The 57671-nt window shown below is 60.4% G+C and carries 47 protein-coding genes (1 of these 47 running past the window's edge); 15 read left to right on the forward strand and 32 right to left on the reverse strand.

Annotation, left to right across the window (positions count from 1 at the left end):
* Positions 1-1261: 1261 nt before the first annotated feature.
* Positions 1262-1513 (reverse strand): transcriptional regulator, encoded by a 252-nt coding sequence (locus N5D22_RS23800; RefSeq protein ID WP_279658372.1) that lies wholly within the window; start codon positions 1511-1513, stop codon positions 1262-1264.
* Positions 1514-1705: 192 nt separating this feature from the next.
* On the opposite strand from N5D22_RS23800, the gene N5D22_RS23805 reads away from it, so the two are divergent.
* Positions 1706-2068 carry a hypothetical protein gene (locus N5D22_RS23805; protein ID WP_279658373.1) on the forward strand — a complete coding sequence of 121 codons (363 nt, stop codon included), beginning with the start codon at positions 1706-1708 and terminating at the stop codon, positions 2066-2068.
* A gap of 212 nt (positions 2069-2280) precedes the next feature.
* On the opposite strand, the gene N5D22_RS23810 is transcribed toward N5D22_RS23805, so the two are convergent.
* Positions 2281-2658, reverse strand: coding sequence for a hypothetical protein (locus N5D22_RS23810; protein ID WP_279658374.1), 378 nt, complete (start codon positions 2656-2658; stop codon positions 2281-2283).
* 451 nt (positions 2659-3109) lie between these two features.
* Here N5D22_RS23810 and N5D22_RS23815 point away from each other — a divergent pair, with 451 nt between their 5' ends.
* Both N5D22_RS23815 and N5D22_RS23820 read left to right on the forward strand, forming a co-directional pair.
* The gene (locus N5D22_RS23815) at positions 3110-4879 is read left to right on the forward strand and encodes a diguanylate cyclase (protein ID WP_279658375.1); all 1770 of its coding nucleotides are present in this window, start codon (positions 3110-3112) and stop codon (positions 4877-4879) included.
* Positions 4880-5198: 319 nt separating this feature from the next.
* A complete protein-coding gene (locus N5D22_RS23820; RefSeq protein WP_279658376.1) occupies positions 5199-6407 on the forward strand; it encodes an MFS transporter in 1209 nt (402 codons plus the stop codon).
* A 174-nt stretch (positions 6408-6581) separates the two neighbouring features.
* Here N5D22_RS23820 and N5D22_RS23825 read toward each other — a convergent pair whose 3' ends face one another.
* The 7 genes from N5D22_RS23825 to N5D22_RS23855 all read right to left on the reverse strand — a co-directional run bounded on the left by N5D22_RS23825 (position 6582) and on the right by N5D22_RS23855 (position 13672).
* Positions 6582-7451 (reverse strand): sugar phosphate isomerase/epimerase, encoded by an 870-nt coding sequence (locus N5D22_RS23825; RefSeq protein WP_279658377.1) that lies wholly within the window; start codon positions 7449-7451, stop codon positions 6582-6584.
* A 62-nt stretch (positions 7452-7513) separates the two neighbouring features.
* The gene (locus N5D22_RS23830; protein ID WP_279658378.1) at positions 7514-8179 is read right to left on the reverse strand and encodes a nucleoside triphosphate hydrolase; all 666 of its coding nucleotides are present in this window, start codon (positions 8177-8179) and stop codon (positions 7514-7516) included.
* Between the two features lie 54 nt (positions 8180-8233).
* Positions 8234-9082, reverse strand: coding sequence for a sugar phosphate isomerase/epimerase (locus tag N5D22_RS23835; RefSeq protein ID WP_279658379.1), 849 nt, complete (start codon positions 9080-9082; stop codon positions 8234-8236).
* Position 9083: 1 nt separating this feature from the next.
* Positions 9084-10079, reverse strand: coding sequence for an ABC transporter permease (locus N5D22_RS23840; RefSeq protein ID WP_279658380.1), 996 nt, complete (start codon positions 10077-10079; stop codon positions 9084-9086).
* Complete coding sequence (locus tag N5D22_RS23845; protein ID WP_279658381.1) at positions 10076-11092, reverse strand: ABC transporter permease; 1017 nt, start codon at positions 11090-11092, stop codon at positions 10076-10078. The genes N5D22_RS23840 and N5D22_RS23845 overlap by 4 nt, the downstream gene beginning before the upstream one ends.
* On the reverse strand, positions 11085-12575 hold the full coding sequence (locus tag N5D22_RS23850) for a sugar ABC transporter ATP-binding protein (protein ID WP_279658382.1): 1491 nt from the start codon (positions 12573-12575) through the stop codon (positions 11085-11087). The genes N5D22_RS23845 and N5D22_RS23850 overlap by 8 nt, the downstream gene beginning before the upstream one ends.
* Before the next feature lie 119 nt (positions 12576-12694).
* Complete coding sequence (locus tag N5D22_RS23855; protein ID WP_003521644.1) at positions 12695-13672, reverse strand: substrate-binding domain-containing protein; 978 nt, start codon at positions 13670-13672, stop codon at positions 12695-12697.
* Between the two features lie 238 nt (positions 13673-13910).
* On the opposite strand from N5D22_RS23855, the gene N5D22_RS23860 reads away from it, so the two are divergent.
* Positions 13911-14990: a LacI family DNA-binding transcriptional regulator gene (locus N5D22_RS23860; RefSeq protein ID WP_279658383.1), complete on the forward strand. Its 1080-nt coding sequence runs from the start codon at positions 13911-13913 to the stop codon at positions 14988-14990.
* 80 nt (positions 14991-15070) lie between these two features.
* On the forward strand, positions 15071-15397 hold the full coding sequence (locus N5D22_RS23865; RefSeq protein WP_279658384.1) for a tetratricopeptide repeat protein: 327 nt from the start codon (positions 15071-15073) through the stop codon (positions 15395-15397).
* A 156-nt stretch (positions 15398-15553) separates the two neighbouring features.
* Here N5D22_RS23865 and catB read toward each other — a convergent pair whose 3' ends face one another.
* The 4 genes from catB to N5D22_RS23885 form a co-directional block, all read right to left on the reverse strand.
* Positions 15554-16183 carry a type B chloramphenicol O-acetyltransferase gene (gene catB, locus N5D22_RS23870; protein WP_279658385.1) on the reverse strand — a complete coding sequence of 210 codons (630 nt, stop codon included), beginning with the start codon at positions 16181-16183 and terminating at the stop codon, positions 15554-15556.
* Positions 16184-16387: 204 nt separating this feature from the next.
* Positions 16388-16570, reverse strand: a complete 183-nt coding sequence (locus N5D22_RS23875; protein WP_279658386.1) for a hypothetical protein — start codon at positions 16568-16570, stop codon at positions 16388-16390.
* Positions 16571-16777: 207 nt separating this feature from the next.
* Complete coding sequence (locus N5D22_RS23880) at positions 16778-18721, reverse strand: methyl-accepting chemotaxis protein (RefSeq protein WP_279658387.1); 1944 nt, start codon at positions 18719-18721, stop codon at positions 16778-16780.
* 421 nt (positions 18722-19142) lie between these two features.
* Entirely contained in the window at positions 19143-21932 is a 2790-nt protein-coding gene (locus N5D22_RS23885; RefSeq protein ID WP_279658388.1) for a bifunctional aconitate hydratase 2/2-methylisocitrate dehydratase, read from the reverse strand.
* Between the two features lie 365 nt (positions 21933-22297).
* Between N5D22_RS23885 and N5D22_RS23890 the strand changes: the two genes are divergently transcribed.
* From N5D22_RS23890 to N5D22_RS23905, 4 genes are read left to right on the forward strand one after another with little or no spacing between them, the layout of a single operon-like run.
* Complete coding sequence (locus tag N5D22_RS23890) at positions 22298-22795, forward strand: spore coat U domain-containing protein (RefSeq protein ID WP_279658389.1); 498 nt, start codon at positions 22298-22300, stop codon at positions 22793-22795.
* Between the two features lie 21 nt (positions 22796-22816).
* Complete coding sequence (locus N5D22_RS23895; RefSeq protein ID WP_279658390.1) at positions 22817-23530, forward strand: molecular chaperone; 714 nt, start codon at positions 22817-22819, stop codon at positions 23528-23530.
* A complete protein-coding gene (locus N5D22_RS23900) occupies positions 23502-25943 on the forward strand; it encodes a fimbria/pilus outer membrane usher protein (protein ID WP_279659179.1) in 2442 nt (813 codons plus the stop codon). Before N5D22_RS23895 ends, N5D22_RS23900 begins: the two co-directional genes overlap by 29 nt.
* The gene (locus N5D22_RS23905) at positions 25940-26890 is read left to right on the forward strand and encodes a spore coat U domain-containing protein (protein ID WP_279658392.1); all 951 of its coding nucleotides are present in this window, start codon (positions 25940-25942) and stop codon (positions 26888-26890) included. Before N5D22_RS23900 ends, N5D22_RS23905 begins: the two co-directional genes overlap by 4 nt.
* A gap of 20 nt (positions 26891-26910) precedes the next feature.
* Here the strand turns inward: N5D22_RS23905 and N5D22_RS23910 are convergent, their stop codons facing one another.
* The 4 genes from N5D22_RS23910 to N5D22_RS23925 form a co-directional block, all read right to left on the reverse strand.
* Positions 26911-28506 carry an ABC-F family ATP-binding cassette domain-containing protein gene (locus N5D22_RS23910; protein WP_279658393.1) on the reverse strand — a complete coding sequence of 532 codons (1596 nt, stop codon included), beginning with the start codon at positions 28504-28506 and terminating at the stop codon, positions 26911-26913.
* 169 nt (positions 28507-28675) lie between these two features.
* Complete coding sequence (locus N5D22_RS23915; RefSeq protein WP_279658394.1) at positions 28676-30478, reverse strand: ABC transporter ATP-binding protein; 1803 nt, start codon at positions 30476-30478, stop codon at positions 28676-28678.
* Positions 30479-30919: 441 nt separating this feature from the next.
* Entirely contained in the window at positions 30920-31882 is a 963-nt protein-coding gene (locus N5D22_RS23920; RefSeq protein ID WP_279658427.1) for a tripartite tricarboxylate transporter substrate binding protein, read from the reverse strand.
* A gap of 153 nt (positions 31883-32035) precedes the next feature.
* Positions 32036-32362, reverse strand: a complete 327-nt coding sequence (locus N5D22_RS23925) for a hypothetical protein (protein WP_279658395.1) — start codon at positions 32360-32362, stop codon at positions 32036-32038.
* Positions 32363-32661: 299 nt separating this feature from the next.
* Between N5D22_RS23925 and N5D22_RS23930 the strand changes: the two genes are divergently transcribed.
* Genes N5D22_RS23930 through N5D22_RS23955 form a run of 6 tightly spaced genes read left to right on the forward strand, consistent with a single transcriptional unit; the run spans position 32662 to position 38208 of the window.
* A complete protein-coding gene (locus tag N5D22_RS23930; RefSeq protein WP_279658396.1) occupies positions 32662-33813 on the forward strand; it encodes an extracellular solute-binding protein in 1152 nt (383 codons plus the stop codon).
* On the forward strand, positions 33810-34694 hold the full coding sequence (locus N5D22_RS23935; RefSeq protein ID WP_279658397.1) for an ABC transporter permease subunit: 885 nt from the start codon (positions 33810-33812) through the stop codon (positions 34692-34694). Before N5D22_RS23930 ends, N5D22_RS23935 begins: the two co-directional genes overlap by 4 nt.
* A 1-nt stretch (position 34695) precedes the next feature.
* Entirely contained in the window at positions 34696-35520 is an 825-nt protein-coding gene (locus tag N5D22_RS23940; RefSeq protein WP_279658398.1) for an ABC transporter permease subunit, read from the forward strand.
* A 9-nt stretch (positions 35521-35529) separates the two neighbouring features.
* Positions 35530-36564 carry an ABC transporter ATP-binding protein gene (locus tag N5D22_RS23945; RefSeq protein ID WP_279658399.1) on the forward strand — a complete coding sequence of 345 codons (1035 nt, stop codon included), beginning with the start codon at positions 35530-35532 and terminating at the stop codon, positions 36562-36564.
* Position 36565: 1 nt separating this feature from the next.
* Positions 36566-37402 (forward strand): glycerophosphodiester phosphodiesterase family protein, encoded by an 837-nt coding sequence (locus N5D22_RS23950; RefSeq protein WP_279658400.1) that lies wholly within the window; start codon positions 36566-36568, stop codon positions 37400-37402.
* Positions 37399-38208: an inositol monophosphatase gene (locus N5D22_RS23955; protein ID WP_279658401.1), complete on the forward strand. Its 810-nt coding sequence runs from the start codon at positions 37399-37401 to the stop codon at positions 38206-38208. Before N5D22_RS23950 ends, N5D22_RS23955 begins: the two co-directional genes overlap by 4 nt.
* Before the next feature lie 39 nt (positions 38209-38247).
* Here N5D22_RS23955 and N5D22_RS23960 read toward each other — a convergent pair whose 3' ends face one another.
* The 15 genes from N5D22_RS23960 to N5D22_RS24030 all read right to left on the reverse strand — a co-directional run.
* On the reverse strand, positions 38248-40059 hold the full coding sequence (locus N5D22_RS23960) for an ABC transporter ATP-binding protein (RefSeq protein ID WP_279658402.1): 1812 nt from the start codon (positions 40057-40059) through the stop codon (positions 38248-38250).
* Between the two features lie 4 nt (positions 40060-40063).
* Positions 40064-41848 (reverse strand): gamma-glutamyltransferase family protein, encoded by a 1785-nt coding sequence (locus tag N5D22_RS23965; protein WP_279658403.1) that lies wholly within the window; start codon positions 41846-41848, stop codon positions 40064-40066.
* 21 nt (positions 41849-41869) lie between these two features.
* Complete coding sequence (locus N5D22_RS23970) at positions 41870-42742, reverse strand: ABC transporter permease (RefSeq protein WP_279658404.1); 873 nt, start codon at positions 42740-42742, stop codon at positions 41870-41872.
* A 12-nt stretch (positions 42743-42754) separates the two neighbouring features.
* Positions 42755-43702, reverse strand: a complete 948-nt coding sequence (locus N5D22_RS23975; RefSeq protein ID WP_020810606.1) for an ABC transporter permease — start codon at positions 43700-43702, stop codon at positions 42755-42757.
* A 66-nt stretch (positions 43703-43768) separates the two neighbouring features.
* Entirely contained in the window at positions 43769-45277 is a 1509-nt protein-coding gene (locus N5D22_RS23980) for an ABC transporter substrate-binding protein (RefSeq protein WP_279658405.1), read from the reverse strand.
* A gap of 82 nt (positions 45278-45359) precedes the next feature.
* Positions 45360-46172 carry a FadR/GntR family transcriptional regulator gene (locus tag N5D22_RS23985; RefSeq protein ID WP_279658406.1) on the reverse strand — a complete coding sequence of 271 codons (813 nt, stop codon included), beginning with the start codon at positions 46170-46172 and terminating at the stop codon, positions 45360-45362.
* Between the two features lie 231 nt (positions 46173-46403).
* Complete coding sequence (locus N5D22_RS23990) at positions 46404-48056, reverse strand: OFA family MFS transporter (protein ID WP_279658407.1); 1653 nt, start codon at positions 48054-48056, stop codon at positions 46404-46406.
* Positions 48057-48170: 114 nt separating this feature from the next.
* The gene (locus tag N5D22_RS23995; RefSeq protein WP_279658408.1) at positions 48171-48515 is read right to left on the reverse strand and encodes a formate dehydrogenase subunit delta; all 345 of its coding nucleotides are present in this window, start codon (positions 48513-48515) and stop codon (positions 48171-48173) included.
* Between the two features lie 71 nt (positions 48516-48586).
* Positions 48587-51469 (reverse strand): formate dehydrogenase subunit alpha, encoded by a 2883-nt coding sequence (gene fdhF / locus N5D22_RS24000; RefSeq protein WP_279658409.1) that lies wholly within the window; start codon positions 51467-51469, stop codon positions 48587-48589.
* 4 nt (positions 51470-51473) lie between these two features.
* Complete coding sequence (locus N5D22_RS24005; RefSeq protein ID WP_279658410.1) at positions 51474-53030, reverse strand: NADH-quinone oxidoreductase subunit NuoF; 1557 nt, start codon at positions 53028-53030, stop codon at positions 51474-51476.
* Positions 53027-53506: a formate dehydrogenase subunit gamma gene (locus N5D22_RS24010; protein ID WP_279658411.1), complete on the reverse strand. Its 480-nt coding sequence runs from the start codon at positions 53504-53506 to the stop codon at positions 53027-53029. The genes N5D22_RS24005 and N5D22_RS24010 overlap by 4 nt, the downstream gene beginning before the upstream one ends.
* 104 nt (positions 53507-53610) lie before the next feature.
* The gene (locus tag N5D22_RS24015) at positions 53611-54546 is read right to left on the reverse strand and encodes a LysR family transcriptional regulator (protein ID WP_279658412.1); all 936 of its coding nucleotides are present in this window, start codon (positions 54544-54546) and stop codon (positions 53611-53613) included.
* A 197-nt stretch (positions 54547-54743) separates the two neighbouring features.
* The gene (locus N5D22_RS24020) at positions 54744-55373 is read right to left on the reverse strand and encodes a flavin reductase family protein (protein WP_279658413.1); all 630 of its coding nucleotides are present in this window, start codon (positions 55371-55373) and stop codon (positions 54744-54746) included.
* 317 nt (positions 55374-55690) lie between these two features.
* Positions 55691-56755 (reverse strand): porin, encoded by a 1065-nt coding sequence (locus N5D22_RS24025; RefSeq protein ID WP_279658414.1) that lies wholly within the window; start codon positions 56753-56755, stop codon positions 55691-55693.
* A gap of 459 nt (positions 56756-57214) precedes the next feature.
* A protein-coding gene (locus N5D22_RS24030) for a GGDEF and EAL domain-containing protein (RefSeq protein ID WP_279658415.1) crosses the window boundary here: on the reverse strand, positions 57215-57671 show its end. 1718 nt of this gene lie beyond the right edge of the window; only the last 457 of its 2175 coding nucleotides appear in the window; the start codon falls outside the window, past its right edge — the gene reads right to left on this strand; the stop codon is at positions 57215-57217.

Consider the following 57671-nt stretch of genomic DNA (forward strand, 5'->3'; position numbering starts at 1 on the left):
AACCTGAACTCCACTCCAATCAAATCCATCTCGCCCATATAGTTTCCGTACATAACAATCCTCCAATCAAAACAGCAAATTCAACATAAAATTCATATATTTGCACGTAATCGCTCCACAATCCGCAAATTACAGGCCGTAAAAGTCGATTTTATCAGCGGATTCCTGCCCGCCTTCAGTCACACATATACAATTCATCGCAACATATATTTTATATATTTATGCGCTGGTTATTATATAAATATATGTTTACGGGAGTCGTCCAGATCGAATCTGGCCTGCCCTCTTCATATCCGCCAACGAATTCATATTCCCCTTTTGGTTGTATAAATATTGCTTCTTGAGCTGACGGTTTCGAAGCTTTGCCCTGGCATAAAGAGATCGTGCCAGCCTCCTCCTCATCAGGGCAGTATCTGCACGAGCCGCAAGGACATACATCTTATAGAGACCCATTAAACACACCTTTCCTATCACGCGACGCAGTTGCGACCGTGTTATGAGCTTCATCTCTTTTCCCATCAGCCTTTCAGCTCGATGGGCATTGCAACGGGGCACTGAAAACTGTCGCCTGTGGAAAAATAAAGACACTTATCAGTGCCCCGCATCAGCGGATTATGCCTGTCAGAGTGTATCCTTCAGCAAACGCGTTTCGAAGAAATAGAAAGGCCCACCACAAACCATATTCTATCTCTCTTCCGGTCACAGCCAGAGGACTTTGCCTGTCAGACCCCGAAATATGAGAGTGACGTCTTTCTCTCACAACCGGAGTTGGCTCCGCTTCAAAACTGGAATGTCTCCCGGTTCATCGCGGAACAGGTGCAGTATAGAGCAGGAAAACAGGGTGAGGATGAACGGGGAAACAAAAATCCTTCCTCAAAGCTAAAGAAATTAGGAGGACAGCGTCAATTCGTTGAAAACATACATCCTTTCAAGTCGAAATATACAGGTGGCAACCACGGCAGCCAGTCAAAACAACTTTTCACTTTGGCTTCATCGACAAGCTAGCATGATTATGTCCACTTCTGGCCCAGAGCGGGCATTCCGAGATTGCTCTGGTAACACGGGCTGTTAAGATCAGTGTGGACAAGATTACTGTATGTTTCTATGGCTGATTACCGATTTTTCACGGCAAGCGTGTAGCGGTCGATCAATGAGAATGGGGATATTGTCATGATCGATTACAGCAAACCGCCGAAATTTGAGAAGCGAAACCATCACATCGTGCCATCGGCAGGCGCATAAAAGCGATAGGCTGCCATAACTAGCGACGCTTGTTTCGGCCGATTACACCATCAGCAGAGACGGCTCTAAACTCGCTGTCGTCCGCACGCATTGCGGGAGTCAGTTCCTTTTGCAAGGCATCCCATGCCTCGTCGCGGGTTTGCATGTCACGCCGAATAAGCACTCGAATATATTCGCTCGCATTCTCATAAAGACCGTCATCACCAATCTGCTGCTGGATATGGTCTTGCAGCGCACCGCTGACTTTGACGTGAATGCTTCCTGACGCCATGGCGTTTTCCTTTCGCTCTCCTCAGCCATGAAAAGCGTAGCATATATTGTCAATATTCATCATAGCGTGCCGACAGCGCGTGCCCCTTGGTCGATCGTGAGCGCTACAGGGGTCAAATCGCTATATCGTTTACTTTGCCGAACGGTTGAAATATTTCTAGTCTAACGAGAAAATACAAATGAGGATCAGGAATTGAACGTCATTACAGGAACAGGATTTGCCGCTGCTGCCCTGCTTTTTTCGAGCTCTGCCGCCTTTGCCGCGCCGACATATCTCAGCTGTGAATTCGCAACTTCGAAGGGAACCCCTCAGGTGTTCAATTTCGCCCTCGACGAAGCCACCGGGACATTTGGAGTTTATGTCCCGGCTTCTGGAAGTCAGAGAATGGAGAAAGGCACCTTTGCCGGTGGTAAAGCGAGTCTGAATGAAGGCTCGGTGGCATGGGAGATCGACATCGCCAAGGGTTCAGTCATTCGTGACAAGCGCATGGTTGGCGAAAAGGACAGCGGGACCTGCAAGACGATCTCGCATGCGCAGAGCGGCTTTGAAGAGTAATTGCCGATCTAGGCCCTGGACTCGTTTTGACGGAGTACGATGCGAATGCAGATCGATGAAGCCGAGAAATTGGGTCTTCTCAACGTTGGCGGCAACTGCAATTCCTGACGCCAGAAGGCACCTGCGAAAGTTGGTGGTTTACAGTCATGCTTTCTAGACTCCCTACGAAACCCGCACACGTCAGAAGCGGTGACGCCGCCTGCCCGGCTCTATCAGGACTTCATTTTCAGCAACTCAGGAAAATCATAATAACGCAACCGCTTGTCACGGCAGCGGTAGTCATTCTTTGAGACGTCCACACTCACGTTCTGATATAGGGCTACACCGATATAGGACCAATTCGGGTTGGCACGTTCCGCCGTCCGCGTGCAATAAGCGTACATCTGCCTTTCAGGATCGAGCAGCACTACGCTCGAAATCTCGGCTTTCGTGAAATCTCCGGGTTTGATGGTTCCGCGCAAGGCGTCCACATATTCGCGTTTTATCGATCTGGACGGAGGACGTTGCGAATCCAAAACAGATTGTGGCGCCGGAGTCTGGCAGCCAGTCAGTGTCATTGCGGCTGCACAGAGTAATAGAGTCGTCCTCATTCAATTCATTCCCCAAAAGGCAAGGTACAACACGCACAATATATCCTGCAAATATTGAGATAATATCCTCAACGCACAGGTATCCACAGCCTATAGTATCAAGATCACTCTTCGATAGTCCGGGCAATAACCATGCATCAAGCAGGTTGCGGTCTGCCGGTTCCTGTCGCATATCCAAAATCGGATGCAGCCTCCCAATAGGCCAGGTATTCGCGAAGTGGCACACAACTAAAAATTTGGTAATTTAATCCGCACGCTGCGTTGGACATTTGAGGCGGCGCTACTAAAAGATAAGCAAGGGGATCAGCCATTACCCGTCTCGTGATCGACCATAACGACAATATCAGGTGGATTGTCCTTTCCTTTGGCGGCATGGCCTGGCTGATCAGAACCTGAAACTGAACCCGCCGCACCCGGTTGCCATACCACGCGGCAAGCATTTGGCGCCATCATGCGACTTAGCACCATCACGAACCTCGCTTATGCCGTGACACTGATATTGACGACAGTGTCGGCGACCACATTCATTTTATCGGCCAGGAGCGCTTCTAAAGAGCGTGCAGCAATAGAGACTCACCTTGAACTGAATGATCTCGGCGAGGAGCTGGCAATTGTCGCCAATGAGCGCACAGAAGAGGCGCGCCTCTACATCATGCGGGGCGATGAACAGCATCTGGCAAAGTTCTATGTCGACGAGGACCAGGAAAACCGGCTTGAAACGAATCTGGACAAACTCTCTGAGCACGGTGCTTCGCAGCAGGAGCAGGAATTGTTTCTGGACATACGCGGAAGCGCCGACACGCTGGATAAGATCGAGCGTCAGGCCATCGGATTTTATCGCTCCGGCCGCCAGAGCGATGCGCAACAGCTCCTGTTCGGCAATGAATATTACCAACTGCATGAGGGCTTGCTGAAGAGTGTCTCAACGCTGAGAGAAACCGTTGCGGCTCGCACCCAGGCGATGGTCGATCAGGCAAAGAGCCGAAGCGATTTCTACGGATCGATCGCGAAGGTCATGCTGGCGCTAACGGCGCTGATGTTTTTAGCCGTGCTTTATTTTGTCCTGAGCAGGCGAGTGGCCGCCCCCCTGATCAGGATGAGCAACATTGTCATGCGCCTTGCCAGGCAGGACTACAGTATCGATGTACCCGACGAAGGGCGTCGCGATGAAATTGGAGAGATGAACCAGGCTATAAGGATCTTCCGCAGCAACGGGCTGGAGCGGGAACGGCTTGATGCGGAGCATCGTAAAAATCAGCGCATCAAGGACCTGATCCTGCAGATGATGCATCGGATTCAGGCATGCCAGAATCAGAACGAGCTTTCCGACGTGGTATCGAAGTTCATGCCGCAGATTTTTCCCGCCATCGCAGGACGCCTGCTTGTCTTCAAAGAAAACAGCTCGCTACTTCAATCTGGCGGCAAATGGTCCGACCCGTCGTTTTCCGCGGCAGAGTTTCTAATCGATGATTGTTGGGCACTGCGCCGCGGGCGCCCCCACACCAGCAATCCGGACGGCGACGATGTCGTCTGCCACCATCTACAGGAAAACTCCGGCACCGGCCTCTGTATCCCGCTGACTGCTCTGGGGGAGACCGTTGGCCTGTTGTATCTCGAAATCCTGACAAGAAGCGAAACGCTCGAAACAGAGCGACTTTATCTGGAACTTCTCGCAGAGAATATTGGCCTTGCGGTCGCAAATCTCCAGCTTAGGCAGCGGTTGGTGGGCATGGCCAAACAGGATGCGCTGACAGGTCTTTCAAACCGCCGGTCTCTTGATGAAGCACTGAACAGGCATCTTGAAAAGCCGGATGAGCCGCTCGCCTGCCTGATGCTGGACATCGACTATTTCAAGCGTTTCAACGACCGCTTTGGCCACGATGCCGGTGACGCTGTCATGCAATACGTGGCACAGGTTCTTTCCGAAGCCGTTGGCGATGCGGGTCATCTCTTCCGTTTCGGTGGGGAGGAATTCACCGTGCTGATGCCTGGAGCGGGAATTGAAGCAGGAATGAAGGTTGCGGAAAAACTCCGGCGTGCTGTCGAGCAGGCGCCGGTCAACTACCGCGGTCGTCTTCTCGACCCTATTACCGTCTCTGTCGGTATAGCAACTGCACCCGCCGGCGGGACTGTCAGCAGCGTGCTGGAACGAGCCGATGCAGCACTGTTGAACGCCAAACAGAGCGGTCGCAACAGATGGGTATCGTTCGACACGATCTAGCGAACGGTTTCCCGGCCAATAGCAGCACAGGACGTGAACACCAAAAAATTGAAGACAGTGCGGCCTCAAGCACGCGTGACTTAACCGATAGAGCTGGCTCCACGAACTCAAAGATCTCGCGATTGACGCCAGATGCCATGAAGCGCGATCCACTTGCGGGTCGAACACCGCCATGACGTGACCGAAGCGATCGCGCAGCGACGTGCCCAACGTTGTGCGGCGCACAAAATTCGGAGGAATAGGCATGAAATTTGGATTTTTAGATACATATCATCCGAAAAAATTCGTCTAAAACTCTCCCAACTCAAGGAGAGAAACCATGACGGACACGACATCAGAATTTGATGGGTCAACAATTGCCCTGGAGGCCGCCGAGCAACCCGCATGGACCGCTGCGACCTGGTTCGCGGTTCTTTCGATGGCGGCCACCAGCTTTGCGCTGGTATCGGCCGAGTTCCTGCCCGCGGGATTGTTGACGCCCATGGCGCGCGATCTCGGCATTACCGAGGGTACGGCCGGGCAGGTTGTTACGGCGACAGCTTCCGTGGGCGCCGTGACGGCTTTGCTGAGCAATGTCCTCATCGGCAAACTGAACCGCAAGACCGTGCTTGTCGGTCTTAGCGCACTGGCGATCGGCTCCAACATTCTCGCATCAGTTGCTGCCGATTTCTGGCTGTTGTTGGTGGGCCGGGCCGGACTGGGTATTGCGCTCAGCGGTTTCTGGGCACTTTCGGTTGCCGTTGTGGCGCGGCTCGTCGGTGCGAATTCGACCGGGCGCGGCATGGCTATCGTCACCCTCGGCGTTTCGCTCGCCACCATTGCGGCTCCTTCGATGGGCGCCTTGATCAGCGACTGGCTGGGATGGCGCATCGCCATGTCGATGACGGCGGGACTTGCCATAATTGCCATGCTGCTGCAGATACTCAGCCTGCCGTCGCTGCCGGCAAGTACGAGCAACAGTCTTTCCGATGTTTTCCGGCTGACGCGGCGGCGCAGCGTTCAACTGGGCATGCTGGCAATCCTGTTGCTGATGACGGGGCATTTTGCCGGTTCGGTCTATGTGCGTCCCTTCCTCGAACAGGTGACGCTGCTTGAGACCACGCCGATCGCTCTCGCCCTGCTCGGCTTTGGCGTGGCTTCCGTGATCGGCAATGTACTGGGGGGCCGGATGGCTGACACCAGTATCCGCCTCGCACTCATCGTTACCGCCGCCCTGATGGCATTTGCGACGATCGCCCTCGTTGTCTGGGGTGTTCATACCGGCGCCGCATTTGCTCTCGTCGCTCTTTGGGGGCTTGCCTTCGGCATGGCGCCTGTGGTGCTGCCCACCAACCTTTCCCGCGGCGCACCCGACGCGCTGGAAGCGGCAGGCAGTCTGATGGTTGTTTCTTTTCAGGTGGCCATCAGTATCGGGGCGGTTTTGGGCGGCTACATCGTTGACTCCTATGGTGCTATTGCTCCGCTGGCTCTGACCGCGATCCTTGCCGCATCCACGGTCGCTCTCGCCCTGCTGCAGCGCCCCGAGTGATCGTTGCTTTTCCTCCTCACACTGTCTGGAGGGAAGACGTCTGATCAAGCACCATCGCGCCGGCGTCGCACGAAAAAGCACGCCGGCGGACATATCGGCGATCTGCGGCCGCATTTAGCGGTGTAAAAACCGGGCGACGGATGACCGCCGCCCGGTCGACGCGTCGATAGGGCATCAGCCGCCGAGGACGAAACGGGAGAATGCCAGGGCATTGCGGGCATCCTCATCCATTTTCGCGAGGTCGGCGCCGTCGCTGAGGTCACGCCATACCTTGATGTCGGAGCCGATCGTCCCGCCGGTCTTGACGAAGGGTTCCATGACGACCGCGCCGGTGTAATCTATATCGCGAAGCGCGAGGCCGATTTCGTGCCAGGGCATCCTGCCCTTGCCCGGCACGCGGCGATTGCTCTCGCCGGTGTGGAAATGCCCGAGCAACGGGCCGGCCGTGCGGATGGCTTCACCAAAACTGTCTTCCTCGATATTCATGTGGAAGGTATCCAGCATGACCTTCACATTGTTCTTGCCGACATCGCTGACGAAGGCAACGCCTTCGGCCGCGGTATTGAGCACGTGGTTTTCAAAGCGGTTGAGGACTTCGATGCACAGGTTGATGCCGAGATCATTGGCGAAATCCGCAATGCCGTTGATACCCTCGACGCCGCGGGCGTAATCGCCCGCCTTGTCGACGGGTTGGGAATAGTCGATCGGCCAGTAGGAATGCAGTGCGCCGCCGATGGTGCGGATGTCGAGCTTGGCGACATTGGCAAGGGTGCGTTCAAAAAACGCCTTGCCCGCCGCGCGCACCGAAGCATCCTCCGAGGACAGGTTCTTCGTTTTCGACGGGCCGATGCCGGCGGTGAGGATGATGCCGTTGTCCCTAGCGCTCCGCTTGATGTCGGCAAGTTCGGCGTCGCTATAGTCGTTGATGTGGTGTGCGGCGACCTCGATGACGTCGAAACCGAGCTTCGCGACCTTCTCGACATAGGGACCGAACTTGGCGCTCCACTCATGTTCCCAGTAAGAATAATAGATGCCGTGTTTCATGGGGGTCTCTTTCACTTTTCTGTTTCGCTGGTTCTTGATTGGAGGCGCGCGTTCAGCCGATGTCAGGAGCAGGATTTTTTTCCCGGATTTCCGATGCGAAGGTCCGGTTGCGTGCTCGTGGAAATGATGAACCGGCCGTTCGGAAGGTCGTTCTCCTCAACCTTGCGGTTGATCTCGTCTTCGGCGAGGCCAAAGCTGCGCCAGCGCTCCCTGAGGCGGTTGCGCAGGTCGTCCTCGCCGACATCGACGAAGACGGTCAGGTCGAATATCGGTTTGAGGCGATCCCAGGGCGACTGGCCGGCAAGCAGATAGTTGCCCTCACAGACAATGATATCGACGGATTGCGGGATAAGGCGGCCGCCGGCGCGGGCGATCTCGATCGCGCGGTCAAAGACGGGGACGGCGACGATATCATCCTCATTGGCCTTCAGACGCCCAAGCATGTGCCGCAATCCGTGGGCGTCAAAGGTATCGATGGCGCCCTTGAACGGACGGCGCTTCATCTCCTCAAGCACGGCATCGTCATAATGAAAGCCGTCCATCGGAAAAAGCGCGGCGGATACGCCTTCACCAGCGTTCAGAACATCCACCACACGTTCGGCGATGGCGGATTTTCCCGATCCCGGCGCGCCGGCAATGGCGATCATCACGCGCCGGCCATTCGCGCCGGCGGAACGTTTGAGGGCGAGGGCCGCAATTTCACGGGCATTGTCGTCAATTTTACTCAAGGTACTCTTCGCCTCGATGAATGATGGGGCAACCGGCCTTGATCGGGCCGGCGATCAGAAAATCCGGTACTGGTTTGCCTTGTCGCGCAGGAAGGCCAGTCCCTTGTCCAGCACCTCCTCGGCGCTGGCGGCGACGGGCCGCCAGGTCGAAATCGCTCCCGCCATGTCCGCGGGCATGGCCGCAAAACTCTCGAGCGTCAGCACGCCCTTGAAATCGATGGCGGCGAGTGCGGAAAACACTTCGTCCCATGCGACATTGCCGAATCCCGGCGTGCCGCGGTCACTCTCCGACATATGCATGTATTTCAGGTGATCGCGGGCGGCGACGATGCCGTTTGCGATGCCCTTTTCCTCCATGTTCATGTGGAAGGTATCGAGATGGACAAAGACATTGTCCGCGCCGATGCGTTCGACCAGCGCCACCGCCTGTTCAGCGGAATTGAGCAGATGGTTTTCATAGCGGTTGACGGTCTCGATGCCGAATTGCAGGCCGCGTGTTTTGGCGTGGCGGGCGGCGCTGGAGAGCGCCCTCGTCAGATTGTCATATTCACCCGGCGTCGGCGGAAATCCGGTTCGCTCATGGGTGCCGCCATAGGTGACCCCGGTCAGCGCTTCCGCCCCCATATCCGCAGCCTTGTCGAGCGCGGCCCCGAGATGTTCCACGGCGGCTTCCGGACGAACCGATGCCCAGGCCGGTTCCGGCAGCACCAGCGAGCAGACGGCGCGCAAGCCGTATTTTTCGAGCAGGGCGCGCGTATGCGCCGCATCGACGGAGGGGATATCGATAAGCGGGATCTCGATGAAATCCTGGCCGTAATCCGCGGCAGCGGCGATGGACCGCCCGGCGTTTTCGTGGTCCCATTTCAGAGACCACATCATTGCGTGAACACCGAAGCCTTTCACGTCATACCTTCTTTCTCAGAGATGCGAAGTAGCTTGAAAACAGGCCGCGCGCCGCCATGACGACAATCATCAGCACGCCCCAGAGCGCCGTTGCCAGATGCTGGTTGGCGCCGAGGAGATTGAGGCCTGATGACAGCAGCTGCAGGACGATGAGCGCGACGAAGACGGGCAGGACGCGGCCGAAACCGCCGAAGGGATTGATGCCGCCGAGGAAAGCCGCCAGCACTGTTATCAGCAGATAGGATTCCCCGTGACCGACACGGACGGAATTGAAACGGGCAAGCATGATGATGCCGGCGACAGCGCACATCAGGCCAGAAAGCGTATAAACGAGCACGAGGATCTTGCGCGTATTGAGGCCGGAATAACGTGCGGCCTCGATGTTCGAGCCGATCATCAACAGCCCGAAGCCGAGCCTCGTGCGCGTCAACAGCACATGCCAGAGGCCGACGCAGACGATGAAGATCAGAAGCGGGATCGGCAGGCCGAGAAGCGTGCCATGGCCGAGCGGCGCCATATAGGCCGGAAAACCGGAAACATCGCCGCCCCGCGTCAAAAACTCGCCAAGGCCCCGCAGGAAGATCATCATCGACAGCGTCACCAGAATGGGGTGTGCGCGGGTGTAGGCAATCGCCGCTCCGGTCATTGCGCCGGCCGCGCCGCCGGTGGCGAGCGCCGCAAGGCAGGCCAACAGGAAGGCGCTCGGCGGCGCATCCACGCCGCCATGGGCCTGCAGCACCCAGGCTGCGGCAAGCCCCGACAGGTTGGCGGCGAAGGTGACGGACAGATTGATGCCGCCCGTCAGCAGAGGCAGCAGCATCGCCAGCGTCAGCAGGCCAAGCTCCGGCAGCTGGAAGGCGACCGAACCGAATGTGGCGAGCGAGAGAAAATTATCGGCAAAGGTCCCGAAGATGAGCATGACGGCGATGAAGGCAATCACCGGCCCGGCCATATCCGCACCGAAAATCGCATTGAATTTCCTGATGAGACTGCTCATCGCTGCGCGCTCCCCTTCTTTGCGGATATACGTAGAGCGCCCGGCAGAAGCCTGTCGAAGCGGGTGGAAGAGAGCGTGATGGCGATGAGGATGATGGCCCCGACGATCATCTTGAAGGCAAAGGGAGAAACGCCCATCAGGTTGAGGCCGTTCTGGGTGATCGACACCATCAGCACCCCGAGCACGCAGCCGATGACGGAGCCCTTGCCGCCGCCAAGCCGCGCGCCGCCGAGGACGGTTGCGGCAAGCACATCCAGCTCGCGGCCATAAAGCGCGTTGGGCACCACCTCCTGCGCATAATGCGCCTGCATGAGCCCTGCAATGCCCGCCATCAGGCCGAGCCAGCCGAAGGAAATGTAGTGCATGGCGCCGATATTGATGCCGAAGCGGCGCGCGCCCTCCGGATTGTCGCCGAAGGCATAAAGCTTGCGCCCGACAGTGGTGCGCGAAATCATGAACCAGGTGGCGAAGCAGCAGAGGATCATGACCACGACGGGCAGCGTCAGCTCCACCCACGAACCGTCAGCCATCTCGCGCTCGTAAAACACCACGCGCGTCGACAGCCACTCGGGCAGGTCGTAGATCGACACGCCCTTGGTGAAGAACATCAACAACCCGAAGAAGATGTTGAATGTGGAAATGGTCGCGACGATGGAAATGATGTTGAGCCGCCAGACGAGGAAGGCGTTGACGAAACCGAGACTAAGGCCAACCGCGCCGGCAATGATGAAACCTTCCGCCCAGTTGCCGCCGCCGAGCGCATTGAGCGCCAGCACCGTCACATATTGAACGACGGAGGCGGCGACCGCGAAGGAAATGTCGATGCCGCCGGAAATCAGCACCACGAGCAGGCCGACCGCGAAGATGATATTGACCGCCGAAACATTCAGCACGTCAAAGGCGTTGGAGATGGTGAGGAACCGGTCGGTGGCAAAAGACAGCCCCGTGCAGAGCAGCACCATGACCACAAGCAGCGTGAATTCGGTGGTATGTCCGAGGATGAGCCTACGCATAGATGGCGGATTCCAGTTCGGTGAGCGACAGGTGTCGCGGATCATGGGTGGCGTGAAACCGGCCTTCGACCATGTGGATGATCCTGTCGGTGTTGAAATAGACTTCCGGCGGCTCGTCGGAGATCACGATGATCGACAGCCCTTCTGACGCCAGCTTGCGGACGATTTCGAAGATGCCGGCGCGCGCACCGACATCGACACCAACCGTCGGCGCATCGAGGATGAGGATTTTCGGCCCGATGGCCAGCCACTTGGCAATCGCCACACGCTGCTGGTTGCCGCCCGAAAGCGTGCGGATCGGATCTTCCGGCAGGCCGATCTTCACCCCGAGCGCAGAAATCCAGCGGGAAACGACATCCGCCTTTTTTGACGGCGAGATCAGGCCGCCGCTCAGCAGCCGGTCGAGCGAGGCCATGACGAGATTGTCGGCAATGGATTGCGGCTGGTTCAGGCCAAGCGAAAGCCGGTCTTCGGAAAGATAGGCGACGCCCGCCCGGATCGCATCGCGGTTGGAATGAAAATCCACCTTCTTTCCATCAATGAGGATTTCACCCGATTGCGGCCGATGCATGCCGAACAGCGTCAAGGCCAGTTCGGTGCGGCCGGCTCCCAAGAGGCCGGTAATGCCGAGCGTTTCGCCCCGGCGCAGATCGAACGAAACATCCTCGAACTCGCCGGCGCGGCCGAGCCCGCGCACCGAGAGAACGACGGGCTTGTCATCGTGATCGGCGGCGATGACGGCGCTGTCGAAATTGCGGCCGGTCATCAATTCGGTTACCCGCGACTGGGTCATGCCTTCGACCGGGAAGACGCCGACGAGCGATCCATCCCGCAAAACGGTGATGCGGTCCGAAATCTCCAGCACTTCCGCAAGCCGATGCGAAACGAACACAACCGCGACACCCGAGGCCGACAGGTTGCGGACGATGTCGATCAGGTAATCGGTTTCAGACTGCGTGAGCGAGGCGGTCGGCTCATCCATGAAAACGAGCCGTGCTTCCCCGACCAGCGCGCGGGCAATCGCCACGATCTGACGCTGGGCGATGGGCAATTCCTTGAGCGGCTTGTCGAGGTCGATCTCGACACCGAGCCGCGCCAGCGCCTTTTCGGCTGCCTGTTCGATGGCGCGCTTGTCGACCAACCCGTATTTTCCATTCACCGCATACTGAAAACCGATATTTTCAGCCACCGTCATTTCATCGAACAGCGCCAGATCCTGCCAGATCACCTGAATGCCAAGCGATTGCGCAAGCGTCGGGTTCATCGCGGTGATCTGCTTGCCGTCGAAATAGAGTTCGGCATCGCTTTCGGGCGTATAGACGCCTGTGATGACCTTGATCAGCGTGCTTTTACCGCAGCCGTTTTCACCGGCAAGGCAATGCACTTCACCCGGATTGACCTCGAAAGAAACACCTTTCAGGGCGCGGACGCCGCCGAAAGTGACCTTGATATTTTTGAGGGACAGGAGCGGTTCTGCGCTCATGATAGCGTCAATCTCCTTCCGCCGCGAAAGCATTGCAGACGTGGCGCTCGGCATGTTTTTCCAGATGGGACGCCGCGCGAGTATTACACCTCGCGCGGCGTCCCTGGCCTTGGGGAGGATCAGAGGCCCATGGAAACGAGCTTGTCGATGCTTTCCTTGTCGATCTTCAGAAGTTGGTCGACAACGATGGTGTTACCTTCTGGATTGATGGTGCCGAGACCTTCGATATTATCGCCGGCCTTGGGTGTCTCGCCCTTGGCGATACGGTCGGCGAGCGTGATGAAGACCTCACCGGCCTGCTTCGGATTCCACATGAACCCGCCCGTCAGCGCACCTGACTTGATGAGCTTGGCGCCCTGCCCCGGCGAGAACGGGCCGATGACGAAGACCTTGCCATCCTTACGCCGCTCTTCGACGGCGCGCCCGGCGCCGATCGGTCCCTGCGAACCAAAGGCGAGGAAACCGCTCAGGTCTGCATTGGCGGACATCAGGTCAAGCGCCGTCGAACGGCTCTTGTCGAGATCTTCGGCGACACCGTAGCGGTCGCCGACCAGCTTCATGTCGGGATAATTGGCTTTGATATAAGCGATAGCGGCATCGGCCCAGGCGTTATGGAGCGGGACGGTGAGAGAGCCGACGAACACGGCATAGGAGCCCTTGCCGCCCATCTTTTCCGCCAGCAGCTTGCCATGTGCTTCACCGAAGCCCTTGGCGGAAGCCAGTTCGAAATCCCAGTCTGCGCCGAGCTGCTTGGGCGATTCATGGGTGATGACCTTGATGCCGGCGGCCTGGGCTTTTTTCAGCACCGGCTCCAGCACCTTTGCATCATTGGGCACGACGCCGATGAAATCGACCTTCTGAGCGATAAGGTCCTCGATGGCGCGGACCTGCAGGGCGGGATCGGCGCTGGTCGGGCCGACCATGAAACCGTCGACGCCGAGCTTCTTGCTCTGCTCCTTGATACCCGCCTCCATGGCGTTGAACCACGGAATGCCGCCGATCTTGACGACGACGCCCACCTTCGGGCCTTCGGCGAAGGCGGCGGACGAGAGCAGCGCGAGCGACAGGCCGACCGCTGCAGCAATAATTTTCTTCATGATGTTCCTCCTCAAAAAACCAGGCAAACGAAACCCGCCGCAGCCATTTTTCATCTGGCGCGTTCAAAATTTCTCATCTCGCTTATTCGAGACTCTCCCTTGCCACTCCCACAGCAACCATCTTGCACAATCGATATTGCCAAGCTGCACAATCGATGGTGCAATAACCATATCATGAAGCGCCCTTCCGTCAAGGGGACGCGTGCTCTAATAATTGGAATCAGTTGGGGAGATCACTGTGACGGGCATAAGTTCCAAGAAAGCCACCATTTATGACTTGTCGATATTATCGGGTGCATCGGCCTCGACGGTGAGCGCCGTGTTGAACGGATCGTGGCGCAAGCGACGGATTTCGGAGGAGACTGCCGATAGGATTCTCTCGCTCGCCAAGGCGCATCGCTACACCGCCAACCTGCAGGCCCGCGGCCTGAGGAGTTCGAAATCCGGTCTCGTCGGGCTTCTGGTGCCCATTTATGACAACCGGTTCTTTTCATCGATGGCGCAGACATTCGAAGGGCAGGCCCGCAAACGCGGCCTGTCGCCCATGGTCGTTTCCGGGCGGCGCGATCCCGAGGAGGAACGCCGCACCGTGGAGACCCTGATCGCCTATTCGATCGATGCCCTGTTCATTGCCGGCGCGACCGATCCCGACGGCGTGCACCAGGTCTGCGCCCGCGCCGCACTGCCGCATGTCAATATCGACCTTCCCGGCAAATTTGTGCCCTCGGTTATTTCCGACAACAGGCAGGGCGCGGAAATACTGACGTCCGCCATCCTTGCCCATGCGGTAAAAGGCGGGCCTCTCGGTCCTGACGACGTCGTCCTGTTCGGGGGGCATGACGACCACGCCAGCCGCGCACGTATCGACGGCTTCCACGCCGCCAAGGCTTCCTATTTCGGGGTTGAAAGCGCAGACGATATCGAGATCACCGGTTATTCACCGCGCATGACGGAACTGGCTTTCGAACGTTTCTTTGAGCGCAAGGGCCGCCTGCCCCGCTGTTTCTTCGTCAATTCGTCGATCAATTTCGAAGGGCTGCTTCGTTTCATGGGGCGTCATGACGGCGAGGCGTTTGGCGACATCGTTGTCGGCTGTTTTGACTACGACCCGTTCGCCTCGTTCCTTCCTTTCCCGGTCTACATGATCAAGCCCGATATAGCGCAGATGCTCAACAAGGGTTTCGAACTCCTGGAAGAGAACCGGACCGAGCCTGAAGTCACCATTATCGAACCAAAGCTCATTCCGCCGCGAACCGCGCTGGAAGGCCCGCTCGACGACATATGGGATCCCCTTGCATTGCGCCGGCTGGCGCGATGAACATGCAAAACGCCGCTTGACCTCAACTAGGCTTGAGGTCGTACCGATGCATGGTGCTTCACCATTGCAACGGGATAGTGATGATTCAACAACTCATGAAGATGCTGGAAGACGGACGGGACAGTCCGCTCCTGCGCTTTTCAATCGCAAAGACCCTGGCCGCCACAGGGCAGTTCGAAGATGCCGCGCATCATCTCCACGAGGCCATCCGGCAGGATCCCGACTATTCGGCGGTCTGGGCCGAACTCGGCGAATGTCGCGCAAAGCTGGGAGATGACAACGGCGCCATTGCGGCGTGGGTGGAAGGTATCTCGGCGGCCGTCAGGCGGGGCGACATTCAGGCAAAGAGGCAGATGGAAGTCCGGCTGCGGCGTTTGCGGTCACGCGGCCTGAAGGGCAGCGGATGAGACAGGCAGCCGGTGTCGCAATATCTGTCGCTGCTGCCCAAGGCGAGACAGGTGGGGCCGAAGACACCCGTCCAGGGGCTGCAAAACCGCACCATCTGCCCTGATCGGGCCTCAAGCACCGGCCCGCCTCGCCGAGACGGGCCGGCCATCTGACCGCTAGGATTTGTCGGATCGCCAGAACCGATAAAGCTCCGCGATGTTGCCGCTGGTCATGAGCGGCATTGCCGCCTTCAGCCGTTCCGCCGGCCAATCCCACCATTTCATCTCAAGCAGCAGGGCGATGCTGCCGTCATCGAACCGCTTGCGGATCGTTTTCGCGGGATTGCCGCCGACGATGGCATAGGGTTCGACATTCTTCGTCACCAGCGCCCGCGTTCCGATCACCGCCCCATCGCCGACCGTGATGCCCGGCATGATGATGGCCTCCGAGCCGATCCAGACATCGTTGCCGATGACGGTATCGCCCGCCGGCAGATAACCATTCGCGGCATTCTCGAATTCCGGCACCTCCGGCATGAAGAAGAACGGAAACGTGCTGATCCACTCGTTGCGATGGCCCTGATTGCCCGCCATGATGAAGGCGGCGCCCGAACCGATCGAGCAGAAGCTTCCGATCACCAGCCTGTCCGCGCCTTCATCCGGCAACAGATAGCGGGCGCAATCCTCAAAGCTGTGGCCATGATAATAGCCGGAATAATAGCTGTATTTGCCGACCACAAGGTTGGGGTTCCTGACCTGCCTGTCGAGCGTAATGCCCCTGAAAGGGCTTTCGAAATAGTTTTCCATTGGAGTTGTCTCACTGCATCTGTTCGCATTCGCCTGCCTTCAGGCAAGCATAAGCAAGGCGCCAAACCGACCGGTTTTGCGCCCAATGCTCCTCGCGCTGCGGCGGGAGCTAGATGCAGGTGATACTCGAAGCTTTGATCATGGATTCTGGTTAGCGCAAAACGCGCCTGCCGCCAAGCCCGCCCATGCCGTCATGTTTGCGCCTTACGACGCCATGGCGAGGATGGCGGCAATTGCGACCAGCATCGGCCCCATCCACCTGAAGTGACGGACCACCCGCGGCTGGTAGGCGGGATTTTTGGACAGGGCCAGATATCCGAACCCCACCAGCGTCATCCAGAGCCCGGCGCAGAAAAAGATGAATTCATCGATATAGGCCGCGATCATGGTTCTCCGCCTCCAAACAATCCCGCAAATGGCGACGAGGCTAGTCGGCTTGATGAGCGATGGCAATGCGGAGCCAATGTCGTTGCCGCAATCGCATGGCCCAAAAACATGACACCGAAAAGCAGAGCAGCCTCCGCTTTCCGGCGCCAAATGTTCAATCCGACCTCCCGTATGCCTCAGGCTCGGTCGGCGCAGATAAACGGAGTGTCAGAACTCCTCCCAATTGTCGGCGGAGGTGTTCAGCGCGGCATTACCGGAAAACGCAGCCCTTATCCTGCCGCCAAGCGCACGGGCGGGAGACGCCGCCGGCCTGTCGGCAACCGACGCCGTGCGCACGGGCGCAGACGCCTCGGCATGGCTGCCTTCGGACAGTTTGAACTGGGCGATCAGCCGGTTCAGCGAAGACGCCTCGTTTGCAAGGCCGTGGCTTGCCGCCGTGCTTTCTTCCACCATGGCGGCGTTTTTCTGGGTGTCCTGATCCATCTGGTTTACGGCCGTATTGATCTGCTGCAGGCCGGAGGATTGCTCCTGCGCCGATTCGGCGATCGCAGCGACGTGCCGGTTGATCTCCTGCACTTCCGTGACGATCAGTTCCAGCGCCCGGCCGGTTTCGCCAACCAGCTGCACGCCCTGCTGGACCTGCCCGTTCGATGTCGTGATCAGGTTCTTGATCTCCTTGGCGGCATTGGCCGAACGCTGTGCCAGCTCGCGCACTTCCTGCGCCACCACGGCAAAGCCCTTGCCGGCCTCTCCCGCACGGGCGGCTTCCACGCCGGCATTCAGCGCCAGCAGGTTCGTCTGGAAAGCGATCTCGTCGATGACACCGATAATGTTGGAAATCTCATTGGCGGAGCTGGCAATCTGCTCCATCGCGGAGACGGCTTTCTGAACCACTTCCCCCGACTTTTCCGCGCCGATTTTCGCGCGGCTGACGAGATTACCCGCCTCCTGCGCCCGCCTCGTCGAATCCTTCACCGTGGTGGTGATCTCTTCCAGAGCCGCCGCCGTTTCTTCAACCGCCGCCGCCTGCTGCTCCGTGCGCTTGGCCAGATCGTCTGCGGCAGACCTGATCTCGTTGGCGCCGGAATCGATGCCGCGTGCATTCTGCGCCACCTGGGTCAGCGTCGATTGCAGCTGCTGGGCCGCCCTGTTGAAATCGCCGCGAATACCATCGAGGCTCGGGACAAAAGGCTGGGCAATACGGTGGGTCACATCCCCTTCGGCGATCCTGGAAAGCGCCGTGGCGAGATTGTTGACCGCGAACTGCACGTCGGCGGCCTCCTGCGCCTTCTGTCTTTCGCGCTCGATCCGGTCCTTCTCGGACATCGAACGACTGGCTTCCGTTTCATTCTCGAGCCGCACGCGTGCGATTGCATTTTCACGGAACGCCTGAACGGTTGCGGCCATCTGGCCTACCTCGTCCTTGCGGTTCATTCCGTCGATCTCGCTTGCCGTATCGCCGGCGGCAAGCGATTCCATGCGGGCGCGAAGCCTTGCGATGGGGGTGGTGATGCCGCGCGACGAGATGAGCAGGCCAAGCGCGATCACGGCGAGAGACACCAGCGCGAGGGTGACGAGACCCGTCCAGATCGTCGTATCGGTGCTGGCCGTCAGGCGTTCCCTGCCGTCATTCATCACCTGGATGAGCTGCTCGTTGCCCGCGCTGATCTTTGGGGAAACCTCGGTGATCTTCCGCAGCACGTTGAGCGCCATCTGCTGGGCTTCGGCACGCTGCCCCGCCTGCATGAGGGCGATGACCTGATTGCCGATCTCCTCGACCTCGACAACACCCTTGAGAATGTCACGGGCGGCTTCCGTGCGCGCCGGCACCAGCTCCACGATCTTGTTCTGCCGCTCTTCGAGCTGCTTGCGGTCGGCCCTGAAGGTTGTAACGGCGGCTTCGAAATCGCTGCTTTCCGGATCATTGAGGCTGGCGCGCAGCATCTGCATGCCGAGCGCATTGAGATTGCCGCTGGTCCTGGCATTCAGCACCGCAGCAAGCGCCTCATGGCCGATGAAATGGCTATAGACGGTGTCGGTGCTTTTATATTGCAGGCTGACATAGCTTATTCCGGAAAGCGACATCAGGCTCATCAACGAGATGACAAAAACGACCTTCGTTTTTATCTTGGTATTCTTCAGGAAAGACATGAATGGCCTCAAGGCAAGCGCTCTCCAGCCGCCCGCACGGGAGGTCGGAGAACCATATGATGAAACATTGCGGGTAGCTGTTGCCCCTCCTCATGGGGCGACAAGCGGGTGCCGTCTTCGAGCCGCCGCCGGGCAGGTCGTCACGGGTCCGCTTGTTCTACCGGCTCCGCCGATGAAACCTTGGAACCTGCGTATTTTAGATTTCACAAAACCACTAAATGAAGTGTTACCCGGACCATGCAAGGGCTGACAATTTGCCCCCCTCAAGCCCGTTTTCCTGTTAAATCGAATTATAAGAGATCATCGCCATACAAATGAAAACGCAGCGGAAATCAATTCCGCTGCGTTTGTTGATCCGATGCCGCTACGCGCGGCCCATGCCTGCGGGCATTCGCAGGCCGGAGCCTGCGAAGTTCGATGCTCAATAGTGAACCGACTGGGAATCGATCGGCGTTACCTTCGGCGGGGCGAACTTCGTCAGATCGATTCCTTCGACGGCGGAGCGATACTCCTCGATGCTCGGCGTGCGGCCGAGGATGGCCGAGAGCACCACGACCGGCGTGGAGGCCAGAAGCGATTCGCCCTTCTTTTCAGCCGTGTCTTCCACCACGCGGCCCTGGAACAGACGGGTGGAGGTCGCCAGAACGGTGTCGCCCTTTTCGGCCTTTTCCTGGTTGCCCATGCACAGGTTGCAGCCCGGGCGTTCGAGATAGAGAATATTCTCGTATTCCGTCCGGTTGGTGGTTTTCGGCTTCAGATCGTCGAACTCGAAGCCGGAATATTTCTGCAGGATTTCCCAGTCGCCTTCCGCCTTCAGTTCATCGATGATGTTGTAGGTCGGCGCGGCGACGACGAGCGGCGCCTTGAACTCGACCTTGCCTTCGGCCTTCTCGATGTTCTTCAGCATCTGGGCGACGATCTTCATATCGCCCTTGTGCACCATGCACGAACCGACGAAACCGAGATCGACCTTCTTGGTGCCGCCGTAATAGGAGACCGGGCGGATCGTATCGTGGGTGTAGCGTCGGGACACGTCGTTGTTGTTGACGTCAGGGTCGGCGATCATCGGCTCGTCGATCACGTCGAGATCCACGACGACTTCGGCGAAATATTTCGCATTGTCATCGGGCTTCAGCGCCGGCTTTTCGCCGGAGCGGATTTCGGCGATGCGCTGATCCGCCTTGGCAATCAGGCCCTTGAGCGTCTGGGCGGGGTTATCCATGCCCTTGTCGATCATGATCTGGATGCGCGACTTGGCGATTTCCAGCGACTCGATCAGCGTTTCGTCCTGCGAGATGCAGATCGACGCCTTGGCCTTCATTTCGGCCGTCCAGTCGGTGAAGGTGAAGGCCTGATCGGCAAGCAGCGTGCCGATATGCACTTCGATGATGCGGCCCTGGAAGACGTTGTCGCCGTGCTGCTTCAGCATCTGCGCCTGCGTGGCGTGCACCACGTCGCGGAAGTCCATATAGGGCTGCATCGTGCCCTTGAAGGTGACCTTGACCGATTGCGGGATCGGCATGGTCGCCTCGCCCGTTGCCAGCGCCAGTGCGACGGTGCCGGAGTCAGCGCCGAAGGCGACGCCCTTGGACATGCGGGTGTGGCTGTCGCCGCCGATGATGATCGCCCAGTCATCCACGGTGATGTCGTTCAGCACCTTGTGGATCACGTCCGTCATGGAGTGATAGGCGCCCTTCGGATCGCGCGCGGTGATGACGCCGAAATTGTTCATGAAGGACATGAGCTTCGGAATATTCGCCTGCGCCTTCTTGTCCCAGACGGAGGCCGTGTGGCAGCCCGACTGGTAGGCGCCATCCACCAGCGGCGAAATGACGGTTGCCGCCATCGCTTCCAGTTCCTGCGCGGTCATCAGGCCGGTCGTATCCTGCGAGCCGACGATGTTGACCTTGACGCGAACGTCCGAGCCGGCATGCAGCACCTTGCCGGGGGTGACGCCGACGGCGTTGCGGTTGAAAATCTTCTCGACGGCGGTGAGGCCCTGGCCTTCGATCGCGATTTCCTTGTTGGGTGCGAAGACCGGAGTGGTCTCGACACCGAGCGTTTCAGCCGCAAATGTCTGGAGCTTCTTGCCGAAGACGATAGCGTAAGAGCTGCCGGCCTTCATGAACTCCATTTTCTGGGGCGTAAAGGAAGAGGCGATATCCACCAGTTCCGTGCCGGCCTCGTCGCGGAGCTTGCGGTTCCTGGCGTCGATCTTGAGGACGGTGCCTGTTTCAACTGAATATTTCTGCTCGAGGATCGGGTTGCCGTCATTGTTGAGGATCGGCTTGCCGTCTTCGCCGAGCTTCTTCACCCAGTTCTTCAGGTTGATGCCGATGCCGCCCGTCACATCGACGGTGGTGGCGAAAATCGGCGAGATGCCGTTGGTGCCGGCGACGATGGGTGCGTAATTGACGAAGGGCACATAGGGGCTTGCCTGCTTGCCGGTCCACAGCGCCACGTTGTTGACGCCCGACATGCGCGACGAGCCGACGCCCATCGTGCCCTTTTCGGCGATCATCATCACCCGCTTGTCCGGATGCTGCTTCTGCAGCGCGACGATTTCCGCCTGCGCTTCCGGCGAGATCATACACTGGCCGTGCAGCTGGCGGTCCGAACGCGAATGCGCCTGGTTGCCGGGAGACAGGAGGTCGGTGGAAATATCGCCTTCGGCGGCGATGAAGGTGACGATCTTGATCTCGTCTTCGACGTCGGGAAGCTTGGTGAAGAATTCAGCCTTGGCGTAGCTTTCCAGCACGTCCCTGGCGATGGCGTTGCCGGCCTTGTAGGCGTCGCGCAGGCGGAACATGTCGGCGTCATAAAGGAAGACCTGGGTCTTCAACACTTCGCCGGCCTCGGCTGCAATCGCGGCATCGTTACCGAGCGCAACATCGAGCAGCACCTTGATCGACGGGCCGCCCTTCATGTGCGACAGCAGTTCCAGCGCGAAGGAAGGGGTGATCTCCGGCACGACGACTTCGCCGAGGATGATCTGCTTCAGGAAGGCCGCCTTGACGCCGGCCGCGCTGGTGGTGCCCGGCAGGGTGTTGTAGATGAAGAATTTCAGGGCGTCAGTGCGGTGTTCGCTGCCGGCGTCCTTGATGAGTTCGATGATTTCGGCCGTCAGCGCGCCGTCGTCGATCGGTTTGGGAGCAAGCCCCTGTTGTTCTCTGCTTTTGATTTCAGCCAGGTAATCCAGGTAAAGGTTCATCGCAATCCCAACGTCGTGATGTCTATGGAGCCGGTGCAGAGCGCCACCGAACGGTACTGTTAATCGGCCCGTGGTTTCTATCGATTTCGACTACGCCAACCGGGGCCGGCTGACAAGATGTCGCCTTTCAGTAAAAAACTCGTAGACGGGATTTAACCCCGATCGGGTGCCACAAAATCCGCCGCGGACCATACACTTTTGATTGTGGCAACCGCTGCATTTCAGCCAGTGGTTTTTCAGGGATCGCCATTAAGGATTCGTTAACCAAATCAGCGCGAATATTAGGTCATTCTAATTACCCGTTATTGGCGTAATTCCATGTTGCGCATCGGAAAGTCAGCAGCGCAACAGCTTGGGGAGGCAGCATGAAGTTTGCAGCATCAGGCTATCTATTATCGTTTGCGGCACTGGTTCTCACACCGGCATCGGGGATCGCGCAGGTCGCCACGACGAATTTCAACGTCCAGATCACCATTCAGGCGGCGTGCCAGATCAACTCCGCCGGTAATCTCAATTTCGGCACCAATGGCGTCATCGGCGGCAATATCGACGCGACCAGCGACATTGTCGTGCAATGCACGACAAGCACGCCCTTCAGCCTCGGCCTCAGCGCCGGCGCCGGCTCGGGGGCGACGGTCGCCAACCGTCTGATGACATCGCCGGCGGGCGCGACCATTTCCTATTCACTTTATACGACTGCGGCGCACAGCACGGTGTGGGGCAACACCGTGGGAACGGACCGGCAAACGGGCACGGGCACCGGCGCACCGCAGACCTTCACTGTCTATGGGCGCGTACCCGCCCAGACGACACCCGCGGTCGGCGTCTATACCGATACGGTGACGGCCACGCTCAACTACTGATCGCCACAGGGAGGATCGCGCATGCGTGTTTTTACCTTAGCGGCTGCGTTTTTTGCCGGTTTGAGTGTTTCACCTTCACAGGCTGCATCATTGCGGGTAGCACCCGTGCTTCTGGATATTAAAGCGCCCACGGCGGCCTCCAGCCTGCGCATCTGGAACGATGCGAAAACCCCGATCAATGTTCAGGTCCGGATTTTCCGCTGGACCCAGCAGAACGGGCAGGATGTCTATACGGCGGCGCAGGACGTCGTCGCCAGCCCGCCGATGACGCAGCTCAAGGGTGGCGCGGAAAATCTTATCCGCATCGTCCGGCTGTCCAAGGCGCCGCTCAGGGCTGAGGAGAGCTACCGCGTCATCGTCGACGAATTGCCGCCGGCGGGAAAACCGCAATCCGGCACCGTCAATCTGGTGGTGCGCCACTCCATACCGGTTTTCTTCTCGCCCGCCTCCACGGGCGATGCGCAGCCGGTCTGGAAGGTTACGCCGCAGGGCAAAGGGTACAGGGTCTCGGTATCCAATGCGGGCGACAGGCGGATAAGGATCGCCAACCTGATGCTTTCCGGCGGCGGCCAGCCGATTGCCCGGCAGCAGGGGCTGGTGGGCTATGTGCTCGGCAAATCCGCCGCAAGCTTCCTTGTTCCGGCAACCGGCGGCAGGGCCGGCGGCACGCTGAAGATTTCGGCAGACAGCGAAGGCGGCCCCGTCAATGCGACGGCGCGCGTCTCGGGCGGCTGACCTTGCCGTTTTGACGATTGCCGCTCTGACGGTCATTTCATCGGGCAGTATTTCCGTGGCGCAGGATATCCCCCCTGCGGCGCAACCGACTTCCATTGTCCCGGGAGAGGCCGGGCCATTGCAGCTCGAAGTCTACATCAACGATGCTCCGACGGACCTGATCGCCACTTTTCGTCAAAACGACGCCGGATCGCTTCTCATCGAGCCGGAGCAGCTGAAGAATATCGGGATATCCCCGGTTGAAAGCGCCGTCGGCGCAGATGGCTGGATCGATGTGTCCCGACTGCCTGACGTGGTGGCGCGTTACGATGAAGGCACCCAGTCCGTGCATTTCACCCTGCCGATGGCGGCGCGGGCGAGCAAGGTGATCGACGCCTCCGGCAGGCCGCCGCAGGAAGAGGACGAAGCGACAGGGGAAAAGGCCACGAGCGATTTTGGAGGTCTGGTGAATTACACGGTCTATGGCTCCTCCGGCGGCAATAATTGGTCGGATATCGCCGATTTCAACGGCGTCTCCGCCCTCCTCGAAAGCCGCGCCTTCGGTCCGCTCGGCGTGCTTTCCTCATCGCAGGTTCTCAGCACGTCGCGCCTGTCGGAATTCGATACACAGCGTCTCGATACCACCTGGAGCTATTCGAATGAGGAAACGCTGACGACCTACCGCGCCGGCGACCTGATCACCGGCGGGCTGAGCTGGACGCGCCCGACCCGGCTCGGCGGCCTGCAGATCCGCCGCAACTTCGATCTGCGCCCGGATATCGTCACCATGCCGATGCCGGAATTCGCCGGCTCGGCGGCCGTGCCCTCCACGGTCGACGTCTATGTCAACAATATCCGCCGCCTGTCGCAGGATGTTCCGGAAGGACCGTTCTCGATTACCAATCTCCCCGTCATCAGCGGCGCCGGCAATGCGAGACTGGTGGTGCGGGATGCGCTGGGCCGCGAAACCGTATCCGAAACGCCGTTTTATACCTCCCCGGACCTGCTGGCGCAGGGTCTCCTCGATTTTTCCGCAGAGCTTGGCTTCGCGCGGCGCAACTACGGAACCTCGTCCTTCGATTATGATGACAGACCGCTGGGCTCGGCAACGTTGCGTTACGGATTTTCGGACGGGCTGACGCTGGAAGGCCATGCGGAAGGCGGCGAGGAATTCTACAATGTCGGCTTCGGCGGCGTCTTCACCCTCGGAGCCCATGGATTGGCGGCGGTTTCAGGCGCAACGAGCCGTTTTGGCGGGGAAAGCGGTTATCAGCTTTCGGCCAGTGTCGAGGCCGAATTGCTCGGCGTAAAATTTCACGCGCGGTCGCAGCGGACATTCGGCGACTATCACGACATGGCGTCCGTTTCCGCCGATACGTCGGAGATAAGGACGATATCCGGCCTGCTCAGCGCGCGGCCGCCGCGCGCCCTGGACCAGATTTCCGTTTCCACCCAACTCGGCTTTGATCAGACCAGCCTCAATTTTTCCTACACCGAGCTCGAAACCTTCGATGAGCGGCGGTCCCGGCTGCTCGGTCTTTCCGCCACGCGGCCTTTCGGAGAAAACGGCAATATCTTCGTCACCGCCTACAAGGACCTTGAGGACAGCGATTCCTACGGCATCTTTGCCGGCCTCTCCTGGTCGTTCGGCGGCGGCGTCTCCGGTTCGGCCGGCATGTCGTCGGATGCCGATGGATATTCGCTGACGGCCGAGGTCGGAAAATCCGAAGAACAGGCCGAGGGAAGTTACGGCTGGCGTCTGCGCGGCGCGGTCGGCGGCAACGATATCGCCTCCGTTTCCGGCAGTTATCGCGGCAGCGCCGCCCGCGTTTCGGCCGGCGTCGATCAATTCAACCGCACGACGCAGGCCTATGCCCAGATCGAAGGATCGATAGCGCTCGCCGGCGGCGATGTCTTTGTCGGCAACCGGATCGACGACGCTTTCGCGGTGGTGGATGCGGGCGCGCCGGGCGTCGATATCCTGCTGGAAAACCGCCCCATCGGCCAGACCAACCGCCGCGGCAAGATATTGCTTCCGAACCTGCGCTCCTACGACGTCAACAACATCAGCCTCGATCCGGGCAATCTGCCCGTCGACGCCCGCATCGACCGCACGAAACAGACTGTTACGCCGACGGAACGCGCGGGAGCCGTCGTCAATTTCAAGGTGGAGACCGAGGGACAGGTGGCGCTGGTAACGCTGAAGAACGAGGCCGGCGAATTCATCGAAACCGGATCGACAGGCACAATCGACGGCAAGCGCGATTTCATCGTCGGTTATGACGGGCAGGCCTATCTCGACAATATCGGCAAAACGCACCGGCTCCACGTCACGCAACCGACGAAAGGCGCGTGCGAGGCCGAGATCACCGTGCCTTCCGCCGGCAATACACGACGCGCAACTCTCGAAACCATATGCAGGAGCGTTCAATGAAGGTCCGGACCCGCGCCGCCCTCGCCATCGCCGCCTTTCTCTGCGCCTCTCCGGCGCTGGCGCAAAGCTGCACCTTCAACATGTCGGACATGAATTTCGGCTTCGTCAATCTCGCGGGCGGCAGCGCCGTGGATACCACGGCAACCCTGTCCGTCACCTGTTCCAACCCCCTGTCGCTGGCGCTTTCCATCCGCATCTGCCCCAATATCAATGCCGGAAGCGGCGGACAGTCGGGCGGCATCCGCCGCATGCTTCAGGGCAGCAACATTCTCAACTACCAGCTCTATCAAAATCCCGCGCGGACCACCTCCTGGGGATCGGTCACCCAGCCCGCGCTCGGATCGCCTCCGCCGATCGACATGGCGCTGCCGCTTTTGATAAACACCACCAGCCGCACCGTCTATGGCCGCATCAACGCCGGCCAGGCCTCGGCGGCGCGCGGCCTTTATCTCTCCAGCTTTGCCGGCGCGGAGACCAACTTCACCTATACGAGCTATACGTTGCTCGCACCGAGCTGCTCTTCGGTGACCCAGAACCCCACCCAGGTCCCGTTCAACGTGACGGCCGCGGTGGCGCCGACCTGTATCGTCTCCGCCCAGAACATCGATTTCGGCAGCCACGGCGTGCTCAACACGGCGGTCGATGCGACAGGCGCGATCAACCTCACCTGCACCACCAGCCTGAACTACAGCGTTGCGCTGAATGGCGGGCTGAGCAACAGCCCGCCCGCCGCGCGCCAGATGGTGCAGGGCGGCGCATCGATAGTCTACGGCCTCTATCGCGACGTGAACCGCACCAATGTTTGGGGAAGCGCCGCCGGCCAGATTGCCACCGGCACCGGAACGGGCAGCCTGCAGACACTGACCGTTTATGGACGCGTACCGGCGCAGAATACGCCGGCGCCGGGAAATTACTCCGACACCGTGGTCGTGACCGTGAACTACTGAAGCGTCACAGCATCGAAACATCAGCGGCGTGGCGATACGCCGAGTTCCAGCCGCCTGTCGATGCCGATGCCGGCGAGAAACGCCTCGTCATGGCTGACGACCAGCAATGCACCGTCATAGGCCCGCAGACCTGCCTCCACGGCCGCGATGGAATCGATATCCAGATGATTTGTCGGCTCATCGAGGATCAGCAATTGCGGCGGGTGCGGTCCGCCCAGGACGCAGGCGAGACCGGCGCGCAGCATCTGCCCTCCCGAAAGCGTTCCGACAATCTGCAGGGCGGCATCGGCGCGGAACATGAAGCGGGCAAGCGCCGCCCGGCAGGCGTTCTCGCCGGCCTGCGGATTGAGCTGCAGGAAATTATCGCGGATCGACAGCTTCGCATCCAGCAGGCTGACCTGCTGGTCGAGAAAAACCGACTTCACGCCGAGGCGGACCGTTCCGGAAAACGGCGGCAGATCCCCCGTGACCACCGCAAGCAGCGTCGTTTTTCCCGATCCGTTCGGGCCGGTGACGGCGACACGCTGCGGGCCGGTGATCTCGAAGGACAGATCGGTGAGCACGGGTTGTTCGCTCGCATATCCCGCCGTCAGCTTATGCAGGCTCAGCACTGTTTTTGTCATGTGCAAGCCGCTGGGCGGCAATGTGACGGTGACGCCCTCAAGGATTTCGATCCGCTGCCGCGCCGCCTTCAAATCCTCGCTCGCCTCATTTTTCAGGCGGCTGGCCAGATTGGCGTTGTCGCCGCTCGTCTTTTCGGCGCGCCTTTTCATCGCTCCGGCAGCGATACGCGGCATGTCCCCCCTCGCCGCCTTTGCAGCACCATTGGCGTCGCGGCGGGCCTTGCGTTCCAGTGCCTCCTGCGACCTTCGCTTGGCCTCGGACAGGCGTTTTTCCGCACTGGCAAGGTCCTGTTCGGCAGCGGCCAGTTCCAGCGCCTTCTGCGCCCGGTAATGGCTCCAGTTGCCGCCATAGCGGGTTGCACCCAGCGTGGTCATTTCAACGATGGCATCGAGCGTCTCGAGAAGTTCCCGATCATGGCTGACGACGATCGCTCCGCCACGCCAGGCCGTCAGAAAACCGGCGACGAACAGACGCCCGTCGCGGTCGAGATTGTTGGTCGGCTCATCGAGGATGAGAAAATCAGGGGCGGCATGGATCTGGGCGGCAAGCGCCGCCCGCGTGCGCTGTCCGCCGGAGAGCGCCGAAAGCGGCGTGGAAGGCAATGCATCCAGGCCGACTTGCGCCAGCGCATCGGCAATTTTTTCCTCCAGCATCCAGTCGATGTCGCCGAGTTCTTCGAGCGTCGCCGCGCCGGCCTGCGCCCGTGCGAGCACATCCAGCGCATAGCGCGCCTCGAAGAGATCGGCCACCGTCTCGTCGGACGCGACCTGCACGCTCTGACGCAGGAGATTGACGCTGCCGGATACGGCGACCGTTCCCGCTGACGGCGACAATTCGCCGGCTATCAGCTTCAGGAGCGTCGTCTTGCCGACGCCGTTTCGCCCGACAAGGCCGGTGCGTTCCGCGCCGAAGCGGAGGTTGATGTTGGAAAAAAGCGGATGACCGTCAGGCGTGGACCACGACAGGTCTGAAAGGGTGATGGAATGCGGCATGGATATGGGTTCCCCTGATGACAAGGCGTTTGGGCTTTGCGATCGGGTGGAAATCCATGGTTCACCGTCCTGTTGGTGTTGCGGAGAGAGCGCCTTAAGGGAAAAAAGCGGCGCGTTCATGACGTCGATCTGAAAACGCCGGAGGATATCCCCCGGCGCATCGTTTTTTTCAGGCTACCAGACCCTTGGTCAGTTCCAGCGCCTGCCGTTCGAACAGCCGGCGATAGATGCCGTCATGAAGACGGATCAGGGCCTGATGGTCACCTTCCTCGACGATATTGCCCTTGTCGAAGACCAGCAGCCGGTCCAGCGCCCTGACGGTCGAGAGCCGGTGTGCGATGACGAGCGTGGTGCGGCCCACCATCAGGCGTTCCATGGCCTGCTGGATCTGCACTTCGCTTTCGCTGTCGAGGCTCGATGTGGCCTCGTCCAGAATGAGCACCGGTGCATCCGCCAGAAAGGCGCGGGCAATGGCGACGCGCTGGCGTTCCCCGCCCGACAGTTTGACGCCGCGTTCGCCCACCATGGTCTCATAACCCTTGGGAAGGGACATGATGAAATCATGGGCGCTCGCCTGTCTCGCCGCCTGTTCGATCTGGCGTCGTGAGGCGTCCGGCCGGCCATAGGCGATGTTTTCCGCCAGCGTGCGGTGGAACAGGATGGGCTCCTGCTGCACGATGGCGATCTGGCCGCGCAGGCTCGATTGCGTCACCCCGGCAATATCCTGCCCATCGATGCGGATCGCGCCCGACTTGACGTCGTAGAGTCGCTGGATGAGCTTGACGAAGGTCGTCTTGCCCGAGCCGGAATGGCCGACCAGACCCACGCGCTCACCCGGCTTGATGGTGACCGAAAAGTCCTCATAAAGCGGCGTGGCGTGCGCACCGTACTGGAAGGTGACGTGATCGAAGACGATCCCGCCCTTGCTGATCTTGATCGGTCCGGCGTCCGGCCTGTCCTCGATACCGAGCGGCATCTTGTCGAGCAGCACCAGCTCTTCCATGTCGTTGACGGCGCGTTGCAGGTTGCGGATATCCTGCCCCACATCGCGCAGATAACCCTGCAGCACGAAGAACATGGCAAGCACGAAGGTGATGTCGCCCGGCGTCGCCAGCCCCTGCCGCCACATGATGAGGCCGGTGCCGAGAATGCCGGCCTGCATCGACACCATCATGAAGCTCTGGATCGTGCCGTTCAGCGTGCCGCGCCGCCATGTCCTGCGCGTGCGGTTATCCCACTTCACCAGCACCTGACCCAGCCGCGCTTCTTCGCGCGTTTCAGCGCCGAAGGCCTTGACCACCGAGTTGCAGCTGATTGCATCCGCCAGCGCGCCGCCGAGGCGTGTATCCCAGGCATTGGCAAGCCGCGCCGCAGGCGACACATAGCCCATGGAAAGGCCGACGGTGACACCGACATAGATCAGCGAGCCCAGGCCGACGATAAGGCCCATGACCGGCCAGTAGCTGCCGAGCACGATGGTCGCGCCGACCAGCATCACGAGGGATGGCAAAAGCGCGATGAGCAGCAGGTCGTTGAGCGAATCCAGCGCCCACATGCCGCGTGTGATCTTGCGCACCGTCGAACCGGCGAAGCTGTTGGCATGCCAGTCGGTGGAGAAACGTTGGACCTTGTGGAAGCCGTTATTGGTGACATCCGCCATCGTCTTCAGCGTGAGCCTGATGATGCCGTTGAAGATGAACCAGCGCAGCACGACGCTGGTAAGTCCCAGCGCCACCACGATGACGAAGGCGCGCAGCGCCCCTTCGGCGCCATTGCCCGCCCCATTGCCGCCGGCAATGGCATCGACGATCTGGCCGGAAAAGACCGGCACCATCACTTCGGCCAGGGTGCTGGCAATCACCAGCACGATGATGAAACCCACCAGCGTCGGCCGATGGCGCCAATGGTTGAAAACAAAGCCGAGCACATGGCGATAGGCATCGGCGCGGAAATCGAGCTTCTTGCGAGTCATTGCTACCAGCCCGGCGCCACGAATTCGGCAACCGGTCCTCAAAACGGAAGTTGGATGGCACAGCCCGGGCGGGAGACAAAATGATCCCGTCAGATCAATCGGGCTATGGGGGAAAACAGAACCGCATGTCGGGCGCGCTTCAGGCGGGCCGCGAATGGATATGACCTAGTGTCGGGTCATTCCCTGCGGGAGGGTTTTGATGAATGCTGGTGTCATGCAACGCCTCCCTTTGTTCGATCTGATGCGGTGAAATTTTTTGTAGCTGAGCCGCTCGATCTTGCCAAGCGGTTTTTTGCAACCTTATGGCAAGTGATGCGCAAACGACACACCGGCGGGTGCGGCGAAATTCATCGCGGCCAAGATTTTTCGTCGCCAGTCGTCTCCGCCGCGCAGCCGGCAGGCCGCGCGGCGGGAATTCAGAAGCGGATTTACCCTTCCCGGTCAGTCCATCTGCACATTGGCGTTCTTGACCACCGGTTCCCACTTGGCGATTTCCGCCGCGACATGGTTCTTGAGCTCATCCGGCGAGGAAGCGACGATCTTCGCGCTGAAATCCGCCATCCGCGCGGCGACGCCCGGATCGGCAAGCGCTTTCTTGGCGGCGGCGTTCAGCTTGTCGACCACATCGGCCGGCGTGCCTGCGGGCGCAAAGAGCGCGTTCCAGGTATAGGTCTCGTAACCCGGTACGGTTTCGGCAATCGTCGGCATATCCGGGAAGGACGACGCCCGTTCCTTGGTGGTCACGCCGAGCGCCCGCAATGTGCCGGATTTTATATGTCCTGATGAGGACGGCAGATTGTCGAACATGATGGAAATCTGGTTGCCGAGCAGATCGTTGAGCGCCGGGCCGGCGCCCTTATAGGGAACATGCTGCATGCTCACCCCCGCCATGCTCTTGAAAAGCTCGCCGGAAAGATGCAGCGGCGTGCCGTTGCCGGAAGAGGCATAGGCATATTTGTCCGGCTCGGCCTTCAGCAGCGCAATCAGCTCCGCAACGCTGTTGACGTTAAGCTTCGGATTGATCACCAGCACATTCGGAACCACCACGAGCAGCGAAACCGGCGTGAAATCCTTTTCCGGATCGTAAGGCTTGGTCTTGAGAATGAGCGGGTTGAGGGCGTGGGTGGCAACCGTGCCCATCAGGATCGTATAGCCATCCGGATCGGCGCGGGCCACGCGGTCGGCGCCGAGATTGCCGCCGGCGCCGGCGACGTTTTCGACGACGATCTGCTGGCCGAGTTCATCACCCATCTTCTGCGCGATAACCCGGGCCACCACATCGGTGGAGCCGCCCGCCGCGAAAGGAACGACCAGCGTGATCGTTCGGTCGGGGAAGCCCTGCGCACCCGCAGCCGTTCCCAGCATGCCCAACGAAACCGCCGCGGCGGCAAGTTTCAGCACCATGCGCCGTTTTGAAGACCGGTAAATCATGAACCCTCCTTAAACATGGCCTCCTCGCCATCGGCGCATAGTAGCTCAAATGCACCTCAGGGCAACCCGCCGGGCTCCGCCGGTTCCTGTGAAAAAGGCCCTCCCGGCTGGGAGGGCCTTGCCCGGTCAGTACCGATAATAATCGCGACGGTCCCGCCAGTCGCGATAATCCCGGCGGTCGCGCCATTCGCGCCATTCCCTTCTGGCCTGGCGTTCACGCCATTCCCGGCGGTTTTCCCAGCGGTCGCGCCGGTCCCAGCCGCGCTCGTAACGCGGTCCGTTCGGACGGCAATAGCCGCGTGGTGTGAGATGGAAACCACGTCCGCAGGCATAATCCACCTTCTGGATGTGGGATACCGAAGGTGCGGACGGCTGGCCGACAGGCATGGCATTCGCACCGGTGCCGAACAGGGCGCCGAAAATCAGTCCGGCGGTTAGAATCATCTTGCGCATCTTATTTCCCTCCTTGTGGGATGAGGCGATTTAGCGCCCGGGCCGGTGAACTGCGGCTGAATGAATCGTGATCTTTTCGTGGCAGCGGGCCGCCCCGGGGGCGGAACGTTCCGTCCGTCCGGAACCCGCTTCGGCAGCCGCCGCCTGTCACGAAAGCGTTATGGAAAGACATTAGAACCGCCGCCGACCCGTCCAGAAAATGCACGGCTGTGCAACGACCGGTCAGCGTCTTTCCCGCCCCCTTTCGAAGGGTCAGCGCTCAGCAGTTCCACTCGCGCCCGAAAACATCGGAGACATAGATGAAACGCCGCACCTTTATGATGTCCGCCGCAGGCGCCGCCGCCGGTCTTGCCCTTGCACCCCGCATGAGCTTCGCCGCGCCGGGCACGATCGACTGGTACACCAGCTCGGATACCAATATCCTCGATTTCTGGTCCAATACGATCAAGCCCGCCTTTGAGGCCGCCAATCCCGGACTTAAGCTCAATCTCGTCGATGCCGGCGACGGCGCGGGCATTATCGCCATCGGCGAGCGCGCCATTGCCGCCAAAAAGACGGGCACCGATCCGCAGGCCGATTATTTCGAAACCGCCGATCCGCTGCTGCCCGCCGGCGCCATCGATGCCGGCATCTATGTGAACATGGCGAAAGCCGGCCTTTCCAATTATTCGCGCGTCAACCCGCTGGCCATCCAGAGCGAATACAGCCTGCCCTATCGCGGCAGCCAGGTTCTGCTCGCCTATGACACCAGCAAGCTGAAGCCGGCGGATGCGCCGAAGAACTGGGATCAGCTCGTCAGCTGGATCAAGGCCAATCCCGGCCAGTTCGTTTATAACCGTCCCGACAAGGGCGGTTCGGGCGGCAACTTCGTCCGCCGCGCCATCCATCAGGCGAACGGCCTCGACCCCAAGGCCTTCACGGTCGACAACTACACCCAGGAAGCCGGCGACAAGGCTCTCGGCAAGGCATGGGAACTGCTCAAGGACATCGCGCCGTCGCTTTATGACAAGGGCGCCTACTCCTCCGGCAACACCCAGTCCCTGCAGCTCCTCTCCCAGGGTGTGGTCACCATGACCCCGGTCTGGTCCGATCAGGTGCTTCAGGCCATCGACCAGGGTGTTCTGCCGAAAGAAACCGGCCTCGTTCAGCTTCAGGATCTGGCGCTTTGCGGCAATTTCTCGCGCGCTGTCGTGCTGGCCAACGGCGCCAATCGCGACGCCGCCCTGAAGCTTGCGAATTTTGTGCTCTCCGAAGAAATCCAGGGCGCCATCCTCACCGAACTCGGCGGTTTCCCCGGCGTTTCCTGGGACTATGTGCCGGCCGAGCTGCGCAAGCGCTTCGCCGACATCATTCCCCAGACCATTCCGACCTTCCCGGGCGGCAAATGGGAAACCGCCATCAATGATGGCTGGTACCGCAACGTCGCTCCCAACGTCGACCGCAAGTCGTGACCGAGGTTGCGGAAGGAGCGGTTCGCCCGCTCATCGACAATACGGCAGGCAGGAGGCCCATCGGCCTCCTGCTCGTCGCCATTCCCGTGTTCCTGATGATCTGGCTGGTCATCTGGCCTGCCATCAACGCCATCGGCCGCACTGTCTGGCGCACCGGAGCGAGCGGCGAGACGAGTTTCGATCTTTCGAGCTACGGCTTCTTCTTCTCGGACCGCTACAGCCTCGACAATCTTGCCGTGACGTTGTGGACGACAATGGTCTGCGCCGCCCTCCTGCTGGTAATCTGCCTGCCGATCGCGCTTTACCTTCGCTTTTCGCAAGGTCGTCTTCCGGCCTATGTGCAGGCGCTCGCCATCTTTCCGATGTTCGTGCCCTCCATCATCCTCGCTTTCGCCTTCATCCGCGTTCTCGGGCCGAACGGCATGGTGGACATATTGCTCAATGCGGTCGACCTGCCGAAAATCCGCACGCCCTATCTCACGCCCTGGGGGCCGGTCATCGGTCTTGTCTGGGACAATATTCCGCTGACCGTGCTCATCCTTCTCGCGGGGCTCGGCAGTGTCGCCAACCAGTCCGTGGAGGCGGCGCGCGATGTTGGGGCCAATGCGCTTCAGGTCTTCTGGCACATCATCCTGCCGCGCATTTCCAATTCCATCCTCGTGGCGCTTTCCTTTTCGGTGCTCGGCATTTTTTCCTCCTTCACCCTGCCCTATCTTTTGGGCCCTGCCTCTCCCGAAATGCTCGGCCCCTTCATGCAGCGCACGCTGCGCGAAGTGCAGGATCCCATCGGCGCCATGACCCAGGCCGTCATCGCTTTCGGTTTCTGCATCGCATTCGGCCTGTTCTACGTGCGTTCGGTCGCGCGCAACCAGGGGAAATGACATGACGACGCTGACGCGGGCGCGAACCCGCATGGACTGGCCCGGCATCTTCTTCGCCGTCCTTCTCACCATCGCCATCGTCGGGCCACTGCTTGTCGTTGGCACCTGGGCATTCACCGAGGTCTGGCGTTTTCCCAATGTCATTCCCCAGCAGTTCGGATTCCGTTTCTGGGGCCAGACGCTGGGACGCGCCGACGTGTGGAATGCGCTGATGCTGAGCCTGCGGCTGACAACGGTGGTGACGCTACTTTCGGCGCTGATCTGCCTTCCCGCCGCCTATGCCTTTGCGCGCATGAGCTTTCCCGGCCGCAACCTGCTGTTCTTCTCCTTCCTGGCCGGCCATGCCTTCCCGAAATTCGGGCTTCTGGTGGCGATCGCCGCCATTTTCCTGCAGCTCAACCTCATCGGCACCTTCTGGGGCGTCGTTCTCATCCAGCTCGTCGGCACGCTGATGTTCATGATCTGGATTCCCGTGGCGGCATTTCAGGCCGTCGACCGGCGCATGGAAGAGGCGGCCCGCGATGTCGGCGCCAGCCCGCTCCGGGTCTTCTGGTCGATTACCCTGCCGCAGGCGGGACCGACCATCGCCGCCGCCGTGCTGCTGAGCTTCGTCGGCACCTTTTACGAGACCGAAGGCGCATGGCTCATCGGCGCGCCGGCCATCCGCACCATGCCGGTGCTGATGATCAGCTACATCAACAACCAGATGGTCATTCAATATGGCGCGGTCCTGTCCGTCCTGCTCTGGGTGCCGTCCTTCATTGCCCTCATGTTCGCCCGCCGCGTCATCGGCGGCGGCGCATTTGCCCGCGGTTTCGGCGGTTAGGAAATCATCATGTCCGTACTTCATATCCGCCAGGTCACGAAAACCTATACCGGCGGCACCAAGGCAGTCGACAGCTTCTCGCTCGATGTCGCCGATGGCGAACTCGTCTGCCTTCTCGGCCCCTCCGGTTCGGGCAAGTCGACGCTGCTGCGCATGGTCGGCGGTTTCGAGCAGCCGACGGGCGGGCAGATCACCATCGATGGCGAAGATGTCACCCACCTGCCGCCGGAACGACGGCCGACCGGCATGGTGTTTCAGAGCCACGCGCTCTGGAGCCATATGAATGTCTTCAAAAACCTCGCTTTCGGCCTCAAGCTGCGCCGCATGCCGGCTGCCGTGATCAAGCAGAAAGTGGAGGCCGTGCTCGAACTCGTCGGGCTTTCCGGTTATGGCGAGCGCGCCACCGGCCAGCTTTCCGGCGGCCAGCAGCAGCGCGTGGCGCTCGCCCGCTCGCTGGTTCTCGAACCGAAAATCCTGTTGCTCGACGAACCCTTCGCCAGCCTCGACCAGCATCTGCGCGAGCGGCTGCGGGAAGAGGTGCGCGATATCCAGCAGCGTCTCGGCATCACCACGCTGTTCGTCACCCACGGTCAGGATGAGGCCCTTTCCATGGCCGACCGCATCGTGGTGATGGCGAACGGCAAGACCGAACAGATCGACCGGCCGAACGTCATCTATCGCGAACCGCAGACCCCGTTCGTCGCCGGCTTCATCGGCACCATGAACCTGATAGAGGGCGCGGTTTCGGACGGAAACTTCATGCGCGCCGATTTCAGCCTGCCGCTTCCCGTCTCCGACGGGCCTGCCGTCCTCGCCGTCCGCCCGGAAGCCATCGATCTGACGATCTCCGAAACACCGGAAGCGCATGTGCACCGGGTGACGGATTACGGCACCCACGGCCTTGTCGACCTCGATCTTGCCGATGGTACAAGGATCAAATCCATGGTCGCTCACCCGGATATGTTCCAGGCGGGACAGGGCGTGCAGATTTCGCCCCGTGCCGTCACGGCCTATCGCGACAACCGCCCAATCTATCGGAGCTGACATGAACCAGCCGATCCTTATCGACCGCAACGGCCACAGAACATGGCTCAAATGGCATCGCGCCCGCCGCCGGGCAGCGGACCCGGTGTTCACCGGCGAGCGCATCATTGAGGCCATGCGGCTCGGCGCCAGCATTGAGGTGGATCTCGTCATCCATGCCGACCATGGCTGCGCCGTCCTGCATGACCGGACGCTGGAGCGGGAAACCACCGGCACCGGCCGGGTGCGCGACACATCCGCCGCCACGCTGCGCCAGCTTCACCTGCGCGACAATGACGGCCAGCCCATCGATGCCAAGGTCATGCTGCTCGAAGGCCTTTGCGCCCTGCTTGCCGAGGGCGCCGTTCATCCCGACGCCCTGCTCCAGCTCGATTTCAAGGAAGACCGGCAGGCGCTTACCCCGCAGGTGGTCGCCGGTTTCGGGGCGAGCGTTTCGCCCATGGCGAAGTCGGTGATCCTGTCGGGCGGCGATTTCGATGCCATCGCCACGCTGGCCGGCTCAGCTCCCGGCCTTCGCACGGGTTATGATCCCTGCCATCGCGGCACGCTAGCCGAACTGAAGGCAAGCGGAAACTATCTGGGCTTCATCGAAGACGCCCTTGCCACCGCGCCCGATGCGGACATGATCTACCTCGCCTACGAGATCGTGCTTGCCGCCGAGGATGCGGGCGTCGATATCATCGCCCCCATCCACGCCGCCGGTCGCCGGGTCGATGCCTGGACGATCAACAGCGTCACGCCGCAATCCATAGAACAGGTGAAACGCCTGCTGCGGCTCAAGGTGGACCAGATCACCACCGATGATCCGGAAGGGCTCGCCGAGGTTTTCAGCCGATGACAGTCAATTACAGCACCATTCTCGACCATATGGTCGCCACCGCCCGCGACGCCGGCGCATTGACGCTCGACCATTTCAGGCGCTTCCGGGAGATCGAGATCGGCGTCAAGGGACCGGGTGATTTCGTTTCCGATGCGGACAGGGATTCCGAAACGCTGATCCGCGAGCGCCTGCTCGGGCAATATCCCTGGGGACTGACGGGCGAGGAATTCGCACCCGTCGAGGGAGCGGATCAGGATCACCGCTGGCTGGTCGACCCCATCGACGGCACCACCAACTTCATCTTCGGCCAGCACTATACCATCACCATCGCGCTTCGCCGCGGCAATGAAACGATCTGCGGGCTGGTCTACAATCCCGTTTCCGACGAAATGTTCACCGCGATCAAGGGAGACGGCGCCTATCTCAACGGCGAGCGCCTGCGGGTTAATGACAGCACCGATGTCGCCCTGATGTGCGTCGGCACCGGCCTGCCCACGCCCAATCTCCAGCTTTATCCCGGCGCCTATCAGCGCCTCGACGCCATTCGTGCGCCCATCGGCGCGGTCCGCGTGGTCGGCAGCGCCGCCAATTCCTGCGCTTACGTCGCCTGCGGCCGGCTGACCGGCTATTACGAGGAAACGGGCTTCGTGGACACGGCAGCCGGCATTCTGCTGGTGCAGGAGGCCGGCGGCATCGTGACCGACTGGTGGGGCCGCGGACCTGAGTTCTATGAGAAGACCGGTACGCTGATCGTTGCCAATGCCGCGACCCATGCCTATCTCATGGAGCACCTGCGCGGCGTTCCGCCCAAGAACCCCGCATAACGGCTTCTCCTTCGGAGCATCCATGCCGCAGCAATCGTCTCAGGCCACCTGCACCAGATGGCCGGGCGACACCGTCCTGTAATTCCGCACCGGCGTTTCATATCCCATGGCCCGTATCGGGCTCTTCAGCTCGTCATTGGATATGCCGCGCCTTATCCCGCGCCTTGCCGGATCCGGCACCGGCACGGCGGCCATAAGCTTTTTCGTATAGGGATGTTGCGGATTGTCGAAGACGGCCGCACGCGGGCCGATCTCGACGATCTCGCCGAGATACATCACCGCCACACGATGGCTGACGCGCTCCACCACCGCCATGTCATGGCTGATGAACAGGAAGGCGAGGTTGAGACTCTGCTGCAGGTCGAGCAGCAGGTTGCAGACCTGCGCCTTGATGGAGACATCGAGCGCTGAGACGCTTTCATCGGCGACGATGACCTTCGGATCGAGCGCAAGCGCCCGGGCAATGGCGATGCGCTGGCGCTGGCCGCCGGAAAATTCATGTGGATAGCGGCTGGCCATATCGGCGGAGAGGCCCACCTTTTCGAGAAGATCGGCAGTCTTTTCCTTCGCCTGTCTGCTGCTGCCCAGCTTGTGCTTGATGAAGGGCTCGGAAATCGCCGTGCCCACCGTCATGCGCGGATTGAGTGAGGAAAAAGGGTCCTGAAAGATCATCTGGACAGATTTGCGCATGTTGCGCAGGCCGACATTATCGAGCCGCATCACATCGTAACCGTCGAGCGACACATCGCCGGACGACGGCTCCACAAGGCGCATGATCGAGCGGCCGGTGGTGGATTTGCCGCAGCCGGATTCACCAACCAGCGACAGTGTTTCCCCCTGAAACAGGTCGAAGGAGACGTTTTCGACGGCATGAACCGCGCCCGTCTGGCGCGCCAGGAGGCCGGAGCGGATGGGAAAGCGCGTGACGAGGTTCTTGACCGACAATACCGGCGTCTGACCGCTGGCGACCGTTTCCGCCACCTCCTCCGGCTCGGTCGAAAGACCGGTTTTCATGTCGAGCACGGGAAAACGTGTCGGCCATTGCCGGTCGCGCATCGAGCCGAGCTTCGGTACCGCCGAAAGCAACGCCCGCGTATAGGGATGTTTGCCGCGTTTGAATATCTCCTCGGTCGGCCCTGTCTCAACCTCGTCACCACGATACATCACGATGGTACGATCGGCGATTTCGGCCACCACACCCATGTCATGGGTGATGAAGAGAACCGACATGCCCTCCTCTTCCTGCAGCAACTTGATGAGATCAAGTATCTGGCCCTGAATGGTGACGTCGAGCGCCGTCGTCGGTTCGTCGGCGATCAGCAGTTTCGGGCGGGAGGCGAGCGCCATGGCGATCATCACGCGCTGGCGCATGCCGCCGGAAAACTGGTGCGGATATTCATCGAAACGACCTGCCGCATTGGGAATGCGCACCTTTTCCAGCAGCCGCACCGTCTCCGCCCGCGCCTCCTGCTTCGAAAGCCCCTTGTGGCGGATGAGCACTTCGGAAATCTGGCGACCGATGGTGAAGATCGGATTGAGCGAGGTCATCGGCTCCTGGAAAATCATCGATATATCGTTGCCACGCACGCCGCGCATTTCTCTTTCGGAAAGCGCAAGAAGATCGCGCCCGTTGAGCAGCACTTCCCCTTCAATCCGGCTGGAGGCCGGGGCAAGCAGGCGCATGAGAGACAGCGACGTCACCGATTTACCGGAACCGGATTCGCCGACAATCGCGACGGTTTCGCCGGGCGCGACATCGAAGGAGACGTTGCGCACGACGCTTTTCCACGCACCATCGACGAGGAATGAGGTGGTGAGGTTACGAACGGCGAGGACTGGTTTTGTCTCCATGGTGTCACCGCCCCACCGCATAGGCCTGCATCAGCCGTGGCGTCGCTGCGGCGCGCAGCAGACCGTCGGCATCGCGGCGCGCGGCGGTAAGCCGCCCGACCGACCAGGCATCGGCAACTGTCACCCGGTGGCCGCGGCGGCGAAGCTCATCGAGTGTCGCCTCACCCACCGCGCCTTCCACCGTGATTTCACCCGGCGAACTGGTGCGCGGATAAAACGAACCCGGAAAATGCGCGGTGTGGAACAGCGGCATGTCGATGGCGGCCTGCAGGTTCTTGCCGTGATGGGCATAACGCAGGAAGAAAGGCAGCTGCCACTGGTCCTGCTGGTCGCCACCGGGCGTGCCGAAAACCATCGCGGGACGTCCCCGATGCAGCGCAAGCGATGGCGTCAGCGTGGTGCGCGGGCGTTTGCCCGGCGCAAGCGAGGTCGGCAGGCCTTCCTTCAGCCAGAACATCTGGGCGCGGGAATTGAGCGCGAAGCCGAGGCCCGGAACGATGGGCGAGGATTGCAGCCAGCCGCCCGACGGCGTGGTGGACACCATGTTGCCCCAGCGGTCGATGACATCGATATGCACGGTGTCACCGCGCTTCTCCGTCAGATGCGACATGGTCGGCTCGTAGACGGTGCCCCTGCCGCTCATCTCGTCCAGCATCGCCATGGTGGCGTCCACCTGCTTTTCGTAACCCGGTACGGTGCCGGGGCGCAGCTCCAGCGAGGCGTCGCTGCCGATCAGCGCCCGGCGTCCGGCATTATAACCTTCGGAGAGAAGATATTCCGTCGGTATCTGGCCAAATTCCGGATCGCCGTAATAGACCTCGCGGTCGGCAAAGGCGAGCTTCATGGCTTCAACGATGGTGTGGATGAAATCGGGACCGGACGGGTCCATGGCCGCAATGTCGAAACCCTTCAGAAGCGCGAGCGATTGCAGCAGAACCGGACCCTGCCCCCAGGCCGGCGTCTTGGCAATCGCCCAGTCGTGATAATCGAGCGTCTGCGGCGCTTCAACGGTCGCGCTCCACCCGGCCATATCCTGCGCCGTCAGCACGCCCTTGTGCTTAGCACCGCTGGCATCCATGATTTCCGCGGTCCTCACGTAACCGTCGATGGCTTCCGCTACGAAACCCCGGTAAAAGGCATCACGCGCCGCCTCGATCTGGTTTTCGCGGCCGGAACACGCTTCGGCTTCGGTAACGATCCGCTGATAGGTCGCGGCCAGAACCGGATTGCGGAAATTGGCGTGGGGCTCGGGTGCCGCACCGCCCGGCAGCCATGTCTCATGGGATGTCGGCCATTCCTTCTCGAAGAAATCCGCCAGCCCCTTGATGGTGGCGGAGACGCGCGGCAGCGTCGGGTGCCCGTGCTCGGCATAATAGATGGCGGGTTCCAGCACCTCGCGCACGCTCATCGTGCCATAATCGCGCAGCATCAGCATCCAGCCGTCGAAGGCGCCGGGAATGACGGTGGCCAGCAACCCGTCGCCGGGGATCAGCTTCAGCCCTTCCGAGGTATAATGTTCAATGGTCGCCCCGCTCGGGGCCGGGCCCTGTGCGCAGATGACTTCCACCTTGTCCGTCTTTTTCGAATAGAATACGGCGGGCATGTCGCCGCCCGGGCCGCAGAGATGCGGTTCCACGATCTGCAGAACGAAGCCGGTGGCGACGGCGGCGTCGAAAGCATTGCCACCCTTTTCGAGGATCGCCATGCCAACAGCCGAGGCGATCCAGTGCGTTGAGGTGACGACGCCGAAGGTGCCAAGGATTTCAGGGCGTGTGGTGAATTCAGTCATTCCGATATTCCTTGTAAAAAATCATGCTTCGCGCGGATCGAGCGCATCGCGCAGGCCGTCGCCCAGAAGATTGAAACCGATGACGACGAGGAAGATGGCGATGCCGGGCCACATCGTCATCCACGGCGCCTGGCTGAGGAAATTCTTCGCGGTGTTCAGCATCGAACCCCAGGAAGGCGCCGGCGCCTGCTGGCCAAGGCCGAGGAAAGAGAGGCTCGCCTCCGCAATGATGGCGGTGGCGACCGTCAGGGTCGCCTGCACGATGATGGGGGCGAAGACATTTGGCAGGATGTAACGCGTCATGATGTCGACGTGGTTGAGGCCGATCGACCTTGCGCCCTCGACATAATCCTCCATCTTGACCGCCAGCACCTGCCCACGCGTCAACCGCACGAAAATCGGCATGGCGGAAAGACCAATCGCGATCATGGCATTGGTGAGGCTCGGCCCGAGGAAGGCTGCGAGCGCAATCGCCATGATGAGGAAGGGCATGGCCAGCAGCGCTTCGGTGATACGGGATATGACCATATCCACCCAGCCGCCGAAATAGCCGGAAATCAGGCCGAAGGGCACGCCGATGACCACGGCGATCATCACCGAGACGACGCCGGCCATCAGCGAGGCGCGCGCGCCATAGATCATGCGCGAGAGAATATCGCGGCCGAGATCATCGGTGCCGAGCCAGTGGGCCGCCGAGGGCGCCTTGCGGATGGCCGACCAGCTGGTCGTAACCGGGTCGGCAATCGGCAGGATCGGCGCGGCTATGGCAAGGACGGCGAAGAACAGCACGATGACCATGCCGACAAGCGCCGATTTGTTGCGCTTCATCTTCTTCCAGGCGCGGCTTTCCTGCCGCGTTACCGCTACGGAGAGGTTTTGATCGAGAACGGTCATGATATCGGGGCCTCAGATCGTCGCCCTGAGGCGGGGGTTGAGCAGGACATAGGCAATATCGGCAAGAAGGTTCATGAGGATGAAACCGACGGCGGTGCAAAGAACGATGCCCTGCACGACGGCATAATCGCGGGTGAACACCGCATCGACCGTCATCTTGCCGAAGCCGGGAATGGTGAATATCTGCTCCGTCAGGACCGCCCCGGCCAGCAATTCACCGAACAGCAGCGCCAGCAGCGTGATGACCGGCAGCAGCGCGTTGCGGAAACTATGCGACAGGATGATCTCGCGCGGCGAAAGCCCCTTGGCGCGGGCGGTGCGGATATAGTCGGAACTCAACACCGCCACCATCGCCGAACGTGTATGGCGCATCAGCGTCGCCGCAAGCGCGTTGCCCAGCACGAAGGCCGGCATGATCATGGTTTCGATGGAACGGACCGGGTCGACGAAGATCGATTCATAACCGGATGCCGGCAGCCAGCCGAGTTTCACCGAGACCAGCAGGATCAGCATGATGCCGAGCCAGAAATTCGGGATCGAAAGGCCGGAAAGCGCCACGATATTGGCCGTATAGTCGATCCACGTATTCTTCTTGACGGCGGCCAGAATGCCGATGGGAATGCCGATGACCATGGCAAAGAACATCGCCATGACAGCCAGCTGAATGGTGACCGGCAGCTTCTGGCCGATCAGTTCCAGCACCGGCTGGTTGGTGCGCAGCGAAATACCGAAATCGCCCGTCACCACGCCGCCCAGCCAGTTGACATATTGCAGCGGCACGGGGTCGTTGAGGCGATATTTCTCGCGCAAGAATTCAATCGTCGCGGGATCGCGTTCCTCGCCCGCCATGGCAAGCACCGGATCGCCCGGCAAAAGTTTCTGCAGCGAGAAAACGAAGATGGAAATGATCAGAAGCGTCGGGATCGCGACCAGCAGTCGCTTGCCGATGTAAACAGGCATGGCATTGCCCCCGTTTGGGTCCGGTCTGGGGGCCGCACAGCGAGCCGTGCGGCCTATGCGAAGCGGTCAGTCCTTGGAAACGCCGAGAAGGCGGATCATGCCATCGGGCGACGGCGCCCAACCCTTGACCCTGTTGGAGATGGCATAGGCATAGGGCTGGTGACCGAGATAGATGATCGGCATGTCATCGTTGAGGATGACGCTTGCGGCATCGTATTTTTCCTTGCGGACCGCATCGTCGGTGGAGGCGCGGGCCTCGTTCAGCAGCTTGTCGACTTCCGGGTTGCAATATTTCACATCGTTGATGCCGCCCTTGCAGGTGACGAACTGGTGCAGGTTGCCATCGGGATCGATACGCCCCGACCAGTCGGAACGGCTGAGCTGGTAATTGCCGGCGGTCTGTTCGGACAGAAGCGTCGCGAATTCGGTCGCCTTCAGGGTGACGTTGAAACCGGCTTCGGCCGCCATGGACTGGATGACCTGCATCATCTGCGTCTGCGTGGTGTTGTTGGCGTGTTGAAGCTCGACGTCGAGCGTCTCGTAACCCGCCTCCTTCATCAGCTGCTTGGCCTTGTCGATATCGCGCGGCGGCACCGGCAGGTCCTGGTTGAACCAGGGGCTTGTCGGCGGGAAAGCCTGATTGCCGCCCTTGGACGTGCCTTCAAAGACGATCTGGCCGATGGCCTCGCGGTCGATAGCATAGGAGAAAGCCTGCCGCAGGCGCTTGTCCTTGCCGAGCGGATTATCCGCACGCGCGCCATTGTTCATGTTGACATACATGGCCATGTAACCGGGACCGATCACATCGGCATAGGTCAACTTGGGGTCGTTCCTGACGGATTCCGCATCTGACGCTGAAATGCGTTCGGCGATGTCGAGGTCGCCGGCGCGAAGGTTTGCAAGCTTTACCGTGGTATCGGGGATCGGCAGATAGACGATCTTGTCAACGAGGATCTTGTCCTTGTCCCAATAATCGGCGAATTTCTCCAGCACGATACGGTCCTGCTGGATGCGCTCGACAAATTTGAACGGGCCGGCGCAGACCGGCTTGGAGCCGAAATTGGCGCCCAGTTCCTTGGCCGCTTTCGGCGCAACGATCATGCCGGCGCGGTCGGAAAGCTGCGCCAGCAGGGTGACGTCAGGCGTCTTCAGCGTGAACTTCACTTCCAGCGGCCCGGTCGCCTCGACCTTCTCGACCGAGGACAGCTCGCTCTTGCGGCGCGATTCCGGCAGCGTCATGTTGCGCTCGATGGTGGCGACGACGGCGGCCGCATCCAGCGTCTCGCCATCGTGGAACTTGACGCCATCGCGGATCTTCATGGTCAGCACCTTGCCGCCTTCCGACCACGCCCATTCGGTGGCAAGCTGCGGCACGATCTTCATGTCCTGCGAAATATCCACCAGCTTGTCGCACATCGCGGTGTAGACGATGCGGCCGACGAAGGTGCGCGATTGCGCGGGATCGAGAACGTCGGCGTCGTCATTGAGGCCGATGCGCAATTCGGACGACAGCGCCGGCGTCGCCAGGAATGCGCCTGCCAACAGCGCAGCGGTGAATGTCTGGGTTTTCTTCATGTTCGTTCCTCTGGTGTGGTTGTCTTTGTTTTATTTTATTTTCATTGGCCGGCCTGAATGGCCGACAGGTCGGTTCTGCGGCTTATGAAGCCGGAGTAAGCGGATTGTCGGCATCCCCCCTGCTGCCGGCGGCGGCGTCCTCTTCGGTCTTCTCCTCCAGAAAGCCGAGCGAGGTGGCGCGGATCAGCCTTTCCTGATGCATGAGAAGATGCTGGCGCATCGCTTCACCGGCCCTGGCCGGATCGCGGTCGGCTATGGCATCGACGATGGCCAGGTGCTGCTCGAAAGACGCCCTACCATTCGTGCCGCTGCGCCGCGCAAGTTCGCGGATCGATTGCCAGGCATCGTCCTGGCGAACGCGGTTGATGACATCGAAAATCGACAGGAAGAGCTTGTTGCCGGCGCTCTGGGCGATCTGGCGGTGAAGCGAACCGTCCCACAGCTCCTTGGCGTCCGCATCGGTGCTCTGCCCGGTTTTTTCCACAAGCGCGCGCATGCGCTCCACTTCGGCGGGCTTGGCGCGCATGGCCGCGAGCTGTGCCAGCTGCGGTTCGATCCTGAGGCGCACTTCCATGATTTCCATGAAATCCGTGCCGGCAACGAGTTCGGTGACCTGCGCGGACCAATCATCCGGCTTTTCACCCAAAAAGGTTCCAGCCCCCTGCCGGCGCCAGATCAGGCCTTCGGCTTCCAGAACCTCAAGGGCGCGGCGAATGGAGCGACGGCCGACATTCAGGGCCTCCGCAAAAGCCCGCTCCGTCGGCAGCTTGCCATCCCTCGCGAGTTGATTCGTCCGGATGTACTCCCGCAGCTTCGCCAGGGCGTAATTGGAATTATCGTTGGGGTTTGCAGTCACGCCGCACCATTTTATCGAACCAATCTTATATTGGTTCATTTGGTGATAAATTTGCGCAAGCGTCAAGCTCATTTCTGAGCGACAAACACATGCGCTCAAAATATGGGCAGACAGCATGCGTGAGAAGCGGAATCCCTGCGTCGGGTCGGACAGGGTGGCGAGTGTCGGGGTCGGGATTATGGTTTCCCGACCGGGCCGCCCGGGATCGTGGAGCTCAAACGAAACCGGGCAGCCGAAGGGCTGCCCGGATAGTTTCGACGATGTTGACGCTCAACCGAACAGCGCAAGGCTGCTCCTCACCGTCACCCACACGCCCCAGAGAAGCGGAATGCCGACCGCAGCCCAGGCAAGGGCCGCCTTGGCATCGAGCCCGCCGCGCCCGATACCGAAGGAGCCTGTGGGCCCGGCATTGGCGGCAGCCGTCTTCGCCTGCAAGGCGGCAACCTCCGCATCGGACATGAACCACTTGTCGGCAAGCGGGCGGACGAAGGCATTGGCGACAAGGCCGATGGCCAGCATGCCCGCCAGAATATACATGGTGCTGGTATAGAGCGCCGGCCCGGGAGCCACACCCGCCGCGATCTGCGCCTCGCGGATGTAGTTGACGACAACGGGTCCGGCGATGCCGGCCGTCGCCCATGCGGTCAGCAGGCGGCCATGGATTGCGCCCACGAACTGTGTCCCGAAAATATCGGCGAGATAGGCGGGAATGGTTGCGAAACCGCCGCCATACATGGAGAGGATGATGCCGAAGGCCAGAACGAACAGCGCCTTGTTGCCCATCGTCGCAAGCGTCGGCGCCAGCGCATAAAGGATGATGCCGAGAATGAAGAAGCAGAAATAGGTGTTCTTGCGCCCGATCCTGTCGGACATCGACGCCCAGAAGAAGCGCCCGCCGATATTGAACAGCGAGAGCAGCCCGGTGAAACCGGCGGCAATGGCCGCGATCTGGGCCTTCTGGCCGGCATCGAGATCGGCGAAACCAACGCCCGGCAGGCCGATGAGCGAGCCCGCGAAGATTTCCTGCAGCATGGGCGAGGCCATGCCGATAACCCCGATGCCCGCTGAGACGTTAAGGCACAGCACCGCCCAGATCAGCCAGAATTGCGGCGTCTTGTGCGCGTCGCGCAGGTGCACATGCCGGTGGGTTATCATCGCGCTTTTGGCGGCCGGCGCCGTCCAGCCTTCCGGACGCCAGCCGGCTGGCGGGATTCGATAACCGAAGGCGCCCGCCATCATGAAGGCGAAATAGATCAGCGCCATGACGACGAAAGTCTGCCAGACGCCGACGGACGTGTCGGTCTTGAAGATGTTCATCAACAGGTTGGCGAGCGGCGCGCCGATCATCGCCCCGCCGCCGAAGCCCATGATGGCCATGCCCGTCGCCATGCCGCGACGGTCCGGAAACCATTTGATCAGGGTCGACACCGGCGAAATATAACCAAGGCCGAGACCGACCCCGCCGATGACACCCGCGCCCAGCCACATCAGCCACAGCTGGTGCGTCATGACGCCGAGCGCCGCAACGAGAATGCCGCCGCACCAGCAGCAGGCGGAGACGAAGCCCGCCTTGCGCGGTCCGACCCGTTCCAGCCAGCCGCCCCAGATGGCAGCCGAGCAACCGAGAAGAACGAAGAACAGCGTGTAAATCCAGCCGAGATCGGCCACACGCCAGTTGCACTGCGTGGTGAACAGCGCCCCCATGAGGGTGAGGCTGGAGCAGCTTGGGTCCGTCGCCGGCAGCGCCTTCGACAGCGGCAGCCAGAAGACGCTGAAGCCATAGGCCATGCCGATGCATAAATGGATTGCCAGGGCTGCCGGCGGCACCAGCCAGCGATTGAAACCCGGCCTTGCGATTATTCTTTCGCGGTCCAACAATCCGGCCTGCGCCGCCTCTCCCGCCGTTACGCCTGCTACTGCCATCGACATTACCTCCCTCGTGGATGTCTGGACATTTCCCATTCGCCCCGCCAGGCGACTATTCATGTCGCCGAACGTCCCCCGCGCGGCGACACGCTTGATCTGCAGCCGCCAGGCTCAGGCCCGCGTCGTTTCCGGTACGCTCGGCTCGGAAAGGGACCCGCCGGCCATCGCCCCCTTGCCGCCCGGTGCACCCGTCGCGTCGCCGCCAGGCCCCGCGGCAGCGGCGACCGACGCATCGGGCCTTCTGATCTTTGCGGATGCCGCAAGCACGAGCGGCAGAAACTCGCCGGCGCCGGCATCCACCATTTCGAAGAAGCGGCGGCGCATGCGCGGCTCCCAGAACTTGTTGATATGGGTGGCGACCCCTTCGATACGGATATTCTCCGGCTGCGACAGGAAAAACGTCGCGATCTGGTTCGCCATCCTCACCAGCTTTTCATCCGTGTGATTGAGCAGCATGACCTCATCCCCCGCGCCGGTTCACCGCCAGCGCCTCCATGTGAGAAGGCCGGGAGAGACCCGGCCCGCAATTATTCCGCGGCTTCGAGCTTGCCAGAAATCCGCCGCGCACGGCGGCCGAGCGCGTCATATTCTTCCTGCCATTCCGTCGGCCCGTTGGAGGGCGAGACCTGCACTGCCGTCACCTTGTATTCCGGACAATTGGTCGCCCAGTCCGAAAAATCCGTGGTGATGACGTTCGCCTGCGTACCGGGATGGTGGAAGGTTGTATAGACCACGCCCGGCGCCACACGGTCGGTAATCAGCGCTCTCAGCGTCGTGTCGCCCGAGCGGCTGGCGAGCTTGATCCAGTCGCCATCCTTCACGCCACGCTGTTCGGCATCATGCGGATGGATTTCGAGCCGATCCTCCTCATGCCAGACGACGTTTTCCGTGCGCCGTGTCTGCGCGCCGACATTGTATTGCGACAGGATGCGGCCGGTGGTGAGCAGCAGCGGGAAACGCGGCCCCGTGCGTTCGTCCGTGGCCACATATTCGGTGCGGATGAACTTGCCCTTGCCGCGCACGAAACCGTCCACATGCATGATCGGCGAACCCTCAGGGAATTTTTCGTTGCAGGGCCACTGCACCGAGCCCTTCTCTTCCAGATAGGTATAGGAGACATTGGCGAAACTTGGCGTCGTCGCGGCGATTTCGTCCATAATCTCGGACGGATGGGCGTAGTTCCATGCAAGCCCCATGGCCTGCGCCAGATTCTGTGTCACTTCCCAGTCTGCATAACCGTTTTTCGGTGACATGACCTTGCGCACGCGGTTGATGCGGCGCTCGGCATTGGTGAAGGTGCCGTCCTTTTCGAGGAAGGTGGAACCCGGCAGGAAGACATGCGCGTAATTCGCCGTCTCGTTCAGGAAGAGATCGTGCACCACGACACATTCCATGGCGGCGAGACCGGCCGAAACATGCTTCGTATCCGGATCCGACTGGAGAATATCCTCGCCCTGAATGTAGATGCCCTTGAAGCTGCCATCCACGGCCGCATCGAGCATGTTGGGGATACGCAGCCCCGGCTCGTTATTGAGCTTCACGCCCCAGAGTTTTTCGAAGACGTCGCGCGTCGCATCGTCGGAAATATGCCGGTAACCCGGAAGCTCATGCGGGAAAGACCCCATGTCACAGGAGCCCTGCACATTGTTCTGCCCCCGCAGCGGATTGACCCCCACGCCGGGACGGCCGATATTGCCGGTCGCCATGGCGAGGTTGGCGATCGCCATCACCGTGGTGGACCCCTGGCTGTGTTCGGTGACACCGAGCCCGTAATAGATGGCGCCATTGCCGCCCTTGGCATAAAGACGTGCGGCGCCGCGCACCTCTTCCGCCGGCACACCGGTGAAGCTTTCGGTTTCTTCCGGGCTGTGCTGGGGTTCCGCAACGAAAGCGGCCCAATCCTCGAATTCCGACCAGTCACAGCGCTCGCGGATGAAGGCTTCGTTGAACAGCCCTTCCGTGACGATGACATGCGCAAGCGAAGTCAGCACCGCAACGTTGGTTCCGGGCTTCAGCGGCAGATGGAAGGACGCCTCCACATGCGGCGTGCGGACGAGATCGATGCGGCGCGGATCGATGACGATCAGTTTTGCGCCCTGGCGCAGCCGCTTCTTCAGCCGCGAACCGAAAACCGGATGTCCATCCGTCGGATTGGCGCCGATGACCAGCACCACGTCGGACTGCTCGACACTGTCGAAATTCTGCGTGCCGGCGGAGGTGCCGAAAGCCTGGCCGAGACCATAACCCGTCGGCGAATGGCAGACGCGGGCGCAGGTATCGACGTTGTTATTGCCGAAACCGGCACGGATGAGTTTCTGCACGAGGAAGGTTTCTTCGTTCGTGCAGCGAGACGAGGTGATGCCGCCGATGGATTCCCGGCCATATTGACCCTGAATACGCCGGAACTCCGACGCGACATGGGAGAAGGCCTCCTCCCATGTGACTTCCCGCCATGGATCGCTGATCTTTTCGCGGATCATCGGGTTGAGAATGCGGTCCCTGTGGGTGGCATAACCATAAGCGAAGCGGCCCTTGACGCAGGAATGGCCGCGATTGGCCTGCCCGTCCTTCCACGGCACCATGCGCACCAGCTCTTCACCGCGCATTTCCGCCTTGAAGGAGCAGCCGACACCGCAATAGGCGCAGGTCGTGACCAGCGAATGCTCCGGCTGGCCGATCTCGATCACCGATTTTTCGGTGAGCGTCGCGGTGGGACAGGCCTGCACGCAGGCGCCGCAGGAAACGCAGTCGGAATCGAGGAACGCCTCATGCGCACCGGGCGACACCCGGCTTTCAAAACCACGGCCTTCGATCGTCAGCGCGAAGGTGCCCTGCACTTCCTCGCAGGCGCGCACGCAGCGGGAACAGACGATGCATTTGGAAGGATCATAGGTGAAATAGGGATTGCTTTCGTCCTTCGGCATCCAGCGGGCATTGAGATCGCCATCGCCGGTGCGGGCCTTGACGTGGTTGTCGCCTTCATAACCGTAACGCACATCGCGCAGGCCAACGGCGCCGGCCATGTCCTGCAGCTCGCAATCGCCATTGGCGGCGCAGGTCAGACAGTCGAGCGGGTGGTCGGAGATATAAAGCTCCATCACGCCCTTGCGGATCTGCTTCAGCCGCTCGGTCTGCGTGTGCACGACGAGACCGGGGGCGACGGGCGTGGTGCAGGAGGCGGGAGTGCCATTGCGGCCCTCCACCTCGATCAGACAGAGGCGGCAGGAACCAAAGGCGTCAACCATGTCGGTGGCGCAGAGTTTGGGAACATCGATGCCCGCTTCGCGCGAGGCGCGCATGATCGAGGTTCCGGCCGGCACGGTCACCTGCCTGCCGTCGATGGTGAGCGTCACCATGTCGGTCGCGCGGGATTTCGGGGTTCCATAGTCGAATTCTGTCACAAGGGCCATGGTCTTACTCCGCCGCTTCAACCCGTGGGGTGGGGGCAAAATCATCAGGGAAATGCCGGAGCGCGCTCATGACGGGATAGGGCGTGAAACCGCCGAGCGCACAGAGCGAACCGAATTTCATGGTTTCGCAGAGGTCTGCGAGGAGCGCCGTATTTTTCTCCCGCTCGATGCCGAGCGCGATCCTGTCCACCGTCTCGACGCCGCGTGTGGAGCCGATGCGGCAGGGTGTGCACTTGCCGCAGCTTTCGACGGCGCAGAATTCCAGCGCGAACCGCGCCTGATGCAGCATGTCGGCAGTATCGTCAAACACCACGATGCCGGCATGCCCGATGAGGCCGCCAGCGGCGGTAAAGGCTTCATAGTCGAAGATCGTGTCGAACAGCGAAACCGGGAAATAGGCCCCGAGCGGACCGCCCACCTGCACCGCCTTGACCGGGCGGCCGGTGATCGTGCCGCCGCCGATGTCATTGACCAGCTGTCCGAGCGGCAGGCCGAAGGCGGTTTCGTAGAGACCGCCATGCCTGATGTTTCCGGCAAGCTGGATGGGGATGGTGCCATGCGAACGGCCGACGCCGAAATCGCGATAAAAGGCCGCGCCGCGATCCATGATGACTGGAATGGAGGCGAGCGAGATCACATTGTTGACGACGGTGGGCCTGCCGAACAGGCCCTGCAAAGCAGGCAGCGGCGGCTTGGCGCGCACGGTGCCGCGCTTGCCTTCCAGACTGTTCAGAAGCGAGGTTTCCTCGCCGCAGACATAGGCGCCGGCGCCCATGCGGACTTCCATGTCAAAAGCACGGCCGGAACCGAGCACGGACGGGCCGATGATGCCTTCGCGGCGGGCGATCTCGATCGCCTGCTCCATGACCTTGATGGCATAAGGATATTCCGAGCGCGTATAGATGAAGCCTTTCGTCGCGCCGGCGGCGAGGCCGGCAATCGCCATGCCTTCGATCAGCACGAAGGGATCGCCTTCCATGATCATGCGGTCGGCGAAGGTGCCGCTATCGCCCTCGTCCGCATTGCAGACGATATATTTCTGGTCTGCCACCGCATCGGCGACAGTCTTCCATTTGATACCGGTCGGGAAACCCGCCCCACCACGTCCGCGCAGGCCGCTTTCGGTCACCTGAGCGACTATGTCGAGCGGCGCCATGGCGACGGCTTTTTCGAGGCCTTTCAAGCCCTGATAGGCGCGATAGTCCTCCAGCGACAGGGGATCGGTAACGCCGCAGCGGGCAAATGTCAGGCGCGTCTGGCTTTTCAGGAACGGAATGTCCTTTGTCGGCCCGAGACAGAGACGATGCGCGCCGCCGGTGAGAAAATCCGCATCGAAAAGCGAAGCAACGTCGCCGGCCTTGACCGGCCCGTAGGCGATGCGGCCATGTTCGCTGCGCACTTCCACCAGCACTTCAAGCCAGAGCATGCCGCGCGAACCGTTACGGACAATATGCACATCGAGATTGCGGCTGGCCGCCTCACGGACGATGGCGTCGGCCACGCGGTCTGCGCCAACGGCAAGGGCGGCGGAATCGCCCGGAACAAAAACGGTGACACTCATCGGCGCGCCTCCGCCAGAATGTCGCCGAGACAGTGCTCATCCAGTCTTGCATGAAGCTCGCCATCCAGCATCAGCGCCGGCGCCTGCGCACAGAGCCCGAGGCAGAAAACCGGCTCCAGCGTGACGGAACCGTCGGCGGCGGTTTCATGCCAGTCAAGGCCAAGCCGGGACTTGATGGTTTCCGCAAGAGGCTCGCCACCCATCGACTGGCAAGCCTCGGCGCGACAGAGCTTCAAAACATGCCGACCGGACGGATGATCGCGAAAATCGGGATAGAAGGTCACGACGCCATGAACCTCGGCGCGCGATATGTTCAGTGCGGATGCAATGATCTGCTTGGCGCTTTCCGGGATGTAGCCGAATTCCTCCTGCATCGCGTGCAGGATGGGTAGCAACGGCCCCTCCAGATGGAGACAGTCATCAATGATAGCGGAGACACGGGCCGCCTCATCTGCGGCAACCGCACGGATATTCATAAGCCAGTCCTCCCAAACCGACAGGGGCAGGTACGGCGAGCGGCGCATGTTTCAGAGCCTGCGCAGTCCCTGCGTCGTCCGGGAGAATGGCGAGGCCGGCCGGATCAGGTCAATAATGTGTTTTCGTCGCCCGATAGGAAATTCCTATCAAAAACCATCGCCGCTGCGCGCTGACGCGCCTCATGAAGAAGCGCGGAAACAAGCGGCGTATGTGGTTCGCGATGGGTCGCGATCAATCCCACCAAATGTTCCGCATCCGGCTCGGTAATCGGTATCATTCTGATCTGCTTTGGAAAACCAAATGATTCCGCTATGTTACGCGGCATTATTGAAGCCCATTGTCCTGTTCGGATATGTGAAAACAGCACAATCATGGAGTTGGACTCCAATGTCGGTTTCACCTCCACCCCCGCTTCAGCCATATGCTTGTTGATGATGCGGCGGTTCTGCATATCCGAAGTCAATAGGCATAACCTAAGACCTGAAACCTGCCTCCAGGTAACGCTTTCCTGATCGGCGAGCGGCGTTCCGGCTGCTGCAATCAGGTGATATCGCTCCGAATAAAGCGGCACCGTGGTCACACGACCCAGCGGTTCGTTGTCGAGATAGCTGATTCCCGCATCGATCTCGAGGTTTTCGATCTGGCTCAAAACCTGCAGCGAGGTGCGCGACGTCACGGAAAAAGTGACATCGGGATGCCGCGCCTGAAAGGATTCCGTCAGTCGCGGCACCATCGCAAGCGCCGTCGGAATGACTGCGAGCCGGATGTGACCCGCCAGACCCTTGCGCGCCGCGCGCATCTCCTCGCGCATGGTGCGCGCATCGGCGACGATGCGACGCGCCCATTCGAGCACCCGCTGGCCCTCCGGCGTCAGCCCCTGATAACGCGCCGCGCGCACCACGAGGACGACGCCAAGCTGGTCCTCCAGCTGCCGGATCGCCGCCGAGAGACTGGGCTGCGAAACGCCGCACTCCTCCGCCGCGCGGCCGAAATGTTCTGCCCGCGCCAGTGCAATGAAAAATTCCAGCTTGTCGATCATGCGTCCTCCCGCGTCACTCGCGACCATGCGGATGCTGCGCGCAGAAGAACACTAGAACGGGACGGAGAGGCCCGCAAATGGCTTCCAGTGTTTCCCTGCAAACTGCGTGCGGACGGCACGCGTGGATTCCGCCCCGCCCGGGCAAACATGGGCATCGGCTCGACCTCGCCGCGGCCCTGCCTCACCCGTCAAGGCATTCACGCACCGTCCGGCTTGATGAAGTCGGTGATCGGGGGCGCCTTGAGGACAAACTGGCGATCCGAGCTGATATAATTGTCGGCGTGCAGGCGCGCGATCGGCTGATATCGGTCCGGATCGACATAACGCCCCTCCGCGTCGAGGCAATCCTTGTGAACATGCATGTGCACCACCTCCCCCAAAACCAGGGTACGGCGCGGATAATCGATCAAACGCTCCACACGGCACTCGAAGGCGCAGGGCGATTCCGCCGCAAAGCTCGCATCGATCTTGCTACAGGGTGTCGCCGTCAACCCGGCAATCGAAAGTTCATCCACCTCGCTGTCGAAGCCGAGGCCGCAGACCAGCATCTGTTCGGACAGGGCCATATCGACCATGTTGATGACAAATTCGGCGGTGCGGCGAATATTGGCCATCGTATCCTTCTCCTCGCCCGTCACACGTGGCTGGATACCGAGAACAACGATCGGCGGATCATGGGAGAAAACGTTGAAAAAGCTCATCGGCGCGGCATTGTTGTGGCCGGCGGGCGAACGCGTCGTGACAAGCGCTATCGGTCGCGGGCCGATAAAATTGGTCAGCAAACGATAACGGCTCTGCGGTTCAAGCGCGGTAAAATCGAATTCCATGGCAGTACCTGATTTATTGTATACAATAAAATATCATATTGAAGACAATTCCTCAATCACTCCTCACCTTGAGAAGGTCGATTTTTGCGCCAGGTTGCCGGGAGCCACGGAAGGTCCCGGGCCTCTTCGCATTTCCAGCTGTCAAAAGGGAACTGCCCCGTCCAGCTATCAGAACAAATAAAAACTCCCCGGCCTGATAGGTCCGGGGAGCAAACCTGACATCATGTCAGGAACTTTGACTGGAGCTAGTACTCACCCGTTCGGAAACGGGGTGGATCTGAGTGGCCTAACCCGATTATGCTTTTTTATTTGGACTATTAGAACGAACGCTGCAGGCGAACGAAACCGGTCCACTTGTCGCCGCCACCGTTTACGCCTTCACGACCGTCTACGTCCTGATAGGTAACCGAAGCGAGCGTGGAGAAGCCCGAGGTGATCTTGTAGCCAACGGCTACGCCAGCGCGCCATGCATCGCGGTCGCCAACGAAATCGTTGTTAGCGCCGATATCGATCGTGCCGAAGTACTGGAAGCCGGGGGTGATCGTCAGCTTATCAGTTGCCTTGATGGCGTATTCAGCAGCAACCGTCCATTCGGATTCTTCATAGTAGTAGTTTGCACCAGAAGCCCAAGCACCGGAAAGGCCAAGCGTGCCAGGACCAATGTCAGCCGTGACGATTGCACGGATAGCACCGTTTTCTTGGTTCGTGTCGTAACCGCCGAGCAGGTTGGCCTTAACGCCGCCGAACTTGGCGCCGATGATAGCGCTGACGCCAACATCGTTCGTATTGGTCTTGAACTTGCCGCCCTTCAGAACGCCGAGTTCGGAAGTGCCCTTACGCGAGCCTTCGAGTTCTTCAACTGCAACACCAGCATAGAAGGAGCCAGCGTCGTAGGTGTAACGGATAGCGTTCAGACGGGTGCGGTTGGAGCTGAGCTGGTCATACTCGCCGGAGAGACCATCGTCCCACCAGTTGTAGTAGAAACCGACCTTCAGGCCTGCGAGTTCGATGAAAGCCTGATCGAGAACGACGTTACGGTCGGTGTCGTTATCGGCCTGGCCGCGGAAACCGAAGTAGCCGCGCAGAGCGCCGAGCTCGGTGTCCGAACGGGTGTCGACGTTGAACTGGGCGCGCGTGAACGAATCCCAGTCAGAGGTGCCGGACTGGTCACGACCGAAGTCGGTCTGGAAACGGATGTAACCGTCGAACTTCAGGCAGGTTTCGGTGCCGGGGATGTAGAAGAAGCCGGTGCCGAAAGCGTCGCAGACGCGAACATATTCCATGGGCTCGGGCTCGGCAGCGACGATGGCGTCAGCGGCCTGTGCGCCGGATACTGCCGTGAGAGCGGCAGCGGAGCCGATCAAAAGGCTCTTGATGTTCATTTGTAATCTCCAGTCAAAAATTTTTCAACGAATGCGCAAATTTGAGGGCTGGTCTTTCCCTGCCGCCCGCTTCCCTGCGCTGATTCAGCAAATGACAGAAGTTGCCGCGGACTCGCAATTTAAATCGGTGAAATACAAATACAAATAAAGTACACAGTCAAATTACGTAGTAAAATTACAACAAATTAACAATTCAAAATATAATATTTTTGAGATTTATTCTCAAATAATCAAATAAATTACTAAATAAATATTCTATTAAATAGCAAATTATATAATTATAAAATAGCATCCTCTTTGATATCAGGGGGCGCCCACGCGCGCCTGCCCCCCGGATAACGAGGCGGTTTTCATTGCGGGCCGGGCCGCAGGAAATGTAATCGATACCGCATTGGACGACGCCGCTCGCCCTCATCAGGCAAACCGTACCGGGCCGATCCGGAGCGTCGCCGAAGCGGCCTAGAGGGTGCTTTGGGATAAGCCGGTGGGCAATAATGCCATCTTCGCCAGCATGTCTGCGATCGCCTCTGCCGGCACCGGGCGGCTGAAATAATAACCCTGCCCATAGGGGCAGCCGGCGTTACGCAGAAATGTCGCCTGCTCGCTGGTTTCCACACCTTCGGCAATGACATCGATGCCGAGAGACCCGGCAAGCTGGATCATGATCGAAACGATGGCGCTATCCTTGGTTTTTCCCGGCAGGTGCGTCAGGAACGAGCGGTCGATCTTCATGCAGGATAGCGGGAATGTCTTCAGCATGCCGAGACAGGAATAACCGATGCCGAAATCGTCCAGCGCCAGGCTGACGCCCATCTGTTTTATGGCGCGCATGATCCGCACCGATGTATCGACATCCTGAATGATGAGCGTCTCGGTGATTTCGATTTCGAGCATGGATGGCGCAAGGCCGGTTTCC

The sequence above is a fragment of the Agrobacterium sp. GD03872 genome, from assembly GCF_029840625.1.
In the GTDB taxonomy this organism is placed as follows: Bacteria; Pseudomonadota; Alphaproteobacteria; order Rhizobiales; family Rhizobiaceae; genus Agrobacterium; species Agrobacterium fabrum_A.

Coding starts and splice junctions, on each gene's coding strand:
- N5D22_RS23800 (WP_279658372.1), bottom strand. CDS start 1,513: ATGGCGTCAGGAAGCATTCACGTCAAAGTCAGCGGTGCGCTGCAAGAC.
- N5D22_RS23810 (WP_279658374.1), bottom strand. CDS start 2,658: ATGAGGACGACTCTATTACTCTGTGCAGCCGCAATGACACTGACTGGC.
- N5D22_RS23815 (WP_279658375.1), top strand. CDS start 3,110: ATGCGACTTAGCACCATCACGAACCTCGCTTATGCCGTGACACTGATA.
- N5D22_RS23820 (WP_279658376.1), top strand. CDS start 5,199: ATGACGGACACGACATCAGAATTTGATGGGTCAACAATTGCCCTGGAG.
- N5D22_RS23825 (WP_279658377.1), bottom strand. CDS start 7,451: ATGAAACACGGCATCTATTATTCTTACTGGGAACATGAGTGGAGCGCC.
- N5D22_RS23840 (WP_279658380.1), bottom strand. CDS start 10,079: ATGAGCAGTCTCATCAGGAAATTCAATGCGATTTTCGGTGCGGATATG.
- N5D22_RS23845 (WP_279658381.1), bottom strand. CDS start 11,092: ATGCGTAGGCTCATCCTCGGACATACCACCGAATTCACGCTGCTTGTG.
- N5D22_RS23850 (WP_279658382.1), bottom strand. CDS start 12,575: ATGAGCGCAGAACCGCTCCTGTCCCTCAAAAATATCAAGGTCACTTTC.
- N5D22_RS23855 (WP_003521644.1), bottom strand. CDS start 13,672: ATGAAGAAAATTATTGCTGCAGCGGTCGGCCTGTCGCTCGCGCTGCTC.
- N5D22_RS23865 (WP_279658384.1), top strand. CDS start 15,071: ATGATTCAACAACTCATGAAGATGCTGGAAGACGGACGGGACAGTCCG.
- catB (WP_279658385.1), bottom strand. CDS start 16,183: ATGGAAAACTATTTCGAAAGCCCTTTCAGGGGCATTACGCTCGACAGG.
- N5D22_RS23875 (WP_279658386.1), bottom strand. CDS start 16,570: ATGATCGCGGCCTATATCGATGAATTCATCTTTTTCTGCGCCGGGCTC.
- N5D22_RS23880 (WP_279658387.1), bottom strand. CDS start 18,721: ATGTCTTTCCTGAAGAATACCAAGATAAAAACGAAGGTCGTTTTTGTC.
- N5D22_RS23885 (WP_279658388.1), bottom strand. CDS start 21,932: ATGAACCTTTACCTGGATTACCTGGCTGAAATCAAAAGCAGAGAACAA.
- N5D22_RS23890 (WP_279658389.1), top strand. CDS start 22,298: ATGAAGTTTGCAGCATCAGGCTATCTATTATCGTTTGCGGCACTGGTT.
- N5D22_RS23895 (WP_279658390.1), top strand. CDS start 22,817: ATGCGTGTTTTTACCTTAGCGGCTGCGTTTTTTGCCGGTTTGAGTGTT.
- N5D22_RS23900 (WP_279659179.1), top strand. CDS start 23,502: ATGCGACGGCGCGCGTCTCGGGCGGCTGACCTTGCCGTTTTGACGATT.
- N5D22_RS23905 (WP_279658392.1), top strand. CDS start 25,940: ATGAAGGTCCGGACCCGCGCCGCCCTCGCCATCGCCGCCTTTCTCTGC.
- N5D22_RS23910 (WP_279658393.1), bottom strand. CDS start 28,506: ATGCCGCATTCCATCACCCTTTCAGACCTGTCGTGGTCCACGCCTGAC.
- N5D22_RS23915 (WP_279658394.1), bottom strand. CDS start 30,478: ATGACTCGCAAGAAGCTCGATTTCCGCGCCGATGCCTATCGCCATGTG.
- N5D22_RS23920 (WP_279658427.1), bottom strand. CDS start 31,882: ATGGTGCTGAAACTTGCCGCCGCGGCGGTTTCGTTGGGCATGCTGGGA.
- N5D22_RS23925 (WP_279658395.1), bottom strand. CDS start 32,362: ATGCGCAAGATGATTCTAACCGCCGGACTGATTTTCGGCGCCCTGTTC.
- N5D22_RS23930 (WP_279658396.1), top strand. CDS start 32,662: ATGAAACGCCGCACCTTTATGATGTCCGCCGCAGGCGCCGCCGCCGGT.
- N5D22_RS23940 (WP_279658398.1), top strand. CDS start 34,696: ATGACGACGCTGACGCGGGCGCGAACCCGCATGGACTGGCCCGGCATC.
- N5D22_RS23945 (WP_279658399.1), top strand. CDS start 35,530: ATGTCCGTACTTCATATCCGCCAGGTCACGAAAACCTATACCGGCGGC.
- N5D22_RS23950 (WP_279658400.1), top strand. CDS start 36,566: ATGAACCAGCCGATCCTTATCGACCGCAACGGCCACAGAACATGGCTC.
- N5D22_RS23955 (WP_279658401.1), top strand. CDS start 37,399: ATGACAGTCAATTACAGCACCATTCTCGACCATATGGTCGCCACCGCC.
- N5D22_RS23960 (WP_279658402.1), bottom strand. CDS start 40,059: ATGGAGACAAAACCAGTCCTCGCCGTTCGTAACCTCACCACCTCATTC.
- N5D22_RS23965 (WP_279658403.1), bottom strand. CDS start 41,848: ATGACTGAATTCACCACACGCCCTGAAATCCTTGGCACCTTCGGCGTC.
- N5D22_RS23970 (WP_279658404.1), bottom strand. CDS start 42,742: ATGACCGTTCTCGATCAAAACCTCTCCGTAGCGGTAACGCGGCAGGAA.
- N5D22_RS23975 (WP_020810606.1), bottom strand. CDS start 43,702: ATGCCTGTTTACATCGGCAAGCGACTGCTGGTCGCGATCCCGACGCTT.
- N5D22_RS23980 (WP_279658405.1), bottom strand. CDS start 45,277: ATGAAGAAAACCCAGACATTCACCGCTGCGCTGTTGGCAGGCGCATTC.
- N5D22_RS23985 (WP_279658406.1), bottom strand. CDS start 46,172: ATGAACCAATATAAGATTGGTTCGATAAAATGGTGCGGCGTGACTGCA.
- N5D22_RS23990 (WP_279658407.1), bottom strand. CDS start 48,056: ATGGCAGTAGCAGGCGTAACGGCGGGAGAGGCGGCGCAGGCCGGATTG.
- N5D22_RS23995 (WP_279658408.1), bottom strand. CDS start 48,515: ATGCTGCTCAATCACACGGATGAAAAGCTGGTGAGGATGGCGAACCAG.
- fdhF (WP_279658409.1), bottom strand. CDS start 51,469: ATGGCCCTTGTGACAGAATTCGACTATGGAACCCCGAAATCCCGCGCG.
- N5D22_RS24005 (WP_279658410.1), bottom strand. CDS start 53,030: ATGAGTGTCACCGTTTTTGTTCCGGGCGATTCCGCCGCCCTTGCCGTT.
- N5D22_RS24010 (WP_279658411.1), bottom strand. CDS start 53,506: ATGAATATCCGTGCGGTTGCCGCAGATGAGGCGGCCCGTGTCTCCGCT.
- N5D22_RS24015 (WP_279658412.1), bottom strand. CDS start 54,546: ATGATCGACAAGCTGGAATTTTTCATTGCACTGGCGCGGGCAGAACAT.
- N5D22_RS24020 (WP_279658413.1), bottom strand. CDS start 55,373: ATGGAATTCGATTTTACCGCGCTTGAACCGCAGAGCCGTTATCGTTTG.
- N5D22_RS24025 (WP_279658414.1), bottom strand. CDS start 56,755: ATGAACATCAAGAGCCTTTTGATCGGCTCCGCTGCCGCTCTCACGGCA.